We start from the raw sequence: 57,671 nt of genomic DNA on the forward strand, positions 1-57,671 counted from the left end.
TATTAGCAATAATGGTTACTGTAGCCAATGTTCATGACAGTAAAGCTGTTGATTTTCTCATGAGAACTTTGGCATATTTCTTAAGTCCTGTGAAGATTATTCTTGCTGATGGAGGTTACAGAGGAGAAATCATAGAACAGGTGAAAAATAAGTTTGCTTATCTAATCAATGTGGTGATGAGAAATGATGAAAAGAAAACAGATTTTAAGCCCTTTTCTAAAAGATGGATTATTGAACGGACATTTTCCTGGTTTGATAACGACAGGAGATTATGCAGGAATTACGAATTACTAATGGAAAATTCTGAAAATATGGTAAAATTATCCGCCATAAAAAATTTATTGAATAAAATTTAAACAGGCTCTAAAGGAATCCATTGAAATAACATTTTATTTTTTATATGAAACTCAAAATCTTTTGTAATTTTGCCGAATGGAATTAAGTATAGGAGAGATGCTGATGATCGCTTTGGCGATTGTAGTTTTGTTCGGTCCCGATAAATTACCACAAATAGCTCGCGATTTAGGTCAAGGAGTACGCAAAATGCGTGGTGCAATGGAGGATGTGAAGACCGAGATTTTGAAGGAAACTGATAATCCTGTATCTGAAATTAAAAGAGAAATCGACAAAGTAAAGCAGGCCGCGAAAGATTACAATCCACTTGCTGAACTGGAATCCAAAGAAGCTCTAGCACAAAGAGATATTCCCAAAGTAAATCTTGCGGAAAACGATGATCACCAAGGACCTGTAAGCCGATAAAATGCAAGAAATTATTCAGGAAGATAAGGAGCTTTTTTTGTACCTCAATAATTTGGGGAATCAGTCGTTCGATCAGTTCTGGATTATGGTTTCGGCGACTTGGATTTGGGTCCCGCTTTATGTTATTTTTCTTTATTTGCTTTACAAAAAATTCGGAACTAGAAATTTGGTTTTCATTCTCATATTTATAGCTTTAGGAGTCACTGTTTCCGACCAACTTGCCGGAATTTTCAAAACCGGAATTTCAAGACTTAGACCTTGCCATGATCCATCATTAGACGGTTTGCTTCGAGAAGTAAAATGTGGCGGACAATTTGGATTTTATTCCAGCCACGCTTCAAATACATTCTTCATTGCAACATTAATGAGCATTTTGCTGAAAAAAACACATCGATATTTGCCATATTTCCTGTTTTTCTGGGCAACTTTAGTATCATACAGCCGAATTTATTTAGGGGTACATTTCCCGATGGATGTCTTCATGGGCGCTTTGATGGGATTTTTCCTGGGCGGTTTCTTTGCAACACTTTCTTTGAAGGTGATTTACAAAAGACAAAAAGCGAATTCTTAATTTTTTTTACTTAAAATTTAATTTTAAATATTATTCCGTCGCATTATTAAATCGTGTGCTGAATCTTACTTTATTCCTTTTCTGCAAAGCCGTAAAAATATTATCTTTGCTACTATGTCACACAACAACGATAAAAGACTTTTCCTCATCGACGCCTATGCGATGATTTTTCGTGGGTATTATGCCTTAATCCGTAGTCCGCGAATTACCAGCGATGGGAAAGATACTTCAGCTATTTTTGGATTCACCAATTCATTGATTGAGTTAATCCGTCGTGAAAAGCCGACCCATTTGGCGGTGGTTTTTGATGTAGGTGAGGCGAGTGTGAGAACCGCTGATTTTGCCGATTATAAAGCCAACCGAAGCGAAACTCCGGAGGCGATAAAGATTGCGATTCCGTATATCCATCGGATTTTGGAGGCAATGCATGTTCCAATTTTAGGAGTTGAAGGTTACGAAGCTGATGACGTGATCGGAACCATTGCCTGCAAAGCAGAAAAACAAGGTTATACCACTTTTATGGTGACTCCCGATAAAGATTTTGCTCAGCTGGTGACCGATAAAATTAAAATTTATAAACCGGGTTTAAAAGGCGCAGAGTTTGAAATTTTGGGTGTTGAAGAAGTAAAAACAAAATATGAAATCGAGGATCCAAAACAGGTCATCGATTATCTGGCAATGATGGGCGATTCCGTTGATAATATTCCGGGATTGGAAGGTGTTGGAGAAAAAACTGCCAAAAAATTTATTAAAGAATACGGAAGCATCGAAAATTTGCTAGCAAACACTCACGAACTCAAAGGGAAACTAAGAGAAAAAATAGAAGCTAGTGCAGAACGGGGAATTTTATCCAAAAAATTAGCAACCATTATTTGTGACGCTCCGGTGGAATTTGAAGAGGAAAAATATGATCTTGAAATACCGGATTTCGAAAAAGTGAAAGAAGTTTTTGATGAAATAGAATTCAGAAGATTGTATGAAAATCTTTACCGTGCATTCGCTCCTGCAAAAGATGCTGAAAAAGAATTTGATCCTAATAAAATAAGCCGTTTCGACAAGGTAGAAGATCCAAATAAACCAGTTCAACTCGACCTTTTTGCTACTTATGAAGAGTTGGATCAGGCGACAAATACCCAATCCAATATCGCGGAGAGCGATCATTTGTATCAATATATCGACGCTCCGAAAGCACAGAAAATTTTAGTTCAGAATTTGCTTGCCCAAAAAGCAGTTTCTTTTGATACCGAAACCACTTCTTTGAATGAAATGGAAGCTGAACTGATCGGAATGAGTTTTTCATACAAGAAAGGCCTTGCTTACTACATTCCGCTCTCTGAAAATCGTGAAGAAGCACTTGAAACACTTGAAATTTTCCGACCATTTTTCGAGAAACAAGATATTGTGAAAATAGCGCACAATTTAAAATTCGATTACAAAATCCTGAAGCAATACGGAATTGAAGTTGAAGGTGCAATTTTCGATACCATGATCGCTCATTATCTGCTCAATCCTGATGGCAGACACGGAATGGATTATCTCTCCGAAATTTATCTTCATTATCAGCCAATCTCCATTGAAACCCTTATTGGTAAAGGAAAAAAGCAAGGAACTTTGCGCTCGGTTTCCATTGAAGAGCAAACCAATTATGCTGCGGAAGATGCTGATGTAACCTGGCAATTGTACGAACTTTTTGCGCCGCAATTAAAAAAAGAAAACCTTGAAGATCTTTTTTTCAAAGTAGAAATGCCTTTGATGAAAGTGCTTGCCAAAATGGAATTGGAAGGAGTTTCTTTGGATAAACAATGGCTTGAGCAAGAAAGTAAAGATCTGGAAGATGATCTTCGTAAGCTTGAATTAAAAATTTTCGAACTCTCAGGTGAAGAATTTAACATTAATTCGCCAAAGCAAATGGGTGAAATTTTGTTCGAAAAGATGCAGCTCGACCCGAAAGCCAAAAAGACCAAAACCGGTCAGTATGCGACGTCTGAAGATATATTGCAAAAACTTTCAAGTAAGCATGAGATTATTAAATATATCCTCGAATACCGAACCTATCAGAAACTGAAATCAACTTATGTGGATGCTTTGCCTTTGCAAATCGATAAAGATGATCATCGCGTGCATACCAATTTTTCGCAAACTACCGCTGCGACCGGACGTTTAGCTTCTGTAAATCCTAACCTTCAAAATATTCCGATTCGTACTTTGCGCGGTCAGCAAATTCGTGGTGCTTTTGTTGCCGGTGAAGGCAAAAAAATCATCTCTGCCGATTATTCTCAAATTGAATTGCGTTTGATAGCCGAAATTTCCAATGAAGAAAATATGATTTTGGCATTCCAAAATGGTGAAGATATTCATGCTTCTACAGCTTCCAAATTATTTAATATTCCGCTGGAAGAAGTTACGAAAACTCAGCGTTCTCAGGCGAAAACGGTAAATTTTGGAATTCTTTATGGGCAGGGAGCATTTGCTTTGGCAGAACAGACCGGACTTTCCAGAACTGAGGCCAAACAGATGATTGAAGCATATTACGAAACCTATCCTCAGCTAAAGAAATTCATGGCAGACCAGGTTAAGAAGGCGCAGGAATTAGGATATGTGGAGACAATTCTTCACCGTAAACGTCATTTAAAAGATATTAATTCTGCCAATTTTGTGGTGAGAGCTCATGCAGAAAGAAATGCGGTGAATGCCCCAATCCAAGGGAGCGCAGCTGATGTGATTAAATTGGCAATGATTAAAATTGATGAAAAACTAGAAGAACAAAATTTAAAAACCAAAATGTTGCTACAGGTTCACGATGAACTTTTATTTGAAGCACCAGTTGAGGAAGTAGAAATCGCCAAAACTTTAATTAAAACCGAAATGGAATCCGCGTTTGAAACCAAAGTTCCGTTGCTGGTAGAAGTTGGTGTAGGAAATAACTGGCTGGAAGCGCATTAAGTCACAGTTTAAGTCATCAAAAAACCTTCAATTATGAAAACCTTCATTTTCTACGAGAACAATCCTGAGGCAACCATGGAGCAGTTTATGGAAGTTTATCCTAGACATCAGGAGAATGAAGAAAAATTTATAAAAGCCGGAATATTTGCGATGAAAGAATTGCAAGACGTACTCCTTTAGAATGAAATTCCTGATCATCATCCCCACTCACAACGAGGAAAAGAATATTCTTTTCTGTCTCGAGTCTCTGAAAAATCAGACTTTCAGGGATTATAAAATAGTGGTGGTAAATGATGGCTCGACGGACCAAACTCAAGCTATTGTGAATGAATTCGCAGCAGCTCATCCAGATTTTGAAATAAAAAATTTAGAGAAATCGGAACATCAACCCGGCGCAAAAGTCGTACGCACTTTTAACAAAGGCCTGGAAATGGTTGATCTTAAAGATTTTGATATCATCTGTAAATTCGATGCCGATATTATTTTTCCTGTAAATTATCTGAAAAAAATTCACGACGTTTACGAAAAGAACCCAAAAGCCGGCATGGTTTCGGGAATTGTTAAAATCAAAAAAAATGTTTTTGAGAAAAATTTTGCTTTTAATTTTTCTGATGAAAAAGGACAATGGGTTTTCGAAAATATTTCATCGAAAAATCACGTACGCGGCCCAATCAAATCTTACCGGAAAGAATGTTTTCAGGAGATGAACGGTTTGCGGCCTGTTCTCGGCTGGGATAATATCGACGTGATGCTGGCAAAAAAACACGGTTGGGAAGTGATCACCATCAAAGATTTATGGGTGAAACATCTTCGTCCGACTGCTTATAAATACAAAAATCAAAAGGCCGAAAAATTAGGAGAATATTTTTATAATATCGGTTTAAGTTTTCCTGTAATGCTGATTTCTTCTGGAAAATCTTCCTTGAAAAATCAATCTTTTTCTGAGTTTTTCATCACTTTAAAATCTTTTTTAAAACAAAATCACCCAAGTTCTCTTTCGAAAGAAGAAATTCGATACATCCGGAATTTACGGTGGAGTCAGATATTTAAAAAAAATTTTTAACCACATAGTTTCATTATGGTCACAAAAAAATATTTGGATAATTTGACATACGAGATCATTGGAAGTGCTATTGAGGTCCATAAAACGATGGGCAGAGGTCTCTTAGAAAGCGTATATCACGAGTGTTTAAAAGAAGAGTTAAGACATAGGAAAATAAATTTTCTATCAGAGCTAAAACTCCCGGTGATCTATAAGAAGAAATTACTTAATGTTGATTTTCGTTGCGATTTATTCGTCGAAAATAGTATTGTAGTAGAGCTAAAAAGTGTGCACGAATTAATTCCGATCCACGAAGCACAACTTTTGACCTATATGAAACTATTAAAATGTCCGAAGGGCATTCTAATTAATTTTAATTCTTCTAATATTTTTAGAGAAGGTCAAAAGACCTTTGTTAACGAATATTTCAGTGGTTTACAAAACGAATAAACCTATAAATCTATGTGGTTAATTACCAAGTAAAAACAGTCGAATCATGAAAAGTATAATTGCAATTCTTTTATTTTTTTACGGGATGTTATCCGCGCAAAAAAACGCCGATCTTATCATTACGAACGCGAAAATTTATACAGTGAACCAGAATTTCGATGTAGTGGAATCGATGGCGGTTTCCAATGGAAAAATTCTTGCAGTAGGAAAAAGCAAAGATATTCTGAAGAAGTATAAATCTGAAAATATTCAGAATCTTGACGGAAAACCAGTTTTTCCTGGATTTATCGATGCGCATTGCCATTTCACAGGTTATGCAACCGATCAATGGAAATGCGAATTGTGGGGTACAAAATCTTGGGAAGAGATCATTGAAAAACTGACCGTTTATTCCCAAAATGCGCCTATGGAATGGTTGTACGGAAGAAGTTGGGATCAAAATGATTGGCCGGTAAAAGAGTTTCCGAACAAAGCAAAACTCGATGAATTGTTCCCGAATCGTCCGGTATATTTGAAAAGAGTGGACGGACATGCAGCGATTGCTAACCAAAAAGCACTTGATATAGCCGGAATTACAGTGAATTCTAAAATAAATGGTGGCGAGATAGAAGTGAAAAACGGTAAACTCACCGGAATTCTCGTCGATAATGCGATGCTTTTGGTGGAAAAATTTATTCCTGAAATCAGTGATGAAATGGCCATTAGATATTTTCAAGATTTGCAGAAAACCTGTTTTTCTTATGGACTCACATCGCTTCATGATTGTGGAATTTCAACGCATACATTCTCGCTTCTGGAAGAAATGCAGAGGCAGGACAAACTTCAGATGAAAATTTTTGCTTTGCTTTCAGATGAACCCACCACCTACAACGAATGGATTAAAAAAGGAAGATTCACCAAAGGAAATATTACTTTTGGCGGATATAAAGTTTATTCGGACGGAGCTTTGGGAAGCCGGGGCGCGTGTCTGCTCCACGATTATTCTGATAAAAAAGATTGGAAAGGTTTTTTGTTGAGCGATCAACAACATTTTGAAACTTTAGCTAAAAAACTTAAAAACAGCGATCTTCAGATGTGTACCCACGCCATTGGAGATTCCGCTAACCGGACGATTCTTAAAATTTATGGAGATGTTTTAGGCATTAAAAATGACCGAAGATGGCGCATCGAACATGCCCAAATTGTCGATAAAAATGACTTTGACTTGTTCGGTAAATATTCCATTATACCTTCAGTTCAACCTACTCATGCGACTTCGGATATGTATTGGGCGGAAGAAAGATTGGGAAGAGATCGTTTGAAATATTCTTATGCCTACCAAGATTTGCTGAATCAAAATGGCTGGCTTCCTCTGGGAACCGATTTTCCTGTAGAGGAAATCAATCCGATAAAAACATTTTTTGCGGCAGTTGCCAGAAAAGATGCTAAAAATTTTCCGGCGAATGGTTTTCAGAAAGAAAATGCTTTAACCAGAGAACAGGCATTGCGAGGAATGACGATTTGGGCGGCGAAAGCGGCTTTTCAAGAAAAAGAATTGGGGAGTTTGGAAGAGGGGAAATCTGCGGATTTTGTGGTTCTGAATCAGGATTTGATGAGTATTGATGAAAATAAAATCTTAGAAACCAAGGTTTTGGAAACTTATAGTTCAGGCAAAAAAGTGCATTAATTTTGAAAAAAATCGCCTACATCGAACTCGATACGCATGCAGAAATAGCTGCAAATTTTATGGAATTAATGAATGATTCCCGAGAGTTTTCTGTGGATTATTATTTCAGTGAAAAAATCCTCAAAACTTTAGGTTTAAATGAAACTGAAAATATAAAAAAAGCAAATCCAGCACAGCTTTTCCATCAACTGTCAACTAAGAATTATCAACTTATTATTATCGGAACTGTTCACCGATATTTTAATGTATTCAATCAAATTTCCCGAAAATTTAATACTTCTGTCATTATTCATAATCTGAATTTTACAACAATTTCGAGTTTTCAACTTTTTAAGAATATTTTTAAAAATGATATTAAATACCGTTTGAAACTTTTATTGAAAGAAGGTTTGCTTTCAGCGACTGAAGTTTATAAAAAAGCTAGAAATCTTTTGGTTTTGGATGAAAGTTTAGTTCAGAAAAATTCGGATTTTACTTTGAAATTTCTTCCTGTTTTCTTTAATAATGATTATTCCGCAAACAGAAAATCAATCCAAACCATTGTAATTCCGGGAACCGTTTCTCAGGCGCGGCGTGACTATCTTCATCTTTTAGAAAAAATTAAAACTTTTAAAAGGAACACACCTTGTCGGTTTATTTTTCTGGGAAAAGCCGATGGAAAGGAACTTTCTTGGCTTAAGGAATTTGAGAAAACTAAACCAGAAAATATTTCTATTCAATATTTTACGGAGAAAGTTCCCCTACAAATTTTCGATGATTGGATGCAAAAAGCCGATATTCTATGGTGTCCGATTCAAAGTGAGACGGAATTTTTCAGCCAAAAAGAATTTTACGGCAAAACGAAAATGAGCGGAAATATTGGTGATGCCATCAAATATGGGAAACTGGCGATTTTTCCGGAAAATTATCCGAATTCTCATCCATTTATTATTCCTGAAAGCAAGGATTTAGAAGAACAGATTTTCAATGATCAAAAATTAATGAATTATGATTTTGAAGAAAATTTTGCTCGTGAAAAAGTGCGGAAAAATTTAGAACAAAAACTTCTGACGCTTCTCTAAAACTTAAAAATACTTCCTAAGAATTTTCTGTTGACATAATCTTCCAGAGGGAAAATTTTCAAGAAATAATTCCCGATAAAAAACAATATCAAAAGAATGGAAGGTTTGTAAATTAAATTCACAAAACTGCTTTTGAAATCGGGCAGAATAATCGCTACCGTAATTCCCAAAGTTCCGATGATTAGGGCATAAATCATTTCGATCGTCAATGGGAAAACTCCAAATTTGATGTAATTGAAAGTAATTTTGGCAATGTTGAAAAGCGTTAAAGAAATTGAAGTCGCAATCGCTACGCCAAAAAGTTCAAGATTGGTGTTTTTAAGGAAATAAATATTCAGCAAAACCGTTGTCACCGCCAAAAAAAGCATCACTACGATATTAAAACGGTAATATTTCGAGAGTGAAATAATATGTCCGTTAAATCCAGTCGCCAAATCGAAAAGCATTGCAAAACCGAGTACCCAAATTACAGGTTCCGATTGTCGCAAAAGCTCGCCGTTCTTGATGAAATGTGTCAAATACGGAAAACCGACCAACACGCATGAAAGCAAAACCAAACCGAGGAAAAATAAAATGAGAGAAGATTTTTTGTGCAAACGATCGAGTTCTTCGTAATCATTTTCAGCGAGGTGTTTATTGATAATCGGCGCGGAAATGCTGTACAATCCCATTGCTGGAACCGTGATTAGCGAAATGATAGAGTAGAGCGTGTTGTACACTCCGTTTGGTTCGAAGCCGAGGAATTCACCGATCATCACACTGTCGATTCTCACCGCGATGAAATTCCCGATATTTCCCAAAAATCCGTAGAAACTATAGTTCAGCACTTCTTTCCAAAGGTTGTCTTTTTTAATATACTCGGTGGAAAAATCAGGTTTCAGCTTTTCGAGTCGATTGGTGTAATAAATATAACCGAAAAGCCCTAAAATAAACATTCCGATAAAGAAAAGATATGCTGCTTTTTCAGGAAAACCAATAAAAAAGAAAAGACAAAACGCTCCTAAATTGGCAATTTTCGGTAATAAATTTTCAAAAATATTTGGAACGACGATCCTCTTGAAATTTGAAAGATATTTGTTGAAAACTGCACTGAAAGCAAGCACGAGAATCAGCGGTAAAATTAGGCGTTTCATTTGCCACATCTCGGTTTCCTGAAGTTTTGGAAAAAGAAGATTCACGGCGAAATAACCGATAAGAAAAATGATGAAATTCAGCAAAATTCCCAATAAAGAAAGCGATAGGAAATTCTGATGTTTTCCGTCTTGTTGCGTTTGGTTGAAAAATTTAACATTCGAAAAAGATAATCCGAAAACGACTACCGGAAGCAGCATTTCGGCTGTAGGAAGTACATAGCGAAGTTTTCCGTAGAATTCCATATCGTGAGGGAACACGAAAATTGCCGAAAAAGTTCCGAGCAAAAATCCGAGATATCCAATCACGGAATATTTAAAACCCTGTCGCGCAACTACACTCATATTTTTTCGGTTTTATGGGATTTAGGGATGAAAATCATGTTGTTGTTATACGCTTGTTTCGTCCCAACTTTGCCGTCAGTATTTTCGGAAATCATTTTTTCATCGAGTTTTTCTAAATCAAATGTTTTTCGGTCTAGGAAAAATGTTTCATAGCCCCAATTTTCAATTTCGGAAATCAGTTGATGAAGCGGTTGGGAATGGTGCCTTTGTTCCATTTCGACCATCATTGCTGGTTGAAATTTTTCGATCACGGTTTTTGCACCGTGCAAAGTTTGCATTTCATTGCCTTCAACATCAATTTTAATGAAATCAATTTTTTCTAAATTTTCCTGATCAGCCCAATCGTCCAGTTTCATTACTTTTACTTGTTGCAAGATATGTTTGGTTTCATCGATTTCTCGGTAATCCAATTGTAAAGTTCCGCGGGTATTATATTTTTTTCCTTTAATAATGGGGACTTTAAATGTTGCGATTTCATTTTTATCGGAAAGAGCTAAAGGAAAAATATTGGTCTTTGGGAAAATCCGCTTTAACCGGGAAAATAGATTTTTGTTGGGTTCAAATGCGTAAATGTTTTTAGGCGACAATTTATTTTCAAGTTGAAAAACAAAACTTCCGGAATTGGCTCCGATGTCCAAAAAAACAGCATCAGACTTTAAATATTCCTTTATCCATAGTAATTCCGGTTCGATATTTCTCTCCGAAAAATTTTCCCGGGTGATATTTTTTAAATTTTTAAAATATCTTTTCTTGTAAAATTGGGGAGCAACAAATTGTAAATTTTCGGCAATTCTTTGGTATAAAGACATACTTTTTTCCTTTGAGGGAAACAAAGATAGAAAAATATGTTAAATAAATGTTAAAACCTTAACGTAAGATGAAATAGGTTTTCATAAAGCGTAGTAATCCTTATCTTTAACAATCAAATAATTTTTATGAAAAAATTCTTTATCCTCGCAGGTTTTTCTGCGCTTATTTCTTGCGGTTCTGTTAATCATTCTCCAAAACAAAATTTTACTTGGGAAGGTGCGAATATGTATTTTTTGTTGACTGATCGTTTCAAAAATGGTGATGCTTCAAATGACGTAAATTTTGAACGAAAAGAAAAAGCAGCTGTCTTGCGTGGCTTTGAAGGTGGAGATTTAAGAGGGATTATTCAGAAAATTGATGACAACTATTTTACCGATTTGGGAATCAATGCGATTTGGATGACTCCGATTGTGGAGCAAATCCACGGCGCAACCGACGAAGGTACCGGCAAAACTTATGCTTTTCACGGTTATTGGGCGAAAGATTGGACGAATCTCGACCCGAATTTCGGAACAAAAGAAGAACTGAAGGAATTGGTTGAAAAAGCTCATGCAAAAGGAATTCGGGTAGTTTTGGATGCGGTGGTGAATCATACCGGACCGGTTACGGCTATTGATCCTGTTTATCCCAATTCATGGGTTCGCACTTCGCCGCAGTGCCAATATAACAATTATCAAAACACTACTGCATGTACGTTGGTTGCTAATCTTCCGGATGTTTTAACAGAATCTAATCTTCCCGCTGAGCTTCCTGAAATGTTGATAGAAAAATGGAAGAAAGAAGGTAAATATGAGGCGGAAATGAAATCTTTGAATGATTTTTTCGCAAGAACCGGTTATCCGAAAGCGCCGAAATATTACATCATGAAATGGCTTGCTGATTATGTTGAAGAATTTGGAATTGATGGTTATCGTGTTGATACTGTGAAGCATACGAACGAAGATGTGTGGAAAGATTTCCAGAAAATTTGCCAGGAAGCTTTTGATATTTACAAAAGAAAAAATCCATCGAAAGTACTCGATAATAATTTGTTTTTCACGGTGGGAGAGGTCTACGGATACGGTATTTCTCAAAAACAGAATTACGATTTCGGAGATAAAAAAGTGAATTACTATCAAAATGGTTTTAAATCTTTGATTAACTTCGATTTTAAAGGTGACGCCAATAAATCTTATGAGGAGCTGTTTTCCAATTATTCCAAGTTGCTTCATTCAGATTTGAATGGAAAAACCGTGATGAATTATCTTACTTCTCACGACGACGGCACGCCTTTCGATAAAGAAAGAAAAAGAACTTTTGAGGCTGGAACCAAACTTTTGCTCGCGCCGGGAATTTCACAAGTTTATTACGGTGACGAATCTGCGCGCGATTTAACGATTGAAGGCGCAACAGGCGATGCAACGCTTCGCAGCAATATGAATTGGACTGATCTTCAAAATAATACTGAAAGTCAAAAATTATTGCAACATTACCAAAAATTAGGAAAATTCCGTGCAAATCATCCCGCGGTTGGAGCGGGAGTTCATCAAATGATTTCATCAAATCCGTATTGGTTTACAAGGACTTATAATGATGATAAAGTTTTAATAGGTTTAGACTTAAATTCCGGAACCCAAGAAATTTCGGTTGTAGGGATTTTTGAAAATGGAACAAAATTACGAGACGCTTATTCCGGGCAAATGACGAAAGTTGAAAATGGAAAAGCAATTATTAATACTGAGTTTTCAGTAGTTTTGTTTGAAAAAAATTAATATGAAAAAGTTACTATTTTTAGGTTTAATATTATTCGGGTTCAATGCATTTTCGCAAAAAGTTCCAGATGTTTTAAAAACCGAGTTTTCGAAAGAAGCACTGGCTCAGAAAATCGTCACCGCTTCCGGGAAGAAAGTGAGCATTAATGATGTTTTGGAACAACATAAAGGTAAAGTTCTCATCGTTGATTTTTGGGCAAGTTGGTGTCGTGATTGTATTCTTGCGTTGCCTTCTACAAAGGAGTTGAAAGAAAATAATCCTGAAATAGAATTTGTGTATTTTTCACTCGACAGATCCCATGAACAGTGGAAAAAAGGACTAGAAAAGTATAATATTGTCGATCAGGAAAATTACTGGTTTGATGAAGGTTGGAAAAATAATTTCAACAATTATATCGACCTGAATTGGGTTCCGAGATTTATGGTAATCGATCAAAAAGGGACGATTGCTAATTACTATTCCATCAATCCAAAAGATCCGGAACTTCAGAAAACATTAAATTCTTTAAAAAATTAAAGGATTTTTACGTTAAATATTACAAAAACGGCGCACTCAGAAAATCATTGAGTGGTTTCATTGATTGGAAAATCTTGGCCATGTTTTTCGTGGCATTTTCCTGCATCAAAGCGTCATCAGAAATCGGATGAACGACAATTAAGTTTTTTAATTTTAAGAATTCTGCCATAGGATCGTCTTTGTCGAAACCATTGGGAACTCTTTGCAACTTGCCTTCCACGCTCAATCCGCGGAAATTGTTACGGAAATCGTCTTGTTGTAGAATTTCTTGAAATTCTTTGGCGTTCATCGAAATTTCTTTGCGGATTTCTTTTAAAACAGAAGGTTCCGGCTGGTAAACTCCTCCGGCGAGAAAAGATTTTCCGGGTTCGATATGCAAGTAATATCCGGAAATTTTATTGCCTTTTCCCATTCCCAAACCCGCGCCGAAGTTGGTTTTGTAGGGCGATTTATCTTTAGAAAAACGCACATCACGATAAATGCGATAGAGCGATTTCTTGGCATCAATTTTCATGATTTCTTCATCAAAAGCTCCAATTTTTTCAATTAAATTTTCTACCATATTCAAGACATTTTGATGAGCTGCGATATATTGGTCTTTATTTTCTGTAAACCATTCGCGATTATTGTTTTTTGAAAGATTTTTAAGAAAATGGAGTGTTGAAGCTTCTATTTTAGAGGACATATTGCTTAGATTTAAGTCCAAATTTACTGAAAAATTGGAGTTGTACGGTAATTATTGTATTCTTTAAGATAAATTTAATAAAACAATGTAATTTTTATCAATTCAAAAAAACGTATATTTGCAAAATATTTAATATACTTAATGAATTTATTTACAGAAACCAGCCTAAGTCCAGAAATTCTAAAGGCAGTTGGTGAATTAGGGTTTACAAGCCCAACAGAAATCCAAAAACAGACCATTCCTTTTATCTCTACAGATATACGCGACATGATCGCACTAGCGCAGACAGGGACGGGCAAAACAGCAGCATTTTCGCTTCCGATTTTGGATATGATTGACGAGGGTAGTCGCAAAATCCAATTTTTGGTGCTTTGTCCGACAAGAGAGCTGTGTCTTCAGATTACGAAAGACATTAAAAATTATTCCAAATATTTGCCAAACATCAAAACTACAGCGGTTTATGGTGGTAGCAGTATTATGGATCAAATCCGATCGCTTCGTGAAAAACCACAAATTATTGTGGGAACTCCGGGTCGTGTGATTGATTTAATTAACAGAAAAGCATTGGATTTCTCGGAAATTCAGTGGCTGGTTTTAGATGAAGCTGATGAAATGCTTTCAATGGGTTTCAAAGATGATTTGGAAACTATTTTGAAAGAAACTCCGGAAACGAAACAAACTTATTTATTCTCAGCAACGATGAATAAAGAGGTGGAAAGAATTTCCAAGAATTATTTAACTTCTCCTCACCGTATTTCCGTAGGATCGATCAATGAGGTGAAGAAAAACATCAAGCATGAATATTATGTGGTAGGTTACCGTCATAAAAAAGAAGCTTTGAAAAGATTGATTGACGCTAATCCGAATCAATATTCGATTATTTTCTGCCGTACCCGTATGGAGACTCAGGAAGTAGCAGACTTTTTGATGCAAAATGGATACGCTGCAGATGCGCTTCACGGCGATTTGTCTCAGGCGCAGAGAGATACGGTAATGAAAAAATTCCGCCTCAAAAATATTGATATTTTAGTGGCGACTGATGTGGCAGCAAGAGGTTTGGATGTGAATTCATTGACTCATGTTATTCATTATTCTTTGCCGGATGATCCGGAAGTTTTCGTTCACAGAAGTGGTAGAACGGGTAGAGCAGGGAAGGACGGAATATCAATGGCTTTGATTAAACCTGAAGAATCCAGAAAATTAAAGCAGATAAAATCTTCTACAAAAATTGATATCGTTGAGAAAAAAATTCCAACCGGAGAAGCGATTATCAAAGCTCAGGTAGGTGGTGTTTTCGAGAAATTATTCACGGAACATGAGGAGTTTTTTACTTTTGATGATGCTTTAATCCCAGATTTATCGGAATTTTCTAAAGAAGAATTGGTTCACAAATTATTGCAATTGCAATTGAGAGACTTAGCCATGTTCTACAAAGACAAGAACGATTTGGCAGATCAAAAATTCAATAGTGACGACCGCGGCGAAAGAGGTGGAAGAGATCGTGACAGAGGAAGAGACAGAGATCGTGGAAGAGACAGAGGCGATCGAAGAGATAACTACCGAGATGGTGGAAGAGACCGCGACAGAAAGCCAAGAAAAAACAATGGCGATATGGTGAGATTTTTCTTTAATCTTGGTAAAAAAGACCAATTGAAAAAGATGGATATGTTGGAAATTATCAACAAATCCACCGCGAAATCTAAGAAAAGACCAGATATCGGAGACATCGAAATTCTTGAAAAGTTCTCATTTTTTGAAGTAGAAAAATCTTTTAAGGATGAAGTTTTGAAAGGTTTGCAAACCCAGAAATTCAAAGGGAAAGAAATGAGAGCCGAAGTGGCGAACTAATTTAAGCTGAAATTGATAAACTAAGCAGTTCTGTACGAAAACAGAGCTGCTTTTTTTGTAATTTGTGGAAAGAAAATCATTAATGTTAATAAAACTTAATATTAAAATCGTGCAGTTAAAACGCTTTTTCGGAAATTTGCACCACTAATTTTAAATGATAAACAATGGGAATCGGAAATATCTTTAAAGCATTCCAACCAAAAGACAAAGTGTTTTTTGTACTCTTCGAAAAAGTAGCTGCAACGCTTACCCAAATGTCCAAAGAGTTTCATGAAGGATTGATGGATTTTGACATCAATGATGATACGATGCTAAAAAATATGAGCGATTACGAGCATAAATTGGACGATCTCACTCATGAGATTTTTGTTCAGTTAGGAGAAAATTTTATCACTCCTTTTGATCGTGAAGACATCAACTATTTAGCAAGCGGGTTGGACGATATCGCGGATTATATGTATGCTTCTGCAAAATATATTTATTTATACAAAACCCCTCTAGATCCTGCATACACAGAGTTTTCATTGTTGATTTATAAGTCTTGCGTGGAAATTCAAACAGCGATGAATAACCTTAAAGATTTTAAGAATCCGAAAGGTGTTAAAGAATCTTGTATCAAAATCAATTCTTACGAAAATATTGCTGATGATGTTTTAAGCCAGGCAATCGTAAAGCTTTTTGAAACGAACGATGCGATTAACGTGATCAAAATAAAATCCGTTCTGGAATATCTTGAAATCGTAACCGATAAGGCTGAAGATGTAGCAAACACCATGGACAGTATCGTGATTAAATATGCGTAACCAGATCCTTTAACATTAAAAATAAAGAATGGATTTACCAATATTATTAATTGTAATCATCGTTTTAGCATTAATTTTTGATTATATCAACGGATTCCATGATGCAGCCAATTCCATTGCGACCATTGTTTCCACTAAAGTTTTAACGCCTTTTCAAGCAGTATTATGGGCAGCAGTGTGGAATTTTGCGGCTTTCTTTGTGGCGATGTACATCATCGGCGAATTTAAGATCGGAAACACTATTGCCAAATCTGTTAATGAAAATTTTATAAACCTTGATGTCATTTTAGCCGGATTAATTGCTGCTATCGCATGGAATCTACTAACCTGGTGGTTCGGGATTCCTTCCTCTTCTTCCCATACATTAATTGGTGGATTTTTGGGTGCAGCATTGATGTATGCTTTAGTTTCAGATTATAATGCAGTAGCTTTGGCTCAGCCGGATCTTTCTTTTTTTGATACCGCATCGCTTGCCTTTAAGCAGTTATTTAGCCAAAATGTGGTGAAATATGATAAAGTTATTCCAATTATCCTTTTCATCTTCCTCGCTCCAATTATTGGATCTATTATTTCTATTATCATCACTTTGATTATTGTAAATATTGCCAAAAAAACAAATCCCCGAAAAGCGGATAATATTTTCAAAAAATTGCAGTTGGTTTCCTCCGCATTGTTCAGTTTGGGACACGGAACCAATGATGCGCAAAAAGTAATGGGAATTATCGGTGCAGCCGTGATTTATTATCATGTTCAAATGCTGCAGGATCCTGTTTACCTAGCCATGGATGGATCGCATCAGTTTACTTATTTCGTAGAGCATTACTATTGGGTGCCCATCACCTCGTTCCTTATGATTGCCCTCGGAACCATGAGTGGCGGCTGGAAAATTGTGAAAACAATGGGAACTAGAATCACCAAAGTTACTCCACTTGAAGGTGTTGCAGCGGAAACAGCGGGTGCTGTCACTCTTTTCTTAACCGAACATTTCGGGATTCCGGTTTCTACCACACATACCATCACCGGTGCGATTATCGGGGTAGGATTAACGAAACGGATCTCAGCAGTGCGTTGGGGAATTACCGTAAGCTTGCTTTGGGCATGGATATTAACTATTCCAATCTCCGCGATTGTTGCGGGTATTACTTACTTACTCATTGTTGCTGTCCGATAAAGTTTTTTAAACCTTAAAATATTTAAAGCCACTTTTTTTAAGAAGTGGGTTTTTTTTATCAACTATGTAGAAACAAAAAGTTTTTAAAATTGTAAATTTGTAAAAACATCATTTTTATGCAATTTTTAGATAAATATCAGGAAATCGTAGCCAAGGCTGTGGAAAAATATGTCTTTAAAGACAAACCTACAGAACTCTATGAACCTATGAATTATATAATTTCGCACGGTGGTAAAAGACTTCGCCCGATTATGGTTCTTATGGCCAATGATCTGTTTGGTGGAGATCTTCAAAAAGCTATAAAACCGGCTTTAGCGATTGAGTTTTTCCACAACTTCACGCTGATTCATGATGATATTATGGATGAGGCGCCACTTCGAAGAAACCAACCAACCATTCATACCTTGCACGGTATTAATACAGGAATCCTTTCCGGTGATGCGCTTTTATTAAAAGCTTATAAGTTTTTTGAAGATCTGGAACCGGAACTGTTCAAAGCTTGTATCCGTGTTTTTACTCATACCGGACTGTTGCTGTGCGAAGGACAACAATATGATATTAATTTTGAGACTTTACCAAACGTAACTTTCAACGATTATATCCGAATGATTACCTATAAAACAGGAGTTTTAAGTGCATCTTCTTTTGAAATTGGAGCGTTAATTGCCGGCGCAGATTTCAAAGATGCAAAAGCGATTTTTAATTTTGGTAAAAACGTAGGAATTGCTTTTCAAATTATGGATGATTATTTAGATGTATTCGGAAATCAGGAGCAATTTGGTAAAAAACATGCAGGCGATATTTACGAAAACAAAAAAACCGTTCTTTATCTTCTCGCAAAAGAAAATGCAACCGAGGAAGAACGAAAAGAATTGGAATATTGGTACTCCAAAAAAACCGATAATGTAGATAAAATCTACAGCGTAGAAAAGATTTTCCGCCGTACCAAAGTTGATGAAAAAACACTGCTTCTCATCCAAAAATACAACGAAATTGCTCAGGATTATTTGAATAAAATTGACGTTCCGGATGAGAAAAAGAAGCCGTTTATCGAGTTGGCCAATTATCTTTTAAGAAGAGAATCGTAAATTCTCAAACTTTCAAATTGAAAAAATGAAATTCCGCACTGAAGTAGAAATTCCTGCTTTCCCCAAAAAAATAGAAACCCAAGACAGAATTTTTTCCATAGGATCTTGTTTCGCCACCGAAATGTCCGATCTGCTGGAAACTGCTCAAATGCAAGTTCTCAACAATCCTTTTGGAACCGTTTTTAATCCGTTTTCCATTAATCAAGCATTGAAAAAACTTCACGATGCTGAATTTTATACCGAAGAGGATTTGATCAAATACAATGATGAACTGATTTCTCTGGATCATCACAGCAGCTTCAATTCCAGGTTTGTGCATCAGATTTTAGAGAAAATCAATCACCATATCGAATTGGGAAACCGTTTTCTACAGGAAACCAATTGGGTCATTATAACTTACGGAACTTCATTTATTTATGAATTTTTGCCAAAGAAAAAATTGGTTGCAAATTGCCATAAAATTCCGGGAAAATTCTTTCAAAAACGGATGTTAACCCATCTGGAAATCACCGATTCTATTTATGAAACTGTGACTACTTTGAAGGATATTTGCAAAGACGATGTACAGATTTTATTCACCGTTTCACCGGTTCGTCATACCAAAGACGGAATGGTGGAAAACAATTGGAGCAAATCCAAACTCATCACCGCCATTCACGAGATTTTGCCACAGTTTGAAAATTGCCATTATCTGCCGATTTATGAAATTTTAATGGACGATTTGCGCGATTACCGATTCTATAAAGAGGATTTGATTCATCCTAACAAACAAGCGGTGCAATACATTTGGGAGAAATTCGGTAACGCCTATTTTTCCGAAACAACAAAAGAATTTGTAGAAGAAAATTTCAAAATTGCGAAAGCATTAGCGCACAAAACTTCCGATGAAAAAAGCCCGAAACATCAGGAGTTTTTAGAAAATATTAAGGAAAAAATCGCCATTCAGCAAGCTAAAGTAAAACATAAAATATTTTAAATTATTTGGGCAGCTTTTTCCGCCTTCCACTCCCGCTTTTTTGTTCCGCTTCGCTGCACAAAAAGAGCTCCGTTCAAGTCGGGCTGCGAATATGAAATATAAACAAAATGATCGATACCCACACCCATTTATACTCCGAAGAATTTGATCAAGACCGAAAAGAAACCATCGGAAGAGCTTTGAATAAAGGAGTTTCTAAGTTTTTTCTTCCGGCAATCGATTCTGAAACTCATGAAAAAATGTTGGCTTTGGAAAGCGAATTTCCTAACCAAATTTACTCCATGATGGGACTTCATCCGTGTTATGTAAAACCTGAATCTTGGGAATACGAATTGAAAGTTATTGAAAATTACCTCGATCAAAGGCATTTTCCAGCGATTGGAGAAATAGGAATCGATTTATATTGGGACAAAACTACTTTAGATATCCAAATTAAGGCTTTCGAGCAACAAATTGATTGGGCAATCGAAAGAGATTTGCCAATTGTAATTCACACAAGAGAAAGTTTCAACGAGACTTTTGAAGTTTTAGAAAGAAAAAAACATCCGAAATTACGAGGGATTTTCCACTGTTTCTCGGGAAATCTGGAGCAAGCGAAACACGCCATCGATTTGAATTTTATTCTAGGAATTGGTGGAGTAGTCACCTTCAAAAACGGGAAAATTGATCAGTTTTTAAATGAAATTCCTCTGGAAAAAATTGTGTTAGAAACAGATTCACCGTATCTTGCGCCAGTTCCACATCGGGGGAAAAGAAACGAAAGTGCGTATCTCGATTTGGTTGTAGGAAAATTGGTCGATATTTACGGAAAAGACTTCTCTGAAATCGACAGAATTACCACAGAAAATGCACTGCAAATCTTTAAAATTTAAACATAAAAATGCCGCGAATTAAAGAAGGTTTTTTCCTTTAATTCGCAGCTTATTTTAGTTTTTCACTTTATTTATTTCGCGAAAAATTACTTTTGTTTTTCGGTTTTTTGTAACCGATATTTTCTTTGCTTTGTGGTTTTGGTCGCGGAGAAAATGGTTTGTTGTTCGAATCTCTTTTCTGCGGAACCAGATTGTCGGTATGAAACGGATGATCGGTTTCTACAGGGATTTTCTTGCCAATAAGTTTCTCTGTATTTTTTAGATTTACCAAATCTAATCCATCCACAAACGAGATCGATTTTCCTTCTGCGCCGGCTCTTCCGGTTCTTCCGATTCGGTGAACATAGGTTTCGGATACATCAGAAAGCTCGAAATTTACGACATATTTCAGTTCATCAATATCAATTCCTCTTGCTGCGATATCGGTAGCAACCAAAATTCTCGTTTTTCCAGATTTGAAATTGGTGAGTGCGTTTTGTCTTTGGTTTTGCGATTTATTTCCGTGGATGGCTTCTGCAGAAATCTTGTGAGATTGCAATTTCCTAGCGATTTTATCAGCGCCGTGTTTGGTTCTTGAAAATACCAAAACCGAATCGGAAATATCTTGCTGAAGAATATGGGTAAGCAAATCCAGTTTGTTGTCTTTTTCAACAAAATAAACTTTCTGCTGAATAGTATCTGCAGTTGCGGAAACCGGTGCTACTGATACTTTCACAGGATTACTAAGCATGGAATTTGCCAATGTTTTAATCTCATCCGGGAAAGTTGCCGAAAAAAACAAAGTCTGTCTTTTTTGGGGTAAAAGTTTCACAATTCTTTTCACATCGTGTACAAAACCCATGTCGAGCATTCGGTCGGCTTCGTCTAAAACGAAGATTTCAAGATTTTTCAAAGAGATGATTCCTTGAGCAATAAAATCTAAAAGTCTTCCCGGTGTTGCTACCAAAATATCCACTCCTTTTTTAAGAGCGGCTTCCTGTGCGCCTTGTTTTACGCCACCGAAAACGACAAGATTTCTCATCTTCAAATGTCTTCCGTAAGCGTTGAAACTTTCTTCGATTTGAATGGCCAACTCTCTGGTTGGAGTCAGAATCAAAGCTTTGATTTGGTTATTTCGGATGTTTTTCTGAGTTAAATTCTGCAGAATCGGAATCGCAAAAGCTGCTGTTTTTCCGGTTCCTGTTTGTGCGGTTCCGAGGAGGTCTTTGCCTTCTAGAATACTTGGAATGGCTTGTTCCTGAATTGGGGTTGGTTGGGTGTAACCTTCTTCCTGTAACGCTTTAGCGATAGGATCGATGAGTTTTAAGTCGGTAAATTTCAAATGAAAAATTTTTAATTATAATAAAATGAACTGCGTCATTCTTTAAGTAATGTAACGAAGAAATGAAGTTGAAAATTTCGAAAAATTTCGGATTTCGCAGGTGGCGAATTTCATTAAGAATGACATCGTTCATAAAAAATCCTTCCGCGAAGAAGGAATTTTGTGTTGCAAAGATAGTGTAAATTAATTTAGCACTAGCTTACTGTTTTTTTGTGACGATTAATTTACTTTAGTCCAATCCTGTGATTTTCTTAAATCTTCAATGAGTTGATATACTTCATCTAGTTTTTCGGTTCCGCCTTTTCCATAATCTTCTATGTGTTTTTGTGTTCCATCAGCGAAGGTGATTTTCAAATGAGAAGTTGGTAAATCGGTAACGTTTTTGTTTCCGTAATAATCCTTTAAATTTTTTAAATCCAAAGAATCTAATTTTGACAAAAGTAATTGGTAATCAGTTTCTTTAATGGTTGTTCTGAAAGTTCCTTCTTTTTCCCCAGACATATCATCTTTAGTTCTGCCTTCGGTAAAGGTAAATCGCTCTGCTTCTATCACCGCAGTTCTGTCGGGATTGATGGTAATTTTAAAAATCGGGCAAAAACCAAAACAAGCTCCTGCTTCGTATTCGATTTTAGAATATTGAGATTTGGTGGTAGTTGCACAAGACATCAGCAATGTAATTGATAATAAGATGAGTAAATATTTCATAAATTTGATTTGTTACGTAAAAGTCAATTTTTATACCAAAAAAAAATAGACTTGAAATCTTTCAAATCTATTTTTATCTTTTAATATAACTAACCATGAAGCTTTTTCCAGATTTCATCCTTCAGTTCCATCAATCCTTCCTGTGTAACCGCAGAGAAGAAAATTGGCTGCTTATTTTCTGGGAATTTCTTGGAGATTTCAGCTTTCAGTTCTTCATCCAACATATCAGCTTTTGAAATGGAAATGATGAAATCTTTATCTAAAAGTTCAGGATTAAATTCTTTTAATTCGTTTTCCAAAATTTTAAATTCCTGGAAATAATCTTCCGCATCAGCCGGAATCAGGAACAAAAGAATTGAGTTTCTTTCAATATGTCTTAAAAATCGATGTCCGAGACCTTTTCCTTCCGCAGCGCCTTCGATAATCCCGGGAATATCCGCCATTACGAAAGATTTGTAGTTTCGGTAATCTACAATTCCTAAATTGGGAGTAAGCGTCGTAAATGCGTAATCAGCAATTTTCGGTTTAGCTGCGGAAACTGCCGCCAAAAGCGTAGATTTTCCTGCATTCGGGAAGCCAACAAGTCCTACATCCGCCAGAAGTTTCAATTCGAAAGTAACATAACCTTCTTCTCCAGGCATTCCAGGTTGCGCGTACCGTGGAGTTTGGTTGGTAGAAGATTTGAAATGTTCGTTACCTAAACCGCCCATTCCACCTTTCATGATGATGATTTCCTGGCCGTCTTCTAAGATTTCGCCTAAGATTTCACCTTCCTCATTTCTAGCAATAGTGCCCATAGGAACTTCTATGTAAACATCTTGCCCATAAGCGCCGGTAAGCTGGTTTTTCCCTCCGTTGTGTCCTCGTTCTGCTTTGATGTGGCGGGTAAAACGAAGAGGAAGAAGCGTCCATTCATGAGCGTTTCCTTTCATAATTACGTGACCGCCGCGTCCACCGTCGCCACCGTCGGGACCGCCTTTCGGAATATATTTTTCACGGCGAAGATGCGCTGATCCGGCACCGCCATGACCACTTTTACAGTGGATTTTTACGTAATCTACGAAATTTGACATTTTTAATTCTTATATGTTCTGAAAGATGATTGAGTAAAGATTTTTCTTAAAAAAACCTTTCCCTGCTTTCATCTATTTTATTTTTTCTACCTCCGCGAAGAGTTTTTCGGAAATTTCATCGACGGCTCCGACTCCATTTACTTCCACATATTTGCCTTGTTTTTTGTATAATTCGGCAACTTCTGCGGTTTTCGCGTAATATTCTTTAATTCTTGCTCGGATGATATCTTCGTTGGAATCATCGGTCCTTCCGCTGGTTTCGCCTCTTTTCAGTAATCGTTCTACCAAAATTTCATCATCTACAACTAGGGAAAGGCAGATCGAAATATCATCATTCAAAATTTCTTTTACGATAGTTTCTAAAGCTTCGGCTTGGTTGGCTGTTCTTGGATATCCGTCGAAAATAAATCCGTTGGTTTCGGTTGGTTTTTTCACTTCATCTTTCAGCATTTCTGTGGTTACCTGATCGGGAACGAGTTCGCCTTTGTCGATGTATGATTTTGCCAATTGGCCAAGTTCAGTACCGTTTTTAACGTTGTAACGGAACAAATCGCCGGTAGAAATTTGCTTAAGGTTGAATTTTTTAATCAGGTTTTGCGCCTGTGTACCTTTTCCGCTTCCTGGAGGACCGAAGAGAACGATGTTTATCATTTTATTAGATTTGTATTTGAAGATTTAGATTTATTTTCTCGTCTATTTTTAAGAAAGTTATTCATTGATTCGGCCTTCTTCAAGCTGGTATAAATCTTTCAAGTTTCTGCCAAGTTCGTCGTAATCCAATCCGTAGCCTAAAACAAATTTATTCGGAATTTCTTTTCCGATATAATCCAATTTGAATTCTTTCTTGTAAACATCCGGTTTCAATAGGAATGAAGCTAATTTTACAGATTTTGGTCGCTGTGTTTCGGTGAAATATTGAAAAAGACTTTCTACAGTGTTTCCGGTATCCACGATATCTTCAACCAAAATAATGTGTCGGTCTTTGATATCTTTCGTTAATTCCATTTTTTGGTAAACAATCCCTGTCGATTGGGTTCCTGCGTAGGAACTCATTTGGATAAAAGCGATTTCGCATTTCCCTGGATAATGTTTCAGTAAATCGGAAAAAAACATGATAACTCCATTCAAAACGCCCACAAATACTGGGGTTTCGTCTTTGTAGTCTTCATAGATTTTTAGCGCGGTAGCTTTTACGATTTCTTGGATTTCTGCATCCTTTAAATAAGGAACAAAGGTTTTGTCGTGAATTTGAATAGATTCCATAGATTATTTACAATATGCAAATTTAAGGTTTTTTTAAATAATTTTTTTAAATTAAAATTTTTAAACATTTTTATAAATCAAAAATGCGATTTCTTTCCTAAACCTTTGCGCAAATCTTTTATTAAATCTATTTTTGTGGAAATCTAAAAATAAAGTAAATATGTCAACTTATGTAGTGGTTGGTCTTCAGTACGGAGATGAAGGCAAAGGGAAAATCACAGATGTTTTATCGGCCAAATCGGACTATGTGGTACGCTTTCAAGGCGGCGACAATGCTGGACACACCGTGTATGTTGGTGATGAGAAATTTGTTTTGCATTTGCTTCCATCTGGTGTTTTGCAATGCAAAGGAAAATGTATTATTGCAAACGGAGTAGTGGTGAATCCAAAAGCTTTCTTGAAAGAAATCGGGCAAATTGAAGAAAAAGGCATGAAAACAGATCATGTTTTTATCAGCCGAAGAGCTCATGTGATTATGCCTTATCATATTCTTCTCGATACCTATCGGGAAGAAGAAGCGGGCGGAACTCATATTGGAACTACAAAAAAAGGAATCGGACCTTGCTACGAAGACAAAATTGCCAGAGTCGGAATCCGCATGGTGGATCTTTTGAATCCTGAGGTTTTAGCTGAAAAAATTAAGAAAAATCTTAAAATAAAAAATTCACTTTTTGAAAAATATTTTGATAAACCAACTTTGGAATTTGATGACATTTACAATGAATTCCTTGAATTAGGTCAAAAATTAAAAGACAGAATCGTCGATACAGAGGTGGAGCTAAACCAAGCCATTCACGACGGAAAAAATATCCTTTTCGAAGGTGCGCAAGCTGCGATGTTGGATATCGATTTCGGAACTTATCCTTATGTAACTTCGTCTTCGCCTACTACCGGAGGAGTTTGTTCTGGAGCGGGAGTACCGCCAACAAGTCTTCAAAACCTTATCGGTGTGGCAAAAGCATACACAACAAGAGTCGGCGAAGGACCTTTCCCAACAGAACTTGATAATGAATTGGGCGAAAAAATAAGACAAACGGGATTCGAATTTGGTGCGACAACCGGAAGACCAAGAAGGACCGGATGGCTCGATTTGGTTTCGCTGAAGCATGCTACGATGATCAATGGAATTAATAATCTTGTGATCACCAAACTCGACGTGCTTTCCGGAATTCCTACTTTGAAAATCGCAACACAATATAAAACCGAAGATGGGAAAATCATCGATTATTTCACTTCATCAACCACTAAACTTTATAACTACGAACCAATTTATGAAGAGCTAGAAGGTTGGACAGAAGATATTACCAAAGTAAGAAGTTACGATGAATTGCCTGCAAATGCAAAAAAATACATCGAGTTTATCGAAAATTATTTAGGAATTAATGTGTATTTGGTTTCCGTAGGCCCGGAAAGAAGCCAAAATATCATTCGAAAAGAATTGTTCTAAAGTTCTTTAAACAATTATACAAAAGTTGTCGGTAATTTCCGGCAGCTTTTTTTTTGTGTATTTCAGGTTTAAATTTTCATATTACTATGATTTAAATAATATTCATTGAGATTAATTAAACAATTGGTGTATTATTTGATATGTTTTTATTGATTATAAGTTATTGGTGTTGAACTTATAAATTGATGTTTAATTTTAAAACTTTTTAGGTGATGAAAAATCTATTCAAATCTGAACAGGATAATCGTTTCAATGAAATATTATTCGAAAACCGCAACAAAAATTATGGTGCGTATGTATTGAGAAATCAAGAAGGTGAGATTTTACAAAAATCTTTGCTAATCGGTGTTGCATTGTTTGCCGCGATGGCTTTAACGCCTTTGTTGATTAATTCATTTTCAACAAAAACAGTGGTTACAGCTCCGACTCCATCTGGACATATTTTAAAACCTGTTGATCAAGCTCCGGAAAAGAAACCGGAAATCGTAAAACCAATCGTTCCGCCAAAAGTGAACACCTATGATTCCCGCGTAGCAACTCCTACCAGAAATGCGATTGAGCCAAAACCTGTGACCAAACAAGATATTGCAGATGCGGTTCCGGGAGTTACTACAAGTTTGGATAATCCGCCGGTTTCTGTAGTTAGTCCGCCGCAAATTGAAATTCCGGTGGTGAAAACTCCAGCGGTTGTTTCGCCGAAAATAGTAGACAATAATCCGGTGACAACGGTTGATGTAGAAGCAAAATTTAACGGAGGAATTGATGCTTTCAGAAACAAAGTCGTTGGGAATTTCGATACCGGGAATTTTGAAGGAAGCGGAGATTTGATGAAAACTGTTGTTACTTTCATCGTTGAAAAAGACGGAACAATTTCAAACATAAAAGCTAATGGTGATAATTCTCAATTCAATAAAGAAGCGGAACAAACCATTCGAAGCATCAAAGGAAAATGGACCCCTGCAAAATTGAATGGCGAAAATGTAAGAAGCTATTTCAAATTTCCAATTTCAATGCAATTTGAATAAAATATTCAACAAATAAATATCCAAACCACTTATCCACAAAAACTATGCTTTTGTGGATAATTTTTTTCGTGCATAAACGGCTAATTAACAATATTTTAACTTAAACAGAGTTATTAACAATCATCTAAAAATCAGAAAAAAGTGTATTTTTGAAGATTAAAATTTAAATAATGGCTAAAGTTATAGGTGTTGCAAATCAGAAAGGTGGAGTAGGAAAAACTACTACCGCCGTTAATCTAGCAGCTGCATTGGGTGTTTTAGAAAAGAAAATCTTATTGATTGATGCTGATCCACAAGCAAATGCAACCTCAGGCTTAGGAATTGATGAGGCGAACTTTTCGACATACAACCTCTTGGAACACAGCGCGGATGCCGAAAAATGTATCCAAAAAACAGCTTCGCCCAATTTAGATATCATCCCTTCTCATATTGATTTGGTAGCTGCTGAAATAGAACTGGTAGATCGCGAAAAACGCGAATATATGCTGAAAGAAGCGCTAAAATCCATCAGAGATGATTACGACTATATCATCATCGATTGTGCACCGAGTTTGGGGCTGATTACCATTAATGCCTTAACTGCAGCAGATTCGGTGATTATCCCGATCCAGTGCGAGTATTTCGCTTTGGAAGGTTTGGGAAAACTTCTCAACACCATCAAAAACGTACAGAAAATTCACAATAAAGAACTCGATATTGAAGGATTGCTTTTAACGATGTACGATTCCAGATTAAGACTTTCCAATCAAGTAGTGGAAGAGGTTAATTCACATTTTCCGGAAATGGTTTTCGAAACCATTATCAGCAGAAACGTGCGTTTGAGTGAAGCGCCAAGTTTTGGTGAAAGTATTTTGAATTACGATGCAGAAAGCAAAGGAGCGATTCAGTACCTTCAATTGGCCGAAGAAGTACTTTTGAAAAACGATAGTTTAGTAAAGAACTAAGCCGATTTTAAGTTAAACATCAATCATCATTTATACCGAATGAAAGACAAGAAAAGAGCAATGGGACGTGGTTTGGGAGCTATTTTAAGTGCCGAATCCAAAGCTACCGTAAACTCCGCAACCGACGAAGGTGCAGATAAATTTGTAGGAAATATCGTAGAAGTTTCGCTGGAGGATATTTATGCCAATGCTACACAGCCACGGACTTATTTTGATGAAAAAGCCCTGAACGATCTCGCGCAGTCGATTAAAAATTTAGGAGTAATTCAGCCGATTACGCTTCGAAAAGATGGCGATAAATTTGAAATTATTTCCGGTGAACGACGTTTTCGTGCAAGTAAAATCGCAGGTTTAGATACTATTCCAGCTTATATTCGATTGGTTAATGATCAGGAGTTGCTCGAAATGGCTTTGGTAGAAAATATTCAGCGTGAAGATCTGGATGCCATTGAGATCGCCCTTACTTATCAGCGTTTACTGGAAGAAATCGGGATGACGCAGGAAAATCTGAGCCAACGAGTAGGAAAGGAAAGAAGTACCATTACCAACTCGATTCGTTTGTTGAGATTGGATCCGGATGTTCAGAATTCCATTCGAAGTGGGGAAATTTCTGCAGGTCATGGTAGAGCGATTATCAGTTTGGATGATCCACAGAAACAGCAGGAACTTTTCAATAGAATCATTAAAAATAATTTAAGTGTAAGACAAGCTGAGCAGGAATCTAATTTGTTGAAAAATCCTGTTACCGCGGAGAAAAAACCAAAAGCTCCTGTTCCGAATCAGTTTAAGAAAGCGGAGAAAAATCTAGCCGATATCTTAGATGTAAAAGTTGAAATAAAAACTTCCGCCAACGGAAAAAAAGGAAAAATTGTTCTCGATTTCAAAAACGAAGAAGAGCTCCAAAGTATCCTTTCACACTTTAATAAATGAAAAAAATTACCCTAATTTTCATGCTGTTGTTTTCGATGAAAGTTTTCGCACAGGTCAGTCCGAAAGATACGATTCGTGTTGAAAATTATCCTACAGATTCCGTTTCCACCAAAACTTCCGAATCAGATGTTCATGTGCTCACCGATATTCAGGAAGCCAATGCAGCGCCCAAAATTGTGAAGTACAATCCCACAAAAGCTGGTCTTTACTCCGCAGTTTTGCCTGGTTTAGGACAATATTACAACAAAAAATACTGGAAAATCCCAATCGTTTGGGGCGGAATTGGAACCGGCGTCGGAATTGTTCTTTGGAACCAAAAACAATATACCAGATATCGCGATGCGTTTATCGCTCAGCTAAACGGACAAACTCATGAATTTTCGGATATTCCGGGAATTACGGCGGATGCTTTGGGAAGAGTTCAGGATCGTGCAAAGCGACAACGGGATTATGCAATCGCGGTGACCGGCTTGGTGTATGTTCTGAATATTGTCGATGCAGTAGTTGATGCGCATTTGTATGAAGGCCGAAAAGATCCGGATTTGGCTTTGAAACCCACAGTAATTTATGATGAATTTGGTCAGCAAAATTCTAAAGCGGGATTAAGTTTAAGTTATAATTTTTAAATAAAAGAAGCGCTTTGACGCAAAATATATTATGAAAATAGCGATTGTTGGATACGGAAAAATGGGCAAAATCATTGCCGATATTGCCGAAAAAAGAGGTCATGAAATCGTGGCAAGATTAACCGAAACTCCTACAAAGGAAAATCTGAATAATCCGGATGTTGCGATAGAATTTACCAATCCTGAAGTGGCTTTCAATAATATTAAAAGTTGCCTCGAAAACAAAGTCCCTGTGATTTGCGGAACTACCGGTTGGCTCGATCAGAAACCTGAAATCGAGAAAGTTGCTTCCGAAAATAATACTGCTTTCTTATATGGTTCCAATTTCAGTTTGGGCGTGAACTTGTTTTTTGCTTTAAATGAAAAGCTTTCAGATTTAATGAAAAACTTCAAGGAATACCATGTTCAGCTGGAAGAAATTCATCACACTCATAAAAAAGATGCACCAAGTGGAACTGCAATTTCTTTGGCAGAAGGAATCATTAAAAATGATCAAAGATTTAATGCATGGAAACTCGATGAAACCAAAGAAAACCAACTGGGAATTGTTGCGATACGAGAAGATGAGGTTCCGGGAACTCACAGTGTTTTCTATAGAAGCGAAGTAGACGAAATTGAAATTAAACATACCGCTTTCAGCCGAGACGGATTTGCATTGGGAGCCGTAATTGCCGCGGAATGGATTCAAGGAAAAACCGGAAACTTCTCTATGAAAGATGTTTTGGGATTGTAACAAATTCTGCTATTAATAAACTAATGAAAAACTGCTCTAGAAAACAATCCTAAAGCAAAAAGCAAAAAAATTATGAATTATTTTCTTACTTATACTGTCTATGTTCTCATTCTTTCCGTATTGATGGGGATTTCTACATGGAAGCTTTTCAAAAAAATGGGCTACAATCCGCTTTTGGCTTTTGTCCCTTTTTATAATTATTTTATCATTCAGAAAGAAACCAAGCACCCTAAATGGTGGGTTGCGATGGCCTATCTTCCAATTGTAGGACCGATTATGATGACGGTTTTTCATTTATTTTTAATGAAACATTTCGGGAAAAGTTCTTTCACCCAGAAATTGCTTACTGTAGTTCTTCCTTTTATTTATATGGCTTTTGTGAATTATTCTAAAGATGCAGAAGTTGAAGCAAAGGACGAACTTTATTTAACCGAAGAAGAAAAAAATGAGAAAAAGAAAGAATCTTTCGTGGGTTCTGTTACTTTCGCCGTGGTTTTCGCAACCATTGTTCATGTTTTTATTACGCAACCTTTTGGAATTCCTACGGGATCTATGGAAAGAACATTGCTTGTCGGAGATTTCTTGTTTGTTAATAAATGGAGTTACGGTTACCGAATGCCGATGCGTCCATTAGCAATTCCGTTTTTGCAGGGAACTATCATGGATACTGGTGAAAAAGGAAACCCGAAAGACGATCCGAAATCCTATGTTGACGCAGTAAAATTACCTTATTCCAGAATTTTCCAGTTCAGCAAACCTGAAAAAAACGATATCGTAGTATTCAATTATCCTCGAGATTCTGTTCATACAGCGATTGATAGAAAAGATCCCTATGTAAAACGTTGCGTTGCTGTTGCGGGAGATGTTATCGAAATGAAAGCGGGAAGACTTTTCGTGAACGGAAAACCCGAAACAATTTTAGGCGACCAACAAATACAGCATAAATTCATCGCGACTACAGGAAGCCAACTCGATATTCCTGCATTATACAGGCAATATGGTTTTCTTCCAGTGCAGGAAATTCAAACCGAAACCGGCTACCTTTATGATTTTCAGGGATTAACGGATCAAACCGCCAAAGAAATTAAGCAGCTGCCACAAATTATCGAATTGAAAGAACATATTTGGCCAAAAGATTCCGCAGCGGTTTCCTATAAAGTGAATGCTGCAAGAGATGCTTATACCAAGAACATCGATACTGCACAATCAATTTTCCCAATCAACAAAAAATGGAACCAGGATTGGTATGGCCCTTTGAAAATTCCTAAAAAAGGCGATGTCGTAACTTTAAATCAAGAAACTTTACCGGAATATCAGTGGATAATCTCCGAATATGAGCATAACAAACTCGAAAATAAAAACGGAAAAATCTTTGTGAACGGTAAAGAAACATCGCAATACACGATTCAGCAAGATTATTATATGATGATTGGTGACAACCGCGATGCGTCCTTGGATGCGCGATTTTTCGGTTTCGTTCCCGAAGAAAATATTGTCGGAAGCCCGATGTTTACGTGGATGAGTGTGGAAGGATTGTTTGCAGATAAAAGTTCATCCTATCAACCAGAAGGTAAAAAAATCCGCTGGGACAGAATGTTCAAAGCGACCAACACCGGTGAAGCCAACAAAACTTCCTATTGGTGGGTTGCCGTGATTATTCTTGCGCTGTTTTTCGGTTGGGATTATTTCGCAAAACTCTTCAAGAAAAAAGAAAAGGTGGATTAATTTTCCTCTTTTTTTGGGAGCTGATTCCCGCTTTCCGCTGTATCTTTTTCTTTTTTCTAAGAAAAAAAGAAAAAGGATGCCGCTGCAATCGGGGCTATTGGTTTTGTTAACCTATTTTATGTACGATCCAGAATGAAAGTTTTATTGCCCTTATTTTACTTACCTCCCATTTCTTGGTTTTCTGTCTTTTTGCTGCACGACGCCGAAGTTACGCTCGAGCAATTCGAAAATTTTCCGAAACAAACCTACCGAAACAGAACCGTAATTTACGGGGCAAACGGAAAATTGGCTTTGATTATTCCGGTTTTGCATAACGGAAAAATAACAATCAATGAAATCGAAGTTTCGCAAAGGGAAAATTGGCAAAAACTCCACTGGAAATCAATTAAGAACGCTTACCAAAGTTCACCTTATTTTGAGTTTTATGAAGATCAATTAGCGCAGATTTTCACTTTCGAAACGCAATCTTTATTTCAATTTAATTTGAATGCGCTTCAAATTATCCAAAAAATTCTTAAAACAGAAAAGGCATATTCTTTGAATGAAGAGTTCACGAAAACTCCGGCTGATGTGGATTTTAGAAATAAGTTTTCTGCCAAAAAAGAATCGGAATTTGAAATGGAAGAATATTATCAAACCTTTTCCGACAAGCTTGGCTTCGAAAAAGATATCTCCATTTTGGATTTGATCTGTAACAAAGGACCGGAAAGTTTGACCTATTTAAGAAATGTTCAGTCAAAATAATATTTAATTATGAAAAGAATTATTATTGCAGCCTGCTTTTTGACAGGCTTTGCTTCTTTTGCCCAAAATACCACTACTTTGGATCCGATGCAGGACAAAGATTTAATGACTTGGTATCACAAAGATTTTTCTTCATCCAACGTATACGGTGTTAATACCGAAAATGCTTATAAATATTTGGAATCAAAAGGCTTGAAACCAAAAACTGTGGTTGTAGGCGTTTTAGATAGCGGTGTAGAAGTGGATCATCCGGGATTGGTAAAAAACATGTGGAAAAACCCAAATGAAGTTCCAAATAACGGTAGAGATGATGATAATAACGGTTATATCGATGATATCTATGGTTGGAACTTTATCGGTGGTAAAAATGGTGATATCGACATAGATAATATGGAAGTAACCCGCGTGGTGAAAAAATATCAACCAGTATTTGAAGGTGAAAATTCGTCGACCAATAAAGCAAATCAAGCGAAAATGCCGGAAGAATTTGCAATGTACATGAAAGCCAAAGAAATTTTTACCAAAAAAAGCGTTGAAGCAAAACAAGGTTATGAAACTTACTCCAGAATTCAGAAAATGATTCCGAGTATGATTGCTTTGCTTAATGGTAAAAACCTAACACCAGAAGTAGTTTCTACGATAAAACCTTCTACTCAGGAACAAGCGATGGCAGTTTCTGTTTTGGGACAAATTGCTCAGGATCCTGCTGTTAAAGGAAAAAGTCCTGCGGAAGTTCAGAAATATTTGGATGCTCAAATGAAAGAAGCTTTGGATTATTATGGTCCACAAGCGACTAAACAATATAATTTGGATTTCGATCCAAGAGCGGAAATCGTTGGTGATAACTACGACGATTATTCGGAAAGGAAATACGGAAATAACCACTACGAAGGTCCCGATGCAAAACACGGAACCCACGTTGCCGGAATTATTGCCGGACTTCCGCAAGGCAAAGAGATTCAGCACGGTGTAGGTTATAAAGTTGCAAAAATAATGACCGTAAGAGCCGTTCCGAATGGTGATGAGCGTGATAAAGATGTTGCCAATGCTATAAGATACGCAGTAGACAACGGAGCGAAAATCCTGAATATGAGTTTCGGTAAACCTGTTTCTCCAGGTAAAGCTGCGGTTTGGGATGCCTTCAAATATGCACAAGATAAAGGTGTTTTATTAGTAAAAGCTGCCGGAAACGAGAATGAAAACATTGCGGAAAACGTTTATTATCCTACCAATTTTAAAGATGTAAACGATGCAAAACCATTCATCAACAACATGATTGTTGTAGGTGCATCAACGAACGATAATGAGTTTTTGAGAGCAGATTTCTCCAATTACAACCAAAAAATGGTGAATGTTTTCGCGCCAGGCGAGAAAATTTATTCTACCGTACCAGATGGTAAATACGAATATCTGCAAGGAACTTCAATGGCTTCGCCGGTGGTAGCGGGAGCTGCATCTGTTTTGTTGGCGTACATGCCGAATTTGAAACCGGAACAAATCATCGAATCTTTGGTGAAAACATCCAATAAATCTTCGGTCAACGCAATGATTAACTCGAATACGAACAATAGATTTGATTTAATTTCTGAAGCGGGTGGCGTAATCGATGTGCGTAAAGCTGCCGAATATGCCTATACCAACTTCTACAAAGCAACGCCAACAAAATCAACAGTTGCGAAAAAGCCTATTAAAAAACGTGTGAAAAGTAAATAAATTTTCAACACAATATCAAAAAGCCCGATGTTTTTCGGGCTTTTTTTATTCAAATTTTTGAACTTGGCACGGTTTTTTGTTATTTGATTTTAAATAATTTTATTACTATGAAAAATTTACTATTGGCCGGAATCATTGGAGCTGCATTCACAGTTTCTTGTTCCACCGCAAAAACAGCTCAATCAAATAAAAGCGATTTCCTAAAATTGAAAGGCGACTGGGAAATTACCAGCGTTGATTACAACAAGGATTTCAAAGTAAGACCTTTCGACGAAGGTGCTGATGCGCAATGTTTCGTTGGAAGTCACTGGAGACTCATCCCGAATAACTATAGCGGTTCTTATACTTTGAACGGTGGTGGTGCTTGTCCAAGTGTTATTCAGCCAATTAAATTTGAAGTAGTGAACGGAAACGAATTCAAGTTCAAAAAATTATTAGAAGGATCAAAAGCGAAAGCCGTAACCCAAGGTTACTCTTTAAATTTGATTAGCCAAACTACTGATGGTTTTAGCTTAGAGCAAAACATTCCTTCCAATGGTGAAAATGTAAGAATCGTATATAACTTTGCCAGAACAGGCATGAAATAACCTTATAAATTTTTAATTATGAATATTTTTAATAAAACCAATATTGCAGCTTTATTCATTTCATCCTCATTGGTGTTAACGAGTTGTGAATCAGTTCAAAACGCAAATAACCAACAAAAAGGAACCGTAATTGGTACCGCTGCTGGTGCAGTAATTGGAGGTGTTTTAGGAAACAACATCGGTAAAGGTAAAAATGCTCCTGCTGGTGCAGTTCTTGGTGGAATCGTTGGTGGTGTTGCCGGTAACGTTATCGGTAGAAACATGGATAAACAAGCGAAAGAAATCAAGGAAACTTTACCAGGTGCTGAAGTAGAAAGAGTGGGTGAAGGAATTAAAGTTACCATGAAAGAAAATATGGTTAACTTCGGATTCGATTCTTCTAATTTGACTTCCGCGGCGATGGCAAACCTTGATAAATTGGCTGAAGTGTTGAAAAACAATCCTGATACCAACATCAATATCTATGGACATACCGACAGCAAAGGTACTGACGAGTACAACCTTTCTCTTTCCGATAGAAGAGCGGCAGCTGTGAAAGCCTATTTAGTTTCTAAAGGAATTGCTTCCAGCAGAATACATACCATGGGAGTTGGTGAAAAAGAACCAATTGCAAGCAATGATACTGAAGCAGGTAGAGCTCAAAACAGAAGAGTAGAGTTCGCAATTACTGCAAATGAGAATATGATCAAAGACGCTCAAAACGCTCAATAAGACCAAATCATTTTTATTATATTTAAGTCCGCTTAGGCGGATTTTTTTATTTTAAATTCACTATTTTTGGAATTGATTTTACATTGATGACAAAATATTTAAAACTGCTTCGTGTAGAGCAATGGGTGAAGAACCTTTTTGTTTTCGTACCACTTTTTTTTTCCGGAAATATCACCAATTTTGATCTGCTGATCAAAAGTTTTTTTGCGTTTTTGGTATTTTCTTTTGCAGCGAGTGCAGTGTATATTCTTAATGATTATTCCGACATCGAATCCGATAGGAAGCACCCTGAAAAAAGTAAACGACCTCTCGCGAGTGGAGCTATTTCAAAAACTACTGCAGTTGTTGTTTTTGTAGGATTAATCGCACTTTGTGTAGGTTTGATAATCTTTGGTGGATCGTATTTTCATCACAATTCCTGGAAGTTTGCGAGTATTATTGCCTTTTATTTTTTTATGAACATTGCTTATACTTTTAAGCTGAAACATGTCGCCATTATTGATGTTTGCATCATTTCAATTGGTTTTGTATTAAGGGTTTTAGCCGGCGGTTATGCCACAGGAATTTTTATTTCCCAGTGGGCGATTCTCCTAACCTTTGTTCTCGCATTAGTATTAGCATTAGGGAAAAGACGTGGAGAGTTGATCAATGCACAAATTTCCGGGAAAACAAGAAAAGCATTAGACGGCTACAATGTACAGTTTGCAGATATTGCGCTTTCCATCAGTTGTGCGCTGGCAATTGTGTGTTACCTTATGTTTACACTTTCTCCCGAGGTTCAGCAGCGTTTTCATCCGAGGGTTTTTTATACGGTGATTTTTGTCGTTTTTGCTTTTTTGCGCTATTTGCAGCAAACTTTGGTGTACAACAAAACAGAATCTCCAACCAAGATTATTTATAAAGACCGTTACATTCAAGTTACGTTGGTTCTATGGATTGCGGCATTTTTACTTCAAATTTATTTCAAATAATGAAACCAAATTTTACACAGAAAGTTACGAATTGGGGCAATTTTCCAGTTGTGGAAAAAGAAATGAAATCTGAAGATTCTATCCGGAAAATTAAAGAATTCGTACAAAATCACAATGAAATTATCGCTCGCGGAAACGGACGTTGCTATGGTGACGCTTCACTTTCTGAACATATTTTTTCAACCAAAAGACTTAATAAGTTCATTAGTTTCGATCGGTTGAACGGAGTGATAGAGTGCGAATCCGGAGTTTTGCTTTCCGAGGTTCTCGAAGTATGCGTTCCCCAAGGTTATTTTCTTTATGTGACGCCGGGAACCAAATTTATTTCCGTAGGAGGTGCCATCGCATCGGATGTTCATGGCAAGAATCATCATTTGGAAGGTTGTTTTTCCAAGTATGTGCTTGAATTTTCTTTGTTAAATGAAAAAAATGAAGTCATCACTTGCTCGAGAACTCAAAATTCCGAAAAATTCTGGGCAACTATTGGCGGAATGGGACTTACAGGAATTATTCTTTCCGCAAAATTTAAACTGAAGAATATCGAAACCGCATACATTCGACAAGAAAGCATGAAAGCCAATAATTTGGATGAAATTTTTCAGTTGTTCGACGAAAGTGAATCCTGGACTTACAATGTAGCATGGATTGATTGCCAGCAAAAAGGAAAAAACTTAGGAAAAAGCATTTTAATGAGAGGCGAACACGCTTTCAGACATGAATTGCCAAAGAAATCGCAACAAAATCCTTTAAGATTAAAAAAGAAAATTAATCCATCCGTACCATTTTATTTTCCTGGTTTTGTGTTGAATAAATGGAGTGTAAAGTTGTTCAACTGGTTGTATTTTAATAAAAAACGGAAAAAAGAGGTAAAGGATTATGTGGATTATGAATCGTTTTTCTATCCTTTGGATGTGGTGAACGATTGGAATAAAATTTACGGAAAAGAAGGTTTTATTCAGTATCAAATGGTAATTCCCAAAGAAAATGGGAAAGAAGGAATGAGAAAAATCCTTGAAACCATCGCGAAAAGCGGAAACGGCTCTTTTCTCGCCGTGCTGAAGCTTTTCGGTAAGAATAATCCTGAAGCTTATAACTCTTTCCCGATGGAAGGTTATACGCTGGCTCTGGATTTTAAAGTTAACAAAAATCTCAAAAATCTGGTTGAGAAATTGGATGCGATTGTAGAGGAATTTTGTGGCAGAATTTATTTAACTAAAGACAGCATGAGCAAATCCAGTTTAACGAATTATCTACAAAACGTTCAGAATTCGAAATTTGTATCGTTACAACACAAAAGAATCATCAATAATAACTGAATCATTTCTACTAATTCTAATTTATGATCATACTCGGAAGCAATTCAGAAGTTGCGCAAGCATTTGTTGAAAAGGTTTTAGAAGAGGGCGGAAAATATTCGACCATCTATTTGGTGACCTCCAATCGGGAAACTACGGAAAAATTTGCCCGACATCTCGATGTGAAATTTCTACAAAATACCGATATCATTGACTTCGATTTGTTAAAAGAAAACGAATATACCAAACTTGAACATCTTTCAGCGGATTTGTTGTTTTGCGCAACAGGTTTTCTCGGCGAAGGAACTGAAGAAAGCTTGTACGACCCGAAAAATACGGCAAATATTGTTGATATTAATTACGCAAAGCTAATTCCATTGCTCAATTTTTTCGCCCAGAAAATGGAGAGGCAGCGTTCCGGAACAATGATCATTCTGTCCTCGGTAGCGGGTGATCGTGGCAGACAAAGCAATTTTATTTATGGAAGTGCAAAGGCAGGATTAACGGCTTATTTAAGCGGGTTGAGGAATTATATGTTCACCAGAAAAGTTCATGTGATCACCATAAAACCAGGATTTATGGACACCAAAATGACGGAAGGTTTGCCGCTGAATCCCAAACTTACAGCCACGCCAAAACAAGCCGCAGAAGCAATTTATAAAGCACTGAAAATGAAAAAAAATGTTGCATATGTATTGCCGATTTGGGGATTGATAATGCTGATCATCAGAAATATTCCTGAATTTATTTTTAAAAAACTAAAACTTTAGAAAACAAGATTGCGATTGATGAGAAAATTATATTGCTTCGATTTTGATGGAACTTTAACCCGCAAAGACACGATGTTTTTGTACCTGAAATTTTATAACTCTGCCAAATTCAGAACTCAGTTTATCAAACATATTCCGCTTTTTGTTTTGCTTAAATTAAAGCTTGCAGATGCCGAAAAAGTAAAGAAAAATTTTATATCTTCTATTTTAAAGGGTGAAAGCAAAAGCAGAATAGAAAAGAAATCGGAACTTTTTTTTCAAGAATTTTATCCGGAAATTTTTCGGGAAAATGCTTTGGAATTCATCAAAAATATCGACCGCGAAAATACCGAATGTTATATCGTTTCCGCTTCGCTCGATATTTGGGTAGCGCCTTTTGCTAAGGAATTTCAGATGAAACTTTTATCCACACGCGCGGAATTTAAAAACGATAAGTTTACCGGAAATTTCATTGGCAAAAACTGTAACGGAGCTGAAAAAGTAAACCGAATTAAAGAAGCAATTGATGGCAAAAAGTTCGATAAAATCAAAGCTTTTGGCGATACTTCGGGCGATCGGGAAATGCTGGCTTGGGCAAATGAAAGCCATTTTGAATTTTTTCACTAATTTTAGCTCCCCAAAATAACAATAAGAAAGTACAAAAAATGGATAAAATATATCTGGATAATGCTGCGACAACACCGCTCTCCGAGGAAGTAATTGATGCAATGGTTTCGGTAATGAAAGTTACTTATGGCAATCCTTCATCTACCCACAGTTTCGGGCAGGAAGCCAAAATTCTTATCGAAAAAACTAGACGCGAAGTTGCTGATTATTTGCATGTTACTCCAGCTGAAATTATTTTCACTTCATGTGGAACCGAATCCAATAATATGATCATTAAATCTTGTGTGGATCATCTTGGGGTGCAGCGAATCATCACTTCACCACTGGAGCATAAATGTGTTGCAGAAACAGTTTTGGAGATGAAAAATAGGAGAGGAGTTGAGGTGGTTTACCTTCGTCCAGATCAAAAAGGAGATTTGGATTTGGCAAAACTTGAAGAATTACTAAAAAATTCAGATAAAAAAACGTTGGTAAGTTTAATGCATGCCAATAATGAAATCGGTAACCTTCTGGATATTAATAAAGTAGCGCACCTTTGCAAGGAAAACAATGCGCTTTTCCATTCAGATACTGTACAATCGATGGCACATATGGATTTGGATTTTTCTAAAATTCCGGTGGACTTTGCAAGCTGTAGTGCCCATAAATTTCATGGTCCTAAAGGAAGTGGGTTTGCTTTTATCAGAAAATCCTCCGGTTTGAAGGGGATCATCACCGGTGGACCTCAGGAAAGATCGTTGAGAGCAGGTACGGAAAACGTTTGTGGAATTGTAGGTTTAGGAAAAGCATTGGAACTTTCATTGAAAAATATGAGCGATTATGCTTCACACATCAAAGAAATTAAAAATTACGCGATCGAAAAACTTGCTGCTGAAATAGAAGGCGTGAAATTTAACGGAAGAAGTGCGGAAGAGGGAAGTTTATACACGGTTTTAAGTGTTTTATTGCCTTTCAAAGATCCAATGATTGGATTGAAATTAGATATGAATGGAATCGCCATCTCTCAGGGAAGTGCTTGTTCATCGGGTGCATCTAAACCATCAATGGTGATGATGATGATTTTGGATGAAGAAGAAATGGATAATTCCACACCACTGAGAATTTCGTTTAGCCATCTCACCACCAAAAAGGATATTGATGCATTAATTGATGCGCTGAAAAAGATCGCTTCAGATTCTAAAATAGAAAAAACAAATATTGAACATAGATAATTTACGCAAGGGATTGGTAAGAAAGTTGTAAATTTGGACTTTGAAATTTTAATTAAAAAACAAAAAAGATATGGCATTAGAGATTACAGACCAGTCATTTAAAGAAATGGTTTTGAATTCAGACAAACCAGTGTTGGTTGATTTTTGGGCAGTATGGTGCGGACCATGTAGAATGTTAGGACCAATTGTTGAAGAAATCGCAACAGATTTCGAAGGAAAAGCGGTTGTAGGAAAAGTAGATGTTGACAATAATCAGCAGGTTTCTGTTGATTATGGTATCAGAAATATACCTACTGTTTTAATCTTCAAAAATGGTGAGGTAGTAGATAAAATTGTAGGAGTTGCTTCGAAAGAAGTGATTGCGGAGAAATTATCTGCACATTTGTAGAAAAATAATTCAGTAATAATCAATGCTTTCCGAAAAAGAAAGCATTTTTTTTTCGAAAATGTTTTGTAGATAAGCAAAAAGTTGTATTTTTGCACTCACCAAAAAGAAAGAAACTTTCTAAGAGGTAATTCTAAAGATCCGGTAGTTCAGCTGGTTAGAATGCCGCCCTGTCACGGCGGAGGTCGCGGGTTCGAGTCCCGTCCGGATCGCAACTACAATATCAAAGTAGTACAAAAAGCTTTAAAACGTATGTTTTAAAGCTTTTTTTGTTTTATGTCTGTTCAAAGAGAACTAAAAAAGCACAATCTGAAAGTGACCTATTCAGTGACCTGTTAAAGCAGGTTTAAAAAGGTCACTGAAAATTCAGACAAACCCTGTTCAGTGGCTAGTTCAGCAACTGAATATCTTGTGATAAGTTTTTGCTAAGGTTAATTTTAAATCTTAAACGCTAGACGAAATGAACAAGACATTCAATTTACTTTTCTATGTAAAAAAAGCTAAAATCAATTCTGTAGGAGAGTCTCCTATTTATTTACGAATTACAATTGATGGCAAAATATCCGAGATCAGCACAAAACGTACAATAAAGCCTTCAAAATGGAGCTCTGCTATGCAGAAGGTTAGTGGCTCTTCAGAAGAATGTAAATCACTTAATTTTTATTTAAAAACATTTGAGCAGAAAGTTTATGATTCCTATCACGAATTAATCAGAGATAAGGAAACGGTAACTTGTGAGGCTCTTAAAAATAAGTTAGTGGGTAGAGGTAGATTGACTAGAACACTCATTCCGGTTTTTCAGGATCATAATGATCGAATGGAGAAACTAATAGACAAAGAATTTGCCCAGGGAACATTAACCCGTTATAAGACCTGTCTGAAACATACCAAAGATTTTTTGAAATGGAAGTACAGTGTTACCGATATTGAAATTAAAAAGATCGATTACGCTTTTTTAAACGATTTTGAATTTTTTTTAAGGACTGAAAGATCCTGTAACAATAATTCTGCAGTAAAGTATATCAAGAATTTTGGTAAAATCATTCGTATCTGTCTTGCAAATGGATGGATGGAGCGAGACCCTTTTCTGAACTATCATTCAAAGTTTAATGAAGTGACAAGAATGTTCCTTAATGAAAAGGAAATAGAAGTGCTTTTTGCCAAAGATTTTAAAAATGAGAGATTGTCTTTGGTAAGAGATATTTTTTTGTTCAGCTGTTTCACCGGATTGGCGTACATCGATACTCAAAAGCTAACCTATCAAAATATCAATTTAGGACTTGATGGCTCACAATGGATTTATACCAAACGTCAGAAAACTAAAACTACCTCTAATATTCCCTTGCTTTCTCAAACAGAGAAAATTATTGAAAAATACAAAAATCATCCAGTATGTCTTAATACTGGAAAGTTGCTGCCTATTCTTAGTAATCAAAAAATGAATGCATATCTCAAAGAGATTGCAGACCTGTGCAGTATTAGTAAAGAATTGACTTATCATATTGCACGCCATACTTTTGCAACAACTGTTACTTTATCCAACGGGGTTTCCATTGAAAGTGTTAGTAAAATGCTAGGTCACAAAAGTATTAAGACGACACAGCATTATGCGAAAATACTTGATAAAAAAGTCAGTGAGGATATGATGGAATTAAAACAAAAATTTATTGACAAAAAGAAAATTGCAATAAGTTCTTAGGTAATTAGATGTTGCTGAAAGGATTGTTGCTGATAGAAATTATTCCAAAAAAAACTAAGAATATAACCAAGTAATGTTAATTTTTCAGCTGATTAATACATTTAAACATTATTATAATTGTTATAAACGGGAGTGTTACTTAATCTTTCTTATGTGGTACTTCCAATTGTGTTCTTATCCAGCCATCTGCGTCTTTTAATATGCAGGTAAACGGCGTTTCCACGCAGGGGAAAATCTTGAATAGTAATCTCCTTATGGAATCCGTGTGCTGTTAAAATTCGATTTGAAACTTCTTTGGGTGGGTTATTTTTCTCCTCAAAATAAAGGTGCATCACTTCACCCTCGGTGGTTTGCTTCGTTAAATCAAAATGTTCAATTAAAAATTCAGGCAGAATATGTTTCAGCAGTTCCAGATAATGATCCAATGTTCTTAAAGTTTACTGCAAAAATCGAAAACTTATTTCAATTTGCACACAACTTTTGAGATTGATCCAATAAAACTGAAAAAAATCATATTATAATAAAAGAGTTTTTTATCTTTTATTTGAAAATTTATTTTACATTTGTATCAGAAAAAGAAATAAATATGTTTTCTAAAACCTGCGAATACGCTTTGAGAGCTTTTATCTATATCGCCCAACAAACAAAAAGTGGGGGGAAGATTGGAATTAAAGACATTGCTGTGGGAATTGATTCTCCGGAATATTTCATCGCAAAAATACTGCAAGATTTGAGTCGTAAAGGTTTTGTACAATCTGCAAAAGGACCTACCGGAGGATTTTATTTGGAAGACAATAGTTTGAATCGTTCTTTGGCGGAAATCGTAAAAGAAATTGATGGCGATAAAATTTTCACTGGTTGCGGTTTAGGATTGAAAGAATGTTCGGAAGATCATCCATGTCCGGTTCATCATGAATTTAAAAGCATCAGAAATAATCTACAAAAAATGTTGGTCAATATGAAAGTAGGTGATTTTGTTGAGCAATTGGACGCTCAAGAAACTTTTTTAAAAAAATAGATCTTTCAATTCTATTTTTTTACTATAATAAAAGATAAAATGGTGTTAATATATTAAAATGAAATATCAAATTAAATATCCATTCATTTTCGCAGTCAGTTTTTTCTGGCCCGGATTGATTATAGCGGTTAGTTTTTTGGAAACTCCATTGAAATTTCAAGTTCCTGGAATGACTTTGCCAATCGCTCTAGAATTAGGAAAAACAATGTTCGGAATTTCCACAAACATTCAATTGGGATTGATGATTTTGGTCTTTTTTAATTTCTTTTTAAATCCATCGAAACTCAATAAATTTATTATCTGTACTGGAGTTTTGCTCGCTTTGATTTTGGTTTAAGAAAAATTTTGGATGTTGCCAATTTTAGATGCACGAGCAGATGTTTTAGCCACTGGAAAGGGACTCCCACCAACTCCGCTGCACAATTATTTTATTTACGCAGAATGCATTAAAGCCATTTTACTCCTTTCAATAGGTTTTTTACAGCTAAAGAAAATTATTTAAATACCCACACTATGAAAAAGTATCTTTTAACCTTCGCTACTTTGCTTTCAGTTATTACTTTAAATTCTTGTAAGAAAAGTTCATCAGAATCTACTGCGGCAGATACCGAAAAAATCTCTGTTTCCGGTAATGCAGAAGAAGCTAAACTTACCTCACCGCCATTTGTACCTGCTGCAATAGGTGATAGAGCGGCAAAAAAACTAATCGTTCGTTTGGAAACCATCGAGAAAACAGGTGAATTGGCAGATGGAACACAATATAATTTCTGGACTTTCGGAGGTACCGTTCCTGGAAGTTTTATTCGAGCAAGAGTTGGCGATGAAATTGAATTTCATTTAAAAAATAATGAAAATTCAACCTTTCCACATAATATCGACCTTCATGCAGTAAATGGTCCAGGAGGTGGAGCGGAAGCCACTTTCGTAGCACCCGGAAAAGAAGCGGTTTTCAATTTTAAAGCCTTAAATCCTGGTTTGTATGTTTACCATTGTGCCACCGCACCAGTTGGGATGCATATTGCGAACGGAATGTATGGTTTGGTTTTAATTGAGCCGGAAGGCGGATTGCCAAAAGTAGATAAAGAATTTTATATCATGCAAGGCGATTTCTACACCAAAGGAAAATTTGGAGACCAAGGTTTGCAGGAATTCGATATGGATAAAGCCATTGCTGAAAATCCGGATTATGTAGTATTCAACGGGAATACGGGGGCTTTATTGAATTCTGGAGAGCTTCAGGCCAAAGTTGGCGAAACGGTTCGTTTCTTTGTCGGAAATGGTGGGCCAAACCTCACTTCTTCATTCCACGTCATTGGTGAAATTTTCGATAAAGTGTATATCGAAGGCGGAAGCAAAATCAATGAAAACGTACAAACTACCGTAATTCCTCCAGGTGGAGCGGCTATTGTGGAATTTAAGGCAACAGTTCCAGGTGAATATGTTATCGTAGATCACGCTATTTTCCGAGCTTTCAATAAAGGTGCTTTAGGAAAAATAAAAATTACAGGAGCGGATAATCCGAAAGTTTACAAATCAAATAAGCAATAAACCCATAGTTTTTTAATAATGTTTTTGGTTCTATTTGGGGATTTTAATTCAATTTTAAAAATGAGATATTTTGTTTACATCCTAGGATTACTACTGTTTTTTTCTTGTAGTAAGAAGCAAATTACGGCTGAAAATACAACTTTAAAACCTCATTTAACATTCATTTCCTGCCAAAAAAATATGTTGAAGATTGAAGGTGGAAGTTACCGTCCGTTTGTAGGCAAAGAAAGCGATAGTTTAAGCTTCGTCAATTCTTTTTTGATGGATGAAACCGCAGTTACAAATGCTGAATTTCTCGAATTTTTGAAGAAAAATCCTCAATGGACCAAAAGCCAAGTTCTGAAGTTGTTTGCAGACAGTACTTACCTTCATTCTTGGAAAAGTGATTACGAATTTCCGGCAGATGTAAGTCCAAAAGCGCCTGTAACCAATGTTTCTTGGTACGCCGCAAAAGCCTATGCCCAAAGCGTCGGAAAAAGATTACCAACCGTAGATGAGTGGGAATATGCCGCAAGAGCCAGCGAAAAACTGAAAGATGCTACCGAAAACCCGGAATTCACAACGAAGATATTGAAGCTTTATCAGCAAAAATACGGTTACAAAAAACCGGTGAAGCAACACGAAGCGAATGCATGGGGAATTTATGATCTGTATGGAACCATCTGGGAATGGACGGAAGATTTCAACTCGGTGATGATGACCGGAGAATCCCGAAAAGACAACACGGTGAACGAAACTTTGTTTTGCGCAGGTGCATCAGTAACTTCTTCAGATCTCAGGAATTATGCCGCATTTATAAGGTTTGCAATGCGTGGAAGCATGAAAGCCAACTATACCGTCAACAACCTCGGTTTCCGATGTGTAAAGGATTTACCTGGAAATTAAAACATCACAGGAACCCCAAAAAAATAATACTATGAAAAATTTATTTCGAAATATTGCTCTTGCTGCACTTTCGCTTTTAGTGTTGGTGAGCTGCAAAAAACAAGAAAGTGAAAATTTAGATCCTGCTTCTATTTTTAATTTAAGTTCAAAATGGGAAACGCCGGACGGAACCAAAATTCATTTGGAAGATCTTAAAGGAAAAGTCCTCACAATGGTGATGATTTATACTTCCTGCAAAACAGCTTGCCCAAAATTAACAGCCGATATGAAGGTCATAGAAGCAAAAGTAGGTCACCAAAATCCTGAGGATTTGCGCTATGTTTTAATTTCTATCGATCCTAAAAATGATACTCCGGAGAAAATGCGGGAATTCATTAAAAATTATCATTTGGAAGGCAAACAATGGTTGTTTATCCGAAGCGATGAGGACAATACAAGAGAGTTGGCGAATGTATTAGCCGTAAAATACAAGCAAATTTCCCCGATGGATTTTTCGCATTCCAACATCATCAGCGTTTTTTCGAAAGATGGTCTTTTGGTTCATCAGCAAGAAGGGATCACCATCGATATAGACGGAACAGTAAATGAAATTAAAAATCAACTTCAATAATTATTCATCATTAAAATCAATCAAAATGAAAAAACTTTTCTTAACATCAGTCTTAGCTGCTTTAACCGTAGCGTCTTGTTCTAAAAAAGAAGAAACAATAGACCCAGCAAACCAACCGGAATCCAATGTAATGTTGGAAGAAAAACCTACAACTGAACCTGAACCTGTAGCCGCATTAACACCAGAAGAAGAAGGAAAACAGTTGGTAGAAGGTGCCGATTGCCTTTCTTGCCATAAAGTTGACGGAAAATTAGTTGGTCCATCTTACCAAGAGGTTGCTGCAAAATATACCGAAGCAGATATTGATAAGCTTGCAACAAAAATCATTGATGGTGGAAAAGGAGTTTGGGGCGAAATTCCAATGACTCCACACGCCGGATTAAGTCCTGATAATGCAAAATTAATGGTGAAATATATTCTTTCAACTAAGAAATAAAATACTGAATGTCAATAATTTAAATCCATAAATAAAAAAAATAATGAATACAAGAACAGACCTCATAGGAGAAATGGTTGCCGAGGATTTTAGAACAGCAGCTGTTTTCAAAAAATATGGTATCGATTTTTGCTGCAAAGGTGGTAGAACGATTGCCGATGCTTGCGAGAAAAAAAATATCGACAAAGAAAAAATCATTGAAGAACTAGAAAATCTTCCAAAAACAGACGCTTCCGGAATTGATTTTAATAGCTTCCCGATTGATCTTCTTGCGGATTATGTGGAGAAAACCCATCACCGCTATGTAGAAGAAAAAACACCAATAATTCAGCAGTTTTTAGATAAACTTTGTAAAGTTCATGGCGATCGCCACCCGGAATTGTTTGAAATTAACGCCATTTTCAATGAATCTGCCCGGGATTTAGCTGCACACTTGAAGAAAGAAGAATTGGTTTTGTTTCCATTCATTAAGCAAATGGTAAAAGCCAAGATTTCAGGCGAAGATGTTCTGCAACCGCATTTCGGAACCGTAGAAAATCCTGTAAATATGATGATGCACGAGCACACCACGGAAGGGGAACGATTTGAAAAAATCGCACAATTAACTCAAAATTACGCTCCTCCAGCTGATGCTTGCAACACTTACCGCGTAACTTTTGCGATGCTTCAGGATTTTGAAAATGATCTTCATAAGCACATTCATTTAGAGAACAATATTCTCTTCCCGAAATCCATCAAACTAGAAAAAGAATTTGTTGCAGTTTAATTTTTTAATTTAAAAAAAATGACACCAAAAAAACTATGGACCTGGCTGGCTTTTGTGATGATCGCTTCTTTTGCGGTTCTCATATATTTCGGAGCCGATATTTACCGTAAAGTCCCACCCATCGCAGAAAAAGTGATGACTACCGACGGCAAAGTTTTGTACACAGCTCAAGATGTCAAAGATGGACAAAATGTATGGCAATCTATCGGTGGACAAACTGTGGGAAGCGTTTGGGGACATGGCGCCTACATTGCTCCCGATTGGACAGCGGATTATCTGCATCGGGAGGCTTTGCTTCTCTTGGATGAATTGGCAAAAAAAGATGGGAAAATCTACAAGCAACTTCCGGATGAGGAACAAGCGAAGTATAAAACTTTACTGAAAAAAGAACTTCGTACCAATACTTTCGATGAGGGAACTAATACGATCACATTTTCCCCAGAAAGAGCAAAAGTGCAGCAAGAATTGGCGATTTATTACTCCAAACTTTTCATGAATGATCCTTCGATGACCAAACTTCGGGATGCTTATGCAATTCCTGTAAATACCATTAAAAATCAGGATCGAATGGACGATATGAATGCTTTCTTTTCTTGGAGCACTTGGGTTTGTATTACTCATCGTCCCGGCGATAATGTAACGTACACCAACAACTGGCCTCATGATGAATTGGTAGGAAATATCCCTTCTAGTTCCCTTCATTTGTGGTCCGGATTCAGTATATTAATGCTACTGGGATGCGTTGGGTTATTGGTGTTTTACCATGCACGAAATAAAGAGGAGGAAATAAGCGAAAATCTTCCATTAGATGATCCGCTTCGAAATATGAAGCCAACTCCTTCGATGAAAGCTACTTTGAAATATATTTGGGTAGTGTGTTTGCTTATTCTTGTCCAGATGTTGGCAGGTATTGTTACTGCTCATTACGGCGTCGAAGGAAGTGCTTTTTATGGAATTCCTTTAGACCAAATTTTGCCTCAATCGGTTTCTCGTAGTTGGCATGTTCAGTTAGCGATTTTCTGGATTGCAACATCCTGGTTAGCCACAGGTTTATATATTGCACCTGCAGTTTCTGGTTATGAACCAAAATATCAAAAATTAGGAGTGAATGTTTTGTTTGCAGCACTTCTGATCGTAGTTTTCGGATCTTCGGCTGGGCAGTGGCTGGGCGTCATGCAAAAATTAGGTTTGGTCGATAATTTTCTTTGGGGACACCAAGGTTACGAATATATTGAACTGGGAAGAGTTTGGCAGATTTTATTATTGGTTGGTTTAATTCTTTGGCTGGTTTTGATGCTGCGAGCTTTGATGCCTGCATTAAAAAAGAAAGATGAAAACCGCCACATGCTTACTTTGTTTGTAATTGCATCTGTAGCAATCGCAATGTTTTATGCAGCTGGATTAATGTATGGCCGACAAACCCACATGGCAATTGCGGAATATTGGAGATGGTGGGTTGTTCACCTATGGGTAGAAGGTTTCTTCGAAGTTTTTGCTACGGTAGTTGCAGCATTTTTGTTTACAAGATTAGGCTTGTTGAGAATACAATCTGCTACAAATTCCGTATTGTTTTCAACAATTATTTTTTTAGCCGGCGGAATTTTAGGAACTTTCCATCACCTGTATTTCAGCGCAACTCCAACTGCAGTTTTGGCTTTGGGAGCAACTTTCAGCGCATTAGAAATTGTTCCTTTGGTACTCATCGGTTATGAAGCTTATCATAATTATCAATTAACCAAAACTACGAAATGGATTTCTGCTTACAAATGGCCAATTTACTGCTTTATTGCAATGTGTTTTTGGAATTTCCTAGGAGCAGGAATCTTCGGTTTTGCCATTAATCCACCAATTGCTTTATATTATATTCAAGGATTAAATACCACTGCAGTTCACAGTCATGCCGCATTATTTGGGGTTTATGGAATTCTCGGAATCGGTTTGATGTTGTTTATTTTAAGGGGTTTGTATCCTGACCGTCAATGGAATGATAAGCTGATTGGTTGGGCATTTTGGTTAACAAATATTGGTTTGTTTGTAATGACTACCATAAGTTTGCTTCCGATAGGAATTATGCAAGCAGTTGCGTCAATTCAGGAAGGATATTGGTATGCACGTTCAGCGGAATTTATGCAAACTGATGTGATGAATTTCTTAAGATGGATGCGCGTTCCGGGAGATTCACTTCTTGCTTTGGGTGAACTTCTTCTAGTGATTTTTATTATCGGACTTCATTTTGGTTGGAGTTTGAAAGAAAAACGATAAATTTTCCATATTAAACAAAAAGGATTGGGGTTTATAAAATTCCAATCCTTTTTTTATGCTGTTTTTGGTTTAAATTCTTTCCAATTCTTCTGCGGAAATCTGTGTTTTGAACATCCCGTAATTCACGGTTACTTTCTGGTTTTTATCGATTTTTTCGATGGTTCCCACACTTGTACTACCGGCGATTCGTACACGTTGACCAACTTTTAGCCATACCGCGCGTTCTTTTATTCGCTTGTCTTCCAGTTTTTCGTGGGTTTCAGCGATTTTTTCTTGCACATTTTCCTTTTTCAGTTGTTGCGTAATTTTTCGTTTTACGACCTGAAGTTTCTTGGTTTCATCTTTGTCTGAACCTAGTTTTCGGAATTTTTCCTGCTCCAAAATTTTCACGAAATCTTTCACCACATCTTTTCGCGATTTACCTTTTACATAAGAATCGATGAAGCCTTCAATCTTGTTGCCGAATTGCAATTTGCGGTGTTCTTCTTCGTATAATTTCTGGAAATTAAAGAGTTTTTGTTGCAGTTGCTCGTTGAGTTTTTCCAGATTTTCTTTCTTGTTTTGGGTTGATTCTTTCTGCTCGGTAAGGTTACTTTTCAGTTTTTCAACTTCAAATTTTTCCTGCTGAAGTTTTACAATCGTTTTATCTAGATTTACAATATCATGTTCCACCTTTTTCTTGGCTGAATTGATGATGAATGCAGGGATTTTGTTCTTTTTTGCTACCTCAAAAGTGAATGAACTTCCGGCTTGTCCCACTTCCAGTTTATACAAAGGTTCCAGCGTGTGTTCATCGAAAAGCATTGCCGCGTTTTGTGCATTCGGAAGTTGTTCTACAACGAGTTTTATATTGGTGTAATGCGTTGTGATAATTGCAAAAGATTTCTTATTGTAGAAAAATTCCAGGAAACTTTCCGCCAAAGCGCCACCAAGTTCAGGGTCGGAACCGGTTCCGAATTCATCAATCAGTAAAAGTGTGTTTTCATCGGCTTCGCGAATGATTCCTGCCATTTTTTTCAAACGAGAGGAGTAGGTGGAGAGATGGTTTTCGATGGATTGATTATCACCAATGTCAGTCATTATCTTATCAAAGAAAAACATTTCCGATTTGGGATGAACAGGAACCAAAATCCCACTCTGAATCATTAATTGTAGCAATCCAACGGTTTTCAAAGTAATGGATTTTCCTCCGGCATTTGGTCCCGAAATACACAGAATTCGATTGTGCTCGGTGAGGGTAAATGTCTGTGGAAAAATTTGTTTTTTCTCTTCGCGGTTTCTAATTAGTAAAAGCGGATGATACGCATTGACCAACCGAAGGGTTTTATGAGGATTAATTTTTGGCAAAACTCCACCAATTTTCTCCGCAAATTTTGCTTTCGCACGCGTATGATCCAAATCAAAAATATATTCCTGATACGATGAAAGTTGAGGTTGAAATTCCGCAATTTCGGCAGTAAGTTTTCTCAGGATTTTATCGACTTCTTTCTTTTCTTCTTCAATATCTTCGCGGAGTTTGAATTGATGTTTCACCACCGATTCCGGTTGGATATAAGTAATGGAACCTGTTTTTGAAAGTCCTAATACTCTTCCCAAAACCCGTTTTTTATAAGCAGATTTCACTGCCAAAACTCTTTGGTCATCAATAATACTTTCGCGGATGTCGTCTAGAAAATCTGTTGATGAAAGTGAAGCAAGTGCTTTGTTGAAATTCTCCTGAATGGCTTTTCTCGCATGAGAAATTTCAGCTCTTAAGGATTTCAGAATCGGCGAAGCTTCACTTTTCACTTCTCCGAAACGGTTGAAAACTTTGTCTATTTTCTCAATAATTTCTTTTCGGAAATCCAAATCTTTCACATCATTATTCAATGTTGCAAAAACTTCTTCGTAAGCCGGATAAAATTTTTGGAGTTTCCCGATTTGTTCGGTAAGGCTTTTTATTTTGATAAAAGCGCTGTTTTCTAACCGAAAATTTTCAATCAACATCAGTTTCAGTTCGGTTTCGATATCGTCATATTCGTTGAACGGAATTGCATTATCGCTTTCGAAACTCGATAATAATTCGGATACTTTTTTTAATGAAATTTTGGCTTCATCTATCGAAAAAGGCCGCAGTTCTGAAATTTTCGTGGCGGTTTTATGGGAAAAAGCAAAGGGCGAAATCTCCGCAAGCAAATCCGGAAATTCTAGTTCTTCTAATTGGTCGTTGGTTATTTGCACATTGCAAATTTAATGATTATTTGATAATCTGTTCTGGTGCATAATTTTTGTATTTTTGAAATATTAAAATCAATTATAATTACGACTTAATGAATTGGGAAACCGTTTTAGCACCGATCAAAAACACTGATCAATTCCAAAATCTTTGGCAAAAAGTAGAAAATGAATATGCTTCCGGAGAATGTTTTCCGCCAAAGGAGCAGATTTTCAGAGCTTTTGAATTGACGCCTTTTGAGAATATAAAAGTCGTTATCATCGGGCAAGATCCTTATCATAATGATTTTCAAGCAAATGGGTTGTGTTTTTCGGTTTCGGAAAATGTAAAAGCGCCGCCTTCTCTTAAAAATATTTTCACCGAACTCAACAATGATTTAGGAATTGAAAGAACCAAAACTGAACTCAACGATTGGGCTGAACAAGGCGTTTTGCTGTTGAATGCCACGCTTTCAGTACGCGCTCATTCGCCCAATTCTCATAAAGATTTGGGATGGGAAAAATTTACCGATTTCGTCATTAAAGAGATTTCAGAAAATAGGGAAAACATAGTTTTTGTTTTGTGGGGAGCTTTCGCACAAAAAAAGGAGGAATTGATTGATTCCTCCAAGCATTTTATTTTAAAATCTGCGCATCCATCGCCTTTTTCGGTGTATCGAGGTTTCTACGGGAGCAAACCTTTTTCAAAGATTAATGAATATTTAGAAAGCAAAAATCTGAAACCTATTTCGTGGTAGTTCCGTCTTGGTTTTCTGAATTTTCTTTAGAAAATTTCAGTCCGATTTTGTAGCTTCCTTTTAATGCTTTAAAGCCTTTATCAGAAGTAGTTTCCGGGCTTAGTTCCACCAAAGAAATAGAAAACCCATTGAAATTTTGGCTTTTGCGATAATTTTTATTGGAGTCATTTATGGTGCTTAATTTCAAAGTAACCGGTCGGGTGTGAAGTCCCATCACTTCGATTTCTGCGGTGGCAACTCCGGCCCAAATACAATTCACATCTTTCGGACAGCGGCTATCTTCGGTAATTTGTTTGAAAGTAATATTGGTTTCATATTCTTTCAAGAATTTATTTTCACCTTCTTTGAAATAAATCACATTTGAAGTGTTTTGTTGTTCTTTTTTTGCGGTTTCCAACGCCTCTTTATCGGGAGGTAATCCTGCGGACATCTCTGGTTCGCCGGTTTTTGTTGGTTTTGGCATTTCAGATTTTGGTTGTGAAGTTGATTCGGTTTTTACTTCTGTTTTCACTTCCGTTTTAGGAATGTTTTGGTTTTCTGCAGTTTTTGGTTTTTGACAAGCTGTGAAAGCTAAAAATCCGATAGCGATGAATAATTGTTTGGTTATCATTGTTTTATGATTTAAAAATATCAATTAAAACTACCAAAAACATTGCCAAACCGACCATGAAATTAAAACCGGTTCCGTATAGAAATCCGATAAATGCTCCTTTGGTGGAGTTCCATGCTTTTTTTTTGTCGTTGGCATCGTGCAATAATTCACCCACAAAAACGCCTAAAAACATGCCGATTAAGAATCCGAAAGGCAGAGGAATAAAGAACATTCCGAGAATGGTTCCGATGATTGAACCTACGCTTCCCCAACGTGTTCCGCCGTATTTTCGGTTCGTTCTGGCTGGAATTACATAGTTCAATATGATGGAAAGTAATGTGAGAAAAACAAAAATCCAGAGATAAGCCATGGAAAGCGACGAATCTGTTCCGAATTTATAAATTAGTAATCCGCAAAGACTGAGCAATAATCCCGGTAAAACAGGCAAAAATGTTCCCAAAATCCCCACCAAAAGTAGAAGAATGCTCACCAAAGGAATGAGTGTATCGTTCATGTGTAATAAATTTTGTTAAAAATAAGCATTAATCCTTTAAACACAATCAGAATTCTTATTTTTGCTGTAATGAACGACGAACTGACAAATACTAGAAATTTTTTACAGGCGATAAGTGACGCTATTCATTTTTTTATCCAAGACAATGTTCCAGGTAATTGGGCGACACTGGTTCAGATTCTAGCTAAATTTGTTGTTTTTGCAGGGTTGATTTATTTAGTTGATTTGGTGGTTAAACTGATAATCAACAGTGTTTATAAGTTGTTGTACGACAACGATAAACACCCGGTGATGAAATCTATTTATGTGGCGAAAATCACCAATTCTTTTGCACACATTATTTCAGTATTATTTGCCAGTTTCTCCGTTGATTCCTTTTTTTATGGCCGCCATCCGAAAAGTTTTATATTTCTGGAAAGAATGGTTTATTTGGCAATCGTTTTCGTTGTCGCAGGGATGCTTTATCGAGGTTTGAACGCTTTTAGAAATTATTTTATCATTAAACAGGATTTTTATAAAATCATGGCACTGAACGCAGTTTCCCAAACCGTGAAAATTTTCGGAACTTTCGTCTCGGCAATCATTGCAATTTGTGTGATTTTCGGCATTAGCGGAACCACAATTGTTGGGAGTTTAGGAGCGATTACTGCGGTGCTTGTTTTGGTTTTTCGGGATACAATTCTTGGTTTTGTAACGGGACTTCATGTTGCCACTTCAAAAAACCTGAAAGTGGGCGATTGGATCGGTATTCCGAAGTATAATTTGGAAGGAAATATTCAAGATATCAATCTTTTAACCACCAAAATTCAGAACTTCGATAAAACTATTTCCACGATTCCAACTTACGATTTGTTGACCACCGAAATTAAAAATATTCAGGTGATGACGGAAAGCAATACCCGAAGAATCAAGCGTTCTATTATTTTTAATATCAATTCTTTCAAGTTTTTAAATGAAGAAATTCTCGAAAAATTGTCGAAAGTAAATTTAATTAAAGATTATTTGGAATTCAAAAAAACGGAAATGTCCGAACAAAGAAAGTTTATCGACAATCCGGAACTGCTCATCAACGGGAAACAACTTACCAATATTGGCGTTTTTCGGGAATATGTTTTTAATTATCTGAAAAATAACCCGCACATCGATCAGGAAGGAACAATCCTCGTGCGACAACTCGAAAATACGCCGCAAGGGCTCCCATTGGAGATTTATTGTTTCACCAATGATTCTGAATGGGGCAATTATGAAGATATTCAGGCCGATATTTTCGATCATTTGCTGGTCGCTTCCAAAGAGTTTGATTTAGAAGTGATTCAGTTTGCTAAAATTTAAAATTTATGACAAAACTTAGTGTAAATATCAATAAAATTGCAACCATCCGAAATGCTCGTGGTGGTGAATTTCCAAGTGTAACCGAAGCTGCAGTGAAACTTCAAGAGTTTGGTGCACAAGGAATTACGATTCATCCAAGACCGGACGAAAGACACATCACGAGAAAAGATGTTTATGATTTGAAATCTTTGGTTCATACCGAATTTAATATCGAAGGAAATCCGCATCGTCCTTTTATTGATATGGTTTTAGAAGTAAAACCAGAACAAGTTACCTTGGTTCCAGATGCAGATGATGCCATCACTTCCAACGCAGGTTGGGATTGCGAAAAAAATTTTGATTTCCTGAAATCGGTAATTGCAGAATTTAAAAATGCAGGAATTCGAACTTCTATTTTCCTAGATCCGAATCCGGAAATGGTGAAGTTTGCCGCCGAAACCGGAACCGATAGAATTGAATTGTACACCGAAGCGTACGCCAAAAACTATTCTCAAGATAAAGAAAATGCCATTAAATCTTACGTTGAAACCGCTTTTGAAGCTGAGGAATTCGGACTTGGTATTAACGCTGGACATGATTTGAGTTTGGATAATTTAAAATATTTCGCCGAGAATATCCCGAATTTATTAGAGGTTTCTATCGGTCATGCTTTAATTTCCGAAGCGTTGTATTTAGGTTTAGAAAACACGGTTCAGGCGTATTTGAAGAGATTGGCGAAATGGTAATTTAATTGAAAATTGAGAATTTTTGTTTTAATCAACAAAAAATCAGTAGAAACGGGCTTTAGCCCGTTTTCTAAAAATAAATTATATTTGGCTTTAGCCGAAATTTAATAAAATAAAAATCTGCTGAATCAGCAAAATCTGCGAGAGATAAACCAATGAAAAAACTTCTCAAAATTTTTATAGTCCCTATTTTTTTGACAGTAACTAGCTGCCAAATCAATCAAGTTTTAGAACCTTGGCAAAATTCCCTCGATAAAAAAGAATTCGTTTGGAAAGAAGGAACAGATTCTTTGAAATTAAAAATTTCAGGAGAAAATCTCCAACCTACTTTTTATAAAAACAATCAAATTATTGAAAAAGATTTCACCATCAAAAGTTTTTATTTCAAAACCAAAGAAGGTAGAAAAATAAACGCTTGGTTGCTAAAATCTACCACAGAAAAACCAAAAGCTTCGGTTTTTGCACTTCACGGAAACGCAGGAAATTTGAATACTCAATTTCAAAGTTTTGCATATTTAACCAAAAATGGATTCCAAATTTTTATTTTTGATTACAGCGGTTTTGGCTATTCCGAAGGAAAATCTACCAGAAAAAATGCTCTAGAAGACGCTTTTTCTGCTTTTGAATTTTTTGAGAATTTAGAAGAGGTGAAAAACTCGCCAAAAATCATTTACGGACAATCTATCGGCGGAAATTTCTCCATTCCTGTCGCTGCAAAAAATCAACAAAAAATAGTAGGTTTGGTAGTAGAAGGCACTTTTATGAATCTAAAAAATATTGGCAATAGTAAAATTCCAGTTTTAGGAGGTTTAATAATTAGCAATAATTACAACAACAGACAAAATTTGAAAAATTTCAAAAAACCAATTTTAATAGTTCATAGCAAAGAAGACAGAGTCGTAAATTTTAAGTTGGGTAAACAAATTTTTAAAAATGCCAATCAACCCAAAGAATTTTTTAAAATTGACAAACCTCACATCAATGGAAATAGATTTTACCACAACGAAATCTCAAATAAAATAGATTCCTTAATTTTGAAAATTAATTGAAATAAACGAAA

General features: G+C 36.4%; 58 protein-coding genes, 1 tRNA gene and 1 pseudogene. 48 read left to right on the forward strand and 12 right to left on the reverse strand.

The annotated features are described in order from the left end of the window. The 9 genes from AP75_RS08470 to AP75_RS08505 all read left to right on the forward strand — a co-directional run. Positions 1–356 (forward strand): transposase (locus AP75_RS08470; RefSeq protein ID WP_143755845.1); only part of this gene is annotated, 356 nt, incomplete at its 5' end. 76 nt (positions 357–432) lie between these two features. Beyond that, positions 433–759 carry a Sec-independent protein translocase subunit TatA/TatB gene (locus tag AP75_RS08475; protein WP_031502073.1) on the forward strand — a complete coding sequence of 109 codons (327 nt, stop codon included), beginning with the start codon at positions 433–435 and terminating at the stop codon, positions 757–759. A 1-nt stretch (position 760) separates the two neighbouring features. Further along, a complete protein-coding gene (locus tag AP75_RS08480; RefSeq protein ID WP_088264280.1) occupies positions 761–1,330 on the forward strand; it encodes a phosphatase PAP2 family protein in 570 nt (189 codons plus the stop codon). A 114-nt stretch (positions 1,331–1,444) separates the two neighbouring features. Next, a complete protein-coding gene (polA, locus tag AP75_RS08485) occupies positions 1,445–4,273 on the forward strand; it encodes a DNA polymerase I (protein ID WP_088264282.1) in 2,829 nt (942 codons plus the stop codon). Positions 4,274–4,306: 33 nt separating this feature from the next. Next, positions 4,307–4,453 (forward strand): hypothetical protein, encoded by a 147-nt coding sequence (locus tag AP75_RS14285; protein ID WP_158212073.1) that lies wholly within the window; start codon positions 4,307–4,309, stop codon positions 4,451–4,453. A gap of 1 nt (position 4,454) precedes the next feature. After that, the gene (locus tag AP75_RS08490; protein ID WP_088264284.1) at positions 4,455–5,336 is read left to right on the forward strand and encodes a glycosyltransferase family 2 protein; all 882 of its coding nucleotides are present in this window, start codon (positions 4,455–4,457) and stop codon (positions 5,334–5,336) included. A 15-nt stretch (positions 5,337–5,351) separates the two neighbouring features. After that, positions 5,352–5,765 carry a GxxExxY protein gene (locus AP75_RS08495; protein ID WP_031501498.1) on the forward strand — a complete coding sequence of 138 codons (414 nt, stop codon included), beginning with the start codon at positions 5,352–5,354 and terminating at the stop codon, positions 5,763–5,765. 85 nt (positions 5,766–5,850) lie between these two features. Beyond that, positions 5,851–7,431 (forward strand): amidohydrolase, encoded by a 1,581-nt coding sequence (locus tag AP75_RS08500; protein ID WP_242589794.1) that lies wholly within the window; start codon positions 5,851–5,853, stop codon positions 7,429–7,431. 2 nt (positions 7,432–7,433) lie between these two features. Further along, on the forward strand, positions 7,434–8,492 hold the full coding sequence (locus AP75_RS08505) for a hypothetical protein (RefSeq protein WP_031501497.1): 1,059 nt from the start codon (positions 7,434–7,436) through the stop codon (positions 8,490–8,492). Here AP75_RS08505 and AP75_RS08510 read toward each other — a convergent pair. Together AP75_RS08510 and AP75_RS08515 are read right to left on the reverse strand one after the other, a co-directional pair. Beyond that, on the reverse strand, positions 8,489–9,967 hold the full coding sequence (locus AP75_RS08510) for a lipopolysaccharide biosynthesis protein (RefSeq protein ID WP_031501495.1): 1,479 nt from the start codon (positions 9,965–9,967) through the stop codon (positions 8,489–8,491). The genes AP75_RS08505 and AP75_RS08510 overlap by 4 nt on opposite strands. After that, complete coding sequence (locus tag AP75_RS08515) at positions 9,964–10,776, reverse strand: FkbM family methyltransferase (protein ID WP_088264288.1); 813 nt, start codon at positions 10,774–10,776, stop codon at positions 9,964–9,966. The genes AP75_RS08510 and AP75_RS08515 overlap by 4 nt, the downstream gene beginning before the upstream one ends. Positions 10,777–10,902: 126 nt before the next feature. Here AP75_RS08515 and AP75_RS08520 point away from each other — a divergent pair, with 126 nt between their 5' ends. Continuing rightward, the gene (locus AP75_RS08520) at positions 10,903–12,528 is read left to right on the forward strand and encodes an alpha-amylase family glycosyl hydrolase (RefSeq protein WP_088264290.1); all 1,626 of its coding nucleotides are present in this window, start codon (positions 10,903–10,905) and stop codon (positions 12,526–12,528) included. A 1-nt stretch (position 12,529) separates the two neighbouring features. After that, the gene (locus tag AP75_RS08525; RefSeq protein WP_031501494.1) at positions 12,530–13,045 is read left to right on the forward strand and encodes a TlpA family protein disulfide reductase; all 516 of its coding nucleotides are present in this window, start codon (positions 12,530–12,532) and stop codon (positions 13,043–13,045) included. Positions 13,046–13,064: 19 nt separating this feature from the next. Here AP75_RS08525 and AP75_RS08530 read toward each other — a convergent pair whose 3' ends face one another. Then, positions 13,065–13,730 (reverse strand): DUF2461 domain-containing protein, encoded by a 666-nt coding sequence (locus AP75_RS08530; protein WP_031501493.1) that lies wholly within the window; start codon positions 13,728–13,730, stop codon positions 13,065–13,067. Positions 13,731–13,871: 141 nt separating this feature from the next. On the opposite strand from AP75_RS08530, the gene AP75_RS08535 reads away from it, so the two are divergent. The 6 genes from AP75_RS08535 (at position 13,872) to AP75_RS08560 (ending at position 20,488) form a co-directional block, all read left to right on the forward strand. Then, entirely contained in the window at positions 13,872–15,578 is a 1,707-nt protein-coding gene (locus tag AP75_RS08535) for a DEAD/DEAH box helicase (RefSeq protein WP_088264292.1), read from the forward strand. 164 nt (positions 15,579–15,742) lie between these two features. Further along, positions 15,743–16,381 carry a DUF47 domain-containing protein gene (locus AP75_RS08540; RefSeq protein WP_088264294.1) on the forward strand — a complete coding sequence of 213 codons (639 nt, stop codon included), beginning with the start codon at positions 15,743–15,745 and terminating at the stop codon, positions 16,379–16,381. A 28-nt stretch (positions 16,382–16,409) separates the two neighbouring features. Beyond that, positions 16,410–17,552, forward strand: a complete 1,143-nt coding sequence (locus AP75_RS08545; RefSeq protein WP_088264296.1) for an inorganic phosphate transporter — start codon at positions 16,410–16,412, stop codon at positions 17,550–17,552. Between the two features lie 116 nt (positions 17,553–17,668). Continuing rightward, on the forward strand, positions 17,669–18,640 hold the full coding sequence (locus AP75_RS08550) for a polyprenyl synthetase family protein (RefSeq protein ID WP_031502931.1): 972 nt from the start codon (positions 17,669–17,671) through the stop codon (positions 18,638–18,640). Positions 18,641–18,665: 25 nt separating this feature from the next. Next, entirely contained in the window at positions 18,666–19,616 is a 951-nt protein-coding gene (locus AP75_RS08555) for a GSCFA domain-containing protein (RefSeq protein WP_031502930.1), read from the forward strand. 107 nt (positions 19,617–19,723) lie between these two features. After that, complete coding sequence (locus AP75_RS08560) at positions 19,724–20,488, forward strand: TatD family hydrolase (RefSeq protein WP_088264298.1); 765 nt, start codon at positions 19,724–19,726, stop codon at positions 20,486–20,488. Between the two features lie 67 nt (positions 20,489–20,555). Here AP75_RS08560 and AP75_RS08565 read toward each other — a convergent pair whose 3' ends face one another. From AP75_RS08565 to AP75_RS08585, 5 genes are all read right to left on the reverse strand, one after another. Continuing rightward, complete coding sequence (locus tag AP75_RS08565) at positions 20,556–21,809, reverse strand: DEAD/DEAH box helicase (protein ID WP_088264300.1); 1,254 nt, start codon at positions 21,807–21,809, stop codon at positions 20,556–20,558. A 219-nt stretch (positions 21,810–22,028) separates the two neighbouring features. Further along, complete coding sequence (locus AP75_RS08570; protein WP_031503466.1) at positions 22,029–22,514, reverse strand: DUF6438 domain-containing protein; 486 nt, start codon at positions 22,512–22,514, stop codon at positions 22,029–22,031. Between the two features lie 89 nt (positions 22,515–22,603). After that, the gene (obgE, locus tag AP75_RS08575) at positions 22,604–23,587 is read right to left on the reverse strand and encodes a GTPase ObgE (protein WP_031503468.1); all 984 of its coding nucleotides are present in this window, start codon (positions 23,585–23,587) and stop codon (positions 22,604–22,606) included. A 72-nt stretch (positions 23,588–23,659) separates the two neighbouring features. After that, entirely contained in the window at positions 23,660–24,238 is a 579-nt protein-coding gene (locus AP75_RS08580; RefSeq protein WP_031503469.1) for an adenylate kinase, read from the reverse strand. Positions 24,239–24,295: 57 nt separating this feature from the next. After that, positions 24,296–24,850 (reverse strand): phosphoribosyltransferase, encoded by a 555-nt coding sequence (locus tag AP75_RS08585; protein WP_031503471.1) that lies wholly within the window; start codon positions 24,848–24,850, stop codon positions 24,296–24,298. A gap of 160 nt (positions 24,851–25,010) precedes the next feature. Here AP75_RS08585 and AP75_RS08590 point away from each other — a divergent pair, with 160 nt between their 5' ends. From AP75_RS08590 to AP75_RS08680, 19 genes are all read left to right on the forward strand, one after another. Then, positions 25,011–26,297 carry an adenylosuccinate synthase gene (locus tag AP75_RS08590; RefSeq protein ID WP_088264302.1) on the forward strand — a complete coding sequence of 429 codons (1,287 nt, stop codon included), beginning with the start codon at positions 25,011–25,013 and terminating at the stop codon, positions 26,295–26,297. Positions 26,298–26,509: 212 nt separating this feature from the next. After that, positions 26,510–27,322 (forward strand): energy transducer TonB, encoded by an 813-nt coding sequence (locus AP75_RS08595; protein WP_088264304.1) that lies wholly within the window; start codon positions 26,510–26,512, stop codon positions 27,320–27,322. A 170-nt stretch (positions 27,323–27,492) separates the two neighbouring features. Continuing rightward, a complete protein-coding gene (locus AP75_RS08600) occupies positions 27,493–28,266 on the forward strand; it encodes a ParA family protein (RefSeq protein WP_031503473.1) in 774 nt (257 codons plus the stop codon). A gap of 39 nt (positions 28,267–28,305) precedes the next feature. Beyond that, positions 28,306–29,196, forward strand: a complete 891-nt coding sequence (locus AP75_RS08605) for a ParB/RepB/Spo0J family partition protein (protein WP_031503474.1) — start codon at positions 28,306–28,308, stop codon at positions 29,194–29,196. Continuing rightward, on the forward strand, positions 29,193–29,822 hold the full coding sequence (locus AP75_RS08610) for a DUF5683 domain-containing protein (protein WP_031503476.1): 630 nt from the start codon (positions 29,193–29,195) through the stop codon (positions 29,820–29,822). The genes AP75_RS08605 and AP75_RS08610 overlap by 4 nt, the downstream gene beginning before the upstream one ends. A 31-nt stretch (positions 29,823–29,853) precedes the next feature. Continuing rightward, complete coding sequence (gene dapB / locus AP75_RS08615; RefSeq protein ID WP_031503479.1) at positions 29,854–30,555, forward strand: 4-hydroxy-tetrahydrodipicolinate reductase; 702 nt, start codon at positions 29,854–29,856, stop codon at positions 30,553–30,555. 72 nt (positions 30,556–30,627) lie between these two features. Beyond that, positions 30,628–32,280: a signal peptidase I gene (gene lepB, locus AP75_RS08620; RefSeq protein ID WP_088264306.1), complete on the forward strand. Its 1,653-nt coding sequence runs from the start codon at positions 30,628–30,630 to the stop codon at positions 32,278–32,280. 132 nt (positions 32,281–32,412) lie between these two features. Further along, entirely contained in the window at positions 32,413–33,024 is a 612-nt protein-coding gene (locus tag AP75_RS08625) for a WbqC family protein (protein WP_031501891.1), read from the forward strand. Positions 33,025–33,033: 9 nt separating this feature from the next. After that, positions 33,034–34,737, forward strand: coding sequence for a S8 family serine peptidase (locus AP75_RS08630; RefSeq protein WP_088264308.1), 1,704 nt, complete (start codon positions 33,034–33,036; stop codon positions 34,735–34,737). Positions 34,738–34,844: 107 nt separating this feature from the next. Further along, complete coding sequence (locus tag AP75_RS08635; protein WP_031501894.1) at positions 34,845–35,324, forward strand: lipocalin family protein; 480 nt, start codon at positions 34,845–34,847, stop codon at positions 35,322–35,324. Positions 35,325–35,342: 18 nt separating this feature from the next. Continuing rightward, positions 35,343–36,035: an OmpA family protein gene (locus AP75_RS08640; protein WP_088264310.1), complete on the forward strand. Its 693-nt coding sequence runs from the start codon at positions 35,343–35,345 to the stop codon at positions 36,033–36,035. Positions 36,036–36,121: 86 nt separating this feature from the next. Continuing rightward, on the forward strand, positions 36,122–37,006 hold the full coding sequence (locus AP75_RS08645) for a decaprenyl-phosphate phosphoribosyltransferase (RefSeq protein ID WP_031502348.1): 885 nt from the start codon (positions 36,122–36,124) through the stop codon (positions 37,004–37,006). Then, positions 37,006–38,322: an FAD-binding oxidoreductase gene (locus AP75_RS08650; RefSeq protein ID WP_031502346.1), complete on the forward strand. Its 1,317-nt coding sequence runs from the start codon at positions 37,006–37,008 to the stop codon at positions 38,320–38,322. Before AP75_RS08645 ends, AP75_RS08650 begins: the two co-directional genes overlap by 1 nt. Positions 38,323–38,345: 23 nt before the next feature. After that, positions 38,346–39,071 (forward strand): SDR family NAD(P)-dependent oxidoreductase, encoded by a 726-nt coding sequence (locus AP75_RS08655; protein ID WP_088264312.1) that lies wholly within the window; start codon positions 38,346–38,348, stop codon positions 39,069–39,071. A gap of 18 nt (positions 39,072–39,089) precedes the next feature. Then, positions 39,090–39,677 (forward strand): HAD-IB family hydrolase, encoded by a 588-nt coding sequence (locus tag AP75_RS08660; protein ID WP_031502344.1) that lies wholly within the window; start codon positions 39,090–39,092, stop codon positions 39,675–39,677. A gap of 38 nt (positions 39,678–39,715) precedes the next feature. Next, the gene (locus AP75_RS08665) at positions 39,716–40,888 is read left to right on the forward strand and encodes a cysteine desulfurase family protein (protein ID WP_088264314.1); all 1,173 of its coding nucleotides are present in this window, start codon (positions 39,716–39,718) and stop codon (positions 40,886–40,888) included. A gap of 70 nt (positions 40,889–40,958) precedes the next feature. Then, the gene (gene trxA, locus AP75_RS08670) at positions 40,959–41,276 is read left to right on the forward strand and encodes a thioredoxin (protein ID WP_031502343.1); all 318 of its coding nucleotides are present in this window, start codon (positions 40,959–40,961) and stop codon (positions 41,274–41,276) included. Between the two features lie 135 nt (positions 41,277–41,411). Continuing rightward, a tRNA-Asp gene (locus AP75_RS08675) sits at positions 41,412–41,485 on the forward strand. 248 nt (positions 41,486–41,733) lie between these two features. Beyond that, on the forward strand, positions 41,734–42,972 hold the full coding sequence (locus tag AP75_RS08680) for a site-specific integrase (protein WP_031502340.1): 1,239 nt from the start codon (positions 41,734–41,736) through the stop codon (positions 42,970–42,972). Positions 42,973–43,121: 149 nt separating this feature from the next. On the opposite strand, the gene AP75_RS08685 is transcribed toward AP75_RS08680, so the two are convergent. Then, entirely contained in the window at positions 43,122–43,397 is a 276-nt protein-coding gene (locus AP75_RS08685) for an ISAon1 family transposase N-terminal region protein (RefSeq protein ID WP_088264316.1), read from the reverse strand. 161 nt (positions 43,398–43,558) lie between these two features. Between AP75_RS08685 and AP75_RS08690 the strand changes: the two genes are divergently transcribed. The 8 genes and pseudogenes from AP75_RS08690 (at position 43,559) to AP75_RS08725 (ending at position 50,497) form a co-directional block, all read left to right on the forward strand. Continuing rightward, a complete protein-coding gene (locus tag AP75_RS08690) occupies positions 43,559–43,990 on the forward strand; it encodes an RrF2 family transcriptional regulator (RefSeq protein WP_031501550.1) in 432 nt (143 codons plus the stop codon). 58 nt (positions 43,991–44,048) lie between these two features. After that, complete coding sequence (locus AP75_RS14680) at positions 44,049–44,327, forward strand: hypothetical protein (protein ID WP_242589795.1); 279 nt, start codon at positions 44,049–44,051, stop codon at positions 44,325–44,327. A gap of 176 nt (positions 44,328–44,503) precedes the next feature. Next, a pseudogene (gene nirK, locus AP75_RS08700) lies at positions 44,504–45,520 on the forward strand (copper-containing nitrite reductase); the annotation flags it as partial. Positions 45,521–45,598: 78 nt separating this feature from the next. After that, entirely contained in the window at positions 45,599–46,423 is an 825-nt protein-coding gene (locus tag AP75_RS08705; RefSeq protein WP_051872501.1) for a formylglycine-generating enzyme family protein, read from the forward strand. Between the two features lie 31 nt (positions 46,424–46,454). Next, on the forward strand, positions 46,455–47,033 hold the full coding sequence (locus tag AP75_RS08710; RefSeq protein WP_088264318.1) for an SCO family protein: 579 nt from the start codon (positions 46,455–46,457) through the stop codon (positions 47,031–47,033). 25 nt (positions 47,034–47,058) lie between these two features. Beyond that, positions 47,059–47,469: a c-type cytochrome gene (locus AP75_RS08715; protein WP_088264348.1), complete on the forward strand. Its 411-nt coding sequence runs from the start codon at positions 47,059–47,061 to the stop codon at positions 47,467–47,469. A 43-nt stretch (positions 47,470–47,512) separates the two neighbouring features. Further along, on the forward strand, positions 47,513–48,235 hold the full coding sequence (ric, locus tag AP75_RS08720) for an iron-sulfur cluster repair di-iron protein (RefSeq protein ID WP_088264320.1): 723 nt from the start codon (positions 47,513–47,515) through the stop codon (positions 48,233–48,235). A gap of 18 nt (positions 48,236–48,253) precedes the next feature. After that, positions 48,254–50,497 carry a nitric-oxide reductase large subunit gene (locus AP75_RS08725; RefSeq protein WP_031501546.1) on the forward strand — a complete coding sequence of 748 codons (2,244 nt, stop codon included), beginning with the start codon at positions 48,254–48,256 and terminating at the stop codon, positions 50,495–50,497. 69 nt (positions 50,498–50,566) lie between these two features. On the opposite strand, the gene AP75_RS08730 is transcribed toward AP75_RS08725, so the two are convergent. Continuing rightward, positions 50,567–52,717, reverse strand: a complete 2,151-nt coding sequence (locus tag AP75_RS08730) for an endonuclease MutS2 (protein WP_088264322.1) — start codon at positions 52,715–52,717, stop codon at positions 50,567–50,569. Between the two features lie 89 nt (positions 52,718–52,806). On the opposite strand from AP75_RS08730, the gene AP75_RS08735 reads away from it, so the two are divergent. Further along, positions 52,807–53,448: a uracil-DNA glycosylase gene (locus tag AP75_RS08735; protein WP_031501545.1), complete on the forward strand. Its 642-nt coding sequence runs from the start codon at positions 52,807–52,809 to the stop codon at positions 53,446–53,448. Here AP75_RS08735 and AP75_RS08740 read toward each other — a convergent pair. After that, the gene (locus tag AP75_RS08740; protein ID WP_088264324.1) at positions 53,435–54,058 is read right to left on the reverse strand and encodes a hypothetical protein; all 624 of its coding nucleotides are present in this window, start codon (positions 54,056–54,058) and stop codon (positions 53,435–53,437) included. The two genes, AP75_RS08735 and AP75_RS08740, sit on opposite strands and share 14 nt — an antisense overlap. A 4-nt stretch (positions 54,059–54,062) precedes the next feature. After that, complete coding sequence (locus AP75_RS08745) at positions 54,063–54,554, reverse strand: DUF456 domain-containing protein (RefSeq protein WP_031501543.1); 492 nt, start codon at positions 54,552–54,554, stop codon at positions 54,063–54,065. Positions 54,555–54,623: 69 nt separating this feature from the next. Here AP75_RS08745 and AP75_RS08750 point away from each other — a divergent pair, with 69 nt between their 5' ends. The 3 genes from AP75_RS08750 to AP75_RS08760 all read left to right on the forward strand — a co-directional run bounded on the left by AP75_RS08750 (position 54,624) and on the right by AP75_RS08760 (position 57,660). Continuing rightward, a complete protein-coding gene (locus tag AP75_RS08750; RefSeq protein ID WP_088264326.1) occupies positions 54,624–55,886 on the forward strand; it encodes a mechanosensitive ion channel family protein in 1,263 nt (420 codons plus the stop codon). A 5-nt stretch (positions 55,887–55,891) separates the two neighbouring features. Beyond that, positions 55,892–56,611, forward strand: coding sequence for a pyridoxine 5'-phosphate synthase (locus AP75_RS08755; protein WP_031504709.1), 720 nt, complete (start codon positions 55,892–55,894; stop codon positions 56,609–56,611). Between the two features lie 155 nt (positions 56,612–56,766). After that, entirely contained in the window at positions 56,767–57,660 is an 894-nt protein-coding gene (locus tag AP75_RS08760) for an alpha/beta hydrolase (RefSeq protein ID WP_088264327.1), read from the forward strand. The last annotated feature ends 11 nt before the right edge of the window (positions 57,661–57,671 follow it).

Source organism: Kaistella haifensis DSM 19056 (genome assembly GCF_000735695.2).
In the GTDB taxonomy this organism is placed as follows: Bacteria; Bacteroidota; Bacteroidia; order Flavobacteriales; family Weeksellaceae; genus Kaistella; species Kaistella haifensis.

What these genes read in the sequence shown, in the direction of transcription:
- AP75_RS08635 (WP_031501894.1), top strand. Translation starts at nt 34,845, where the DNA reads ATGAAAAATTTACTATTGGCCGGAATCATTGGAGCTGCATTCACAGTT.
- AP75_RS08660 (WP_031502344.1), top strand. Translation starts at nt 39,090, where the DNA reads ATGAGAAAATTATATTGCTTCGATTTTGATGGAACTTTAACCCGCAAA.
- AP75_RS08630 (WP_088264308.1), top strand. Translation starts at nt 33,034, where the DNA reads ATGAAAAGAATTATTATTGCAGCCTGCTTTTTGACAGGCTTTGCTTCT.
- AP75_RS08480 (WP_088264280.1), top strand. Translation starts at nt 761, where the DNA reads ATGCAAGAAATTATTCAGGAAGATAAGGAGCTTTTTTTGTACCTCAAT.
- AP75_RS08600 (WP_031503473.1), top strand. Translation starts at nt 27,493, where the DNA reads ATGGCTAAAGTTATAGGTGTTGCAAATCAGAAAGGTGGAGTAGGAAAA.
- AP75_RS08715 (WP_088264348.1), top strand. Translation starts at nt 47,059, where the DNA reads ATGAAAAAACTTTTCTTAACATCAGTCTTAGCTGCTTTAACCGTAGCG.
- lepB (WP_088264306.1), top strand. Translation starts at nt 30,628, where the DNA reads ATGAATTATTTTCTTACTTATACTGTCTATGTTCTCATTCTTTCCGTA.
- AP75_RS08585 (WP_031503471.1), bottom strand. Translation starts at nt 24,850, where the DNA reads ATGGAATCTATTCAAATTCACGACAAAACCTTTGTTCCTTATTTAAAG.
- AP75_RS08580 (WP_031503469.1), bottom strand. Translation starts at nt 24,238, where the DNA reads ATGATAAACATCGTTCTCTTCGGTCCTCCAGGAAGCGGAAAAGGTACA.
- AP75_RS08750 (WP_088264326.1), top strand. Translation starts at nt 54,624, where the DNA reads ATGAACGACGAACTGACAAATACTAGAAATTTTTTACAGGCGATAAGT.
- AP75_RS08515 (WP_088264288.1), bottom strand. Translation starts at nt 10,776, where the DNA reads ATGTCTTTATACCAAAGAATTGCCGAAAATTTACAATTTGTTGCTCCC.
- AP75_RS08650 (WP_031502346.1), top strand. Translation starts at nt 37,006, where the DNA reads ATGAAACCAAATTTTACACAGAAAGTTACGAATTGGGGCAATTTTCCA.
- AP75_RS08525 (WP_031501494.1), top strand. Translation starts at nt 12,530, where the DNA reads ATGAAAAAGTTACTATTTTTAGGTTTAATATTATTCGGGTTCAATGCA.
- AP75_RS08755 (WP_031504709.1), top strand. Translation starts at nt 55,892, where the DNA reads ATGACAAAACTTAGTGTAAATATCAATAAAATTGCAACCATCCGAAAT.
- AP75_RS08690 (WP_031501550.1), top strand. Translation starts at nt 43,559, where the DNA reads ATGTTTTCTAAAACCTGCGAATACGCTTTGAGAGCTTTTATCTATATC.
- trxA (WP_031502343.1), top strand. Translation starts at nt 40,959, where the DNA reads ATGGCATTAGAGATTACAGACCAGTCATTTAAAGAAATGGTTTTGAAT.
- dapB (WP_031503479.1), top strand. Translation starts at nt 29,854, where the DNA reads ATGAAAATAGCGATTGTTGGATACGGAAAAATGGGCAAAATCATTGCC.
- obgE (WP_031503468.1), bottom strand. Translation starts at nt 23,587, where the DNA reads ATGTCAAATTTCGTAGATTACGTAAAAATCCACTGTAAAAGTGGTCAT.
- AP75_RS08610 (WP_031503476.1), top strand. Translation starts at nt 29,193, where the DNA reads ATGAAAAAAATTACCCTAATTTTCATGCTGTTGTTTTCGATGAAAGTT.
- AP75_RS08540 (WP_088264294.1), top strand. Translation starts at nt 15,743, where the DNA reads ATGGGAATCGGAAATATCTTTAAAGCATTCCAACCAAAAGACAAAGTG.
- AP75_RS08705 (WP_051872501.1), top strand. Translation starts at nt 45,599, where the DNA reads ATGAGATATTTTGTTTACATCCTAGGATTACTACTGTTTTTTTCTTGT.
- AP75_RS08570 (WP_031503466.1), bottom strand. Translation starts at nt 22,514, where the DNA reads ATGAAATATTTACTCATCTTATTATCAATTACATTGCTGATGTCTTGT.
- AP75_RS08595 (WP_088264304.1), top strand. Translation starts at nt 26,510, where the DNA reads ATGAAAAATCTATTCAAATCTGAACAGGATAATCGTTTCAATGAAATA.
- AP75_RS08490 (WP_088264284.1), top strand. Translation starts at nt 4,455, where the DNA reads ATGAAATTCCTGATCATCATCCCCACTCACAACGAGGAAAAGAATATT.
- AP75_RS08495 (WP_031501498.1), top strand. Translation starts at nt 5,352, where the DNA reads ATGGTCACAAAAAAATATTTGGATAATTTGACATACGAGATCATTGGA.
- AP75_RS08555 (WP_031502930.1), top strand. Translation starts at nt 18,666, where the DNA reads ATGAAATTCCGCACTGAAGTAGAAATTCCTGCTTTCCCCAAAAAAATA.
- AP75_RS08625 (WP_031501891.1), top strand. Translation starts at nt 32,413, where the DNA reads ATGAAAGTTTTATTGCCCTTATTTTACTTACCTCCCATTTCTTGGTTT.
- AP75_RS08545 (WP_088264296.1), top strand. Translation starts at nt 16,410, where the DNA reads ATGGATTTACCAATATTATTAATTGTAATCATCGTTTTAGCATTAATT.
- AP75_RS08605 (WP_031503474.1), top strand. Translation starts at nt 28,306, where the DNA reads ATGAAAGACAAGAAAAGAGCAATGGGACGTGGTTTGGGAGCTATTTTA.
- AP75_RS08735 (WP_031501545.1), top strand. Translation starts at nt 52,807, where the DNA reads ATGAATTGGGAAACCGTTTTAGCACCGATCAAAAACACTGATCAATTC.
- AP75_RS08500 (WP_242589794.1), top strand. Translation starts at nt 5,851, where the DNA reads ATGTTATCCGCGCAAAAAAACGCCGATCTTATCATTACGAACGCGAAA.
- AP75_RS08560 (WP_088264298.1), top strand. Translation starts at nt 19,724, where the DNA reads ATGATCGATACCCACACCCATTTATACTCCGAAGAATTTGATCAAGAC.
- AP75_RS08530 (WP_031501493.1), bottom strand. Translation starts at nt 13,730, where the DNA reads ATGTCCTCTAAAATAGAAGCTTCAACACTCCATTTTCTTAAAAATCTT.
- AP75_RS08665 (WP_088264314.1), top strand. Translation starts at nt 39,716, where the DNA reads ATGGATAAAATATATCTGGATAATGCTGCGACAACACCGCTCTCCGAG.
- AP75_RS08745 (WP_031501543.1), bottom strand. Translation starts at nt 54,554, where the DNA reads ATGAACGATACACTCATTCCTTTGGTGAGCATTCTTCTACTTTTGGTG.
- AP75_RS08725 (WP_031501546.1), top strand. Translation starts at nt 48,254, where the DNA reads ATGACACCAAAAAAACTATGGACCTGGCTGGCTTTTGTGATGATCGCT.
- AP75_RS08640 (WP_088264310.1), top strand. Translation starts at nt 35,343, where the DNA reads ATGAATATTTTTAATAAAACCAATATTGCAGCTTTATTCATTTCATCC.
- AP75_RS14285 (WP_158212073.1), top strand. Translation starts at nt 4,307, where the DNA reads ATGAAAACCTTCATTTTCTACGAGAACAATCCTGAGGCAACCATGGAG.
- polA (WP_088264282.1), top strand. Translation starts at nt 1,445, where the DNA reads ATGTCACACAACAACGATAAAAGACTTTTCCTCATCGACGCCTATGCG.
- AP75_RS14680 (WP_242589795.1), top strand. Translation starts at nt 44,049, where the DNA reads ATGAAATATCAAATTAAATATCCATTCATTTTCGCAGTCAGTTTTTTC.
- AP75_RS08655 (WP_088264312.1), top strand. Translation starts at nt 38,346, where the DNA reads ATGATCATACTCGGAAGCAATTCAGAAGTTGCGCAAGCATTTGTTGAA.
- AP75_RS08510 (WP_031501495.1), bottom strand. Translation starts at nt 9,967, where the DNA reads ATGAGTGTAGTTGCGCGACAGGGTTTTAAATATTCCGTGATTGGATAT.
- AP75_RS08760 (WP_088264327.1), top strand. Translation starts at nt 56,767, where the DNA reads ATGAAAAAACTTCTCAAAATTTTTATAGTCCCTATTTTTTTGACAGTA.
- AP75_RS08520 (WP_088264290.1), top strand. Translation starts at nt 10,903, where the DNA reads ATGAAAAAATTCTTTATCCTCGCAGGTTTTTCTGCGCTTATTTCTTGC.
- AP75_RS08475 (WP_031502073.1), top strand. Translation starts at nt 433, where the DNA reads ATGGAATTAAGTATAGGAGAGATGCTGATGATCGCTTTGGCGATTGTA.
- ric (WP_088264320.1), top strand. Translation starts at nt 47,513, where the DNA reads ATGAATACAAGAACAGACCTCATAGGAGAAATGGTTGCCGAGGATTTT.
- AP75_RS08535 (WP_088264292.1), top strand. Translation starts at nt 13,872, where the DNA reads ATGAATTTATTTACAGAAACCAGCCTAAGTCCAGAAATTCTAAAGGCA.
- AP75_RS08645 (WP_031502348.1), top strand. Translation starts at nt 36,122, where the DNA reads ATGACAAAATATTTAAAACTGCTTCGTGTAGAGCAATGGGTGAAGAAC.
- AP75_RS08710 (WP_088264318.1), top strand. Translation starts at nt 46,455, where the DNA reads ATGAAAAATTTATTTCGAAATATTGCTCTTGCTGCACTTTCGCTTTTA.
- AP75_RS08550 (WP_031502931.1), top strand. Translation starts at nt 17,669, where the DNA reads ATGCAATTTTTAGATAAATATCAGGAAATCGTAGCCAAGGCTGTGGAA.
- AP75_RS08590 (WP_088264302.1), top strand. Translation starts at nt 25,011, where the DNA reads ATGTCAACTTATGTAGTGGTTGGTCTTCAGTACGGAGATGAAGGCAAA.
- AP75_RS08740 (WP_088264324.1), bottom strand. Translation starts at nt 54,058, where the DNA reads ATGATAACCAAACAATTATTCATCGCTATCGGATTTTTAGCTTTCACA.
- AP75_RS08680 (WP_031502340.1), top strand. Translation starts at nt 41,734, where the DNA reads ATGAACAAGACATTCAATTTACTTTTCTATGTAAAAAAAGCTAAAATC.